Source organism: Thalassobacillus sp. B23F22_16 (assembly GCF_043496955.1).
Classification (GTDB): domain Bacteria; phylum Bacillota; class Bacilli; order Bacillales; family Halobacillaceae; genus Thalassobacillus; species Thalassobacillus devorans_A.
On the sequence record NZ_JBIEKD010000019.1, the window covers coordinates 1 to 57,671 of the forward strand.

The 57,671-nt window shown below is 43.6% G+C and carries 56 protein-coding genes and 1 tRNA gene (1 of these 57 running past the window's edge); 37 read left to right on the forward strand and 20 right to left on the reverse strand.

The window, feature by feature from the left end; translation table 11 throughout:
• Nucleotides 1-479 precede the first annotated feature (479 nt).
• The 16 genes from ACGTNI_RS14355 (at nt 480) to ACGTNI_RS14430 (ending at nt 15,088) form a co-directional block, all read left to right on the forward strand.
• On the forward strand, nt 480-2,153 hold the full coding sequence (locus ACGTNI_RS14355; protein WP_394463503.1) for a glycerol-3-phosphate dehydrogenase/oxidase: 1,674 nt from the start codon (nt 480-482) through the stop codon (nt 2,151-2,153).
• A gap of 274 nt (nt 2,154-2,427) precedes the next feature.
• On the forward strand, nt 2,428-3,612 hold the full coding sequence (locus ACGTNI_RS14360) for an ATP phosphoribosyltransferase regulatory subunit (protein ID WP_394463504.1): 1,185 nt from the start codon (nt 2,428-2,430) through the stop codon (nt 3,610-3,612).
• Nucleotides 3,605-4,243, forward strand: a complete 639-nt coding sequence (gene hisG, locus ACGTNI_RS14365; protein WP_394463552.1) for an ATP phosphoribosyltransferase — start codon at nt 3,605-3,607, stop codon at nt 4,241-4,243. Before ACGTNI_RS14360 ends, hisG begins: the two co-directional genes overlap by 8 nt.
• Nucleotides 4,240-5,517, forward strand: coding sequence for a histidinol dehydrogenase (hisD, locus tag ACGTNI_RS14370; protein ID WP_394463505.1), 1,278 nt, complete (start codon nt 4,240-4,242; stop codon nt 5,515-5,517). Before hisG ends, hisD begins: the two co-directional genes overlap by 4 nt.
• Complete coding sequence (gene hisB / locus ACGTNI_RS14375; protein WP_085505899.1) at nt 5,510-6,103, forward strand: imidazoleglycerol-phosphate dehydratase HisB; 594 nt, start codon at nt 5,510-5,512, stop codon at nt 6,101-6,103. Before hisD ends, hisB begins: the two co-directional genes overlap by 8 nt.
• Before the next feature lie 2 nt (nt 6,104-6,105).
• Entirely contained in the window at nt 6,106-6,753 is a 648-nt protein-coding gene (gene hisH, locus ACGTNI_RS14380; RefSeq protein ID WP_394463506.1) for an imidazole glycerol phosphate synthase subunit HisH, read from the forward strand.
• Nucleotides 6,750-7,478 carry a 1-(5-phosphoribosyl)-5-[(5-phosphoribosylamino)methylideneamino]imidazole-4-carboxamide isomerase gene (gene hisA, locus ACGTNI_RS14385; RefSeq protein ID WP_394463507.1) on the forward strand — a complete coding sequence of 243 codons (729 nt, stop codon included), beginning with the start codon at nt 6,750-6,752 and terminating at the stop codon, nt 7,476-7,478. The genes hisH and hisA overlap by 4 nt, the downstream gene beginning before the upstream one ends.
• On the forward strand, nt 7,478-8,236 hold the full coding sequence (hisF, locus tag ACGTNI_RS14390) for an imidazole glycerol phosphate synthase subunit HisF (RefSeq protein WP_394463508.1): 759 nt from the start codon (nt 7,478-7,480) through the stop codon (nt 8,234-8,236). The genes hisA and hisF overlap by 1 nt, the downstream gene beginning before the upstream one ends.
• Nucleotides 8,233-8,856: a bifunctional phosphoribosyl-AMP cyclohydrolase/phosphoribosyl-ATP diphosphatase HisIE gene (hisIE, locus tag ACGTNI_RS14395; protein WP_394463509.1), complete on the forward strand. Its 624-nt coding sequence runs from the start codon at nt 8,233-8,235 to the stop codon at nt 8,854-8,856. The genes hisF and hisIE overlap by 4 nt, the downstream gene beginning before the upstream one ends.
• Nucleotides 8,857-8,960: 104 nt before the next feature.
• Entirely contained in the window at nt 8,961-9,968 is a 1,008-nt protein-coding gene (locus ACGTNI_RS14400) for a tetratricopeptide repeat protein (protein ID WP_394463510.1), read from the forward strand.
• A 133-nt stretch (nt 9,969-10,101) separates the two neighbouring features.
• A complete protein-coding gene (gene trxB / locus ACGTNI_RS14405) occupies nt 10,102-11,052 on the forward strand; it encodes a thioredoxin-disulfide reductase (RefSeq protein ID WP_394463511.1) in 951 nt (316 codons plus the stop codon).
• Between the two features lie 262 nt (nt 11,053-11,314).
• On the forward strand, nt 11,315-11,773 hold the full coding sequence (locus ACGTNI_RS14410) for an NUDIX hydrolase (protein ID WP_394463553.1): 459 nt from the start codon (nt 11,315-11,317) through the stop codon (nt 11,771-11,773).
• Nucleotides 11,774-11,841: 68 nt separating this feature from the next.
• Nucleotides 11,842-12,732 carry an RNase adapter RapZ gene (gene rapZ, locus ACGTNI_RS14415; protein WP_085505892.1) on the forward strand — a complete coding sequence of 297 codons (891 nt, stop codon included), beginning with the start codon at nt 11,842-11,844 and terminating at the stop codon, nt 12,730-12,732.
• Between the two features lie 2 nt (nt 12,733-12,734).
• On the forward strand, nt 12,735-13,688 hold the full coding sequence (mgfK, locus tag ACGTNI_RS14420) for a gluconeogenesis morphogenetic factor MgfK (protein ID WP_394463512.1): 954 nt from the start codon (nt 12,735-12,737) through the stop codon (nt 13,686-13,688).
• 34 nt (nt 13,689-13,722) lie between these two features.
• Complete coding sequence (gene whiA, locus ACGTNI_RS14425) at nt 13,723-14,688, forward strand: DNA-binding protein WhiA (RefSeq protein WP_394463513.1); 966 nt, start codon at nt 13,723-13,725, stop codon at nt 14,686-14,688.
• A 148-nt stretch (nt 14,689-14,836) separates the two neighbouring features.
• Entirely contained in the window at nt 14,837-15,088 is a 252-nt protein-coding gene (locus ACGTNI_RS14430) for an HPr family phosphocarrier protein (RefSeq protein ID WP_085505889.1), read from the forward strand.
• Between the two features lie 123 nt (nt 15,089-15,211).
• On the opposite strand, the gene clpP is transcribed toward ACGTNI_RS14430, so the two are convergent.
• From clpP to ACGTNI_RS14475, 9 genes are all read right to left on the reverse strand, one after another.
• Complete coding sequence (clpP, locus tag ACGTNI_RS14435; protein WP_062441188.1) at nt 15,212-15,802, reverse strand: ATP-dependent Clp endopeptidase proteolytic subunit ClpP; 591 nt, start codon at nt 15,800-15,802, stop codon at nt 15,212-15,214.
• A 173-nt stretch (nt 15,803-15,975) separates the two neighbouring features.
• Nucleotides 15,976-16,578 (reverse strand): response regulator, encoded by a 603-nt coding sequence (locus ACGTNI_RS14440; RefSeq protein WP_085505888.1) that lies wholly within the window; start codon nt 16,576-16,578, stop codon nt 15,976-15,978.
• Entirely contained in the window at nt 16,575-17,939 is a 1,365-nt protein-coding gene (locus ACGTNI_RS14445) for a sensor histidine kinase (protein ID WP_085505887.1), read from the reverse strand. Before ACGTNI_RS14445 ends, ACGTNI_RS14440 begins: the two co-directional genes overlap by 4 nt.
• A gap of 11 nt (nt 17,940-17,950) precedes the next feature.
• Nucleotides 17,951-18,541 (reverse strand): DUF6305 family protein, encoded by a 591-nt coding sequence (locus ACGTNI_RS14450; RefSeq protein ID WP_085505886.1) that lies wholly within the window; start codon nt 18,539-18,541, stop codon nt 17,951-17,953.
• 307 nt (nt 18,542-18,848) lie between these two features.
• On the reverse strand, nt 18,849-19,745 hold the full coding sequence (gene nikC / locus ACGTNI_RS14455) for a nickel transporter permease (RefSeq protein ID WP_394463514.1): 897 nt from the start codon (nt 19,743-19,745) through the stop codon (nt 18,849-18,851).
• Nucleotides 19,746-19,762: 17 nt separating this feature from the next.
• Nucleotides 19,763-20,767: an ABC transporter permease gene (locus ACGTNI_RS14460; RefSeq protein WP_085506707.1), complete on the reverse strand. Its 1,005-nt coding sequence runs from the start codon at nt 20,765-20,767 to the stop codon at nt 19,763-19,765.
• A 146-nt stretch (nt 20,768-20,913) separates the two neighbouring features.
• On the reverse strand, nt 20,914-22,560 hold the full coding sequence (locus tag ACGTNI_RS14465) for an ABC transporter substrate-binding protein (RefSeq protein WP_369668743.1): 1,647 nt from the start codon (nt 22,558-22,560) through the stop codon (nt 20,914-20,916).
• A 39-nt stretch (nt 22,561-22,599) separates the two neighbouring features.
• On the reverse strand, nt 22,600-23,601 hold the full coding sequence (locus tag ACGTNI_RS14470) for an ABC transporter ATP-binding protein (RefSeq protein WP_394463515.1): 1,002 nt from the start codon (nt 23,599-23,601) through the stop codon (nt 22,600-22,602).
• Nucleotides 23,594-24,595 carry an ABC transporter ATP-binding protein gene (locus ACGTNI_RS14475; RefSeq protein ID WP_394463516.1) on the reverse strand — a complete coding sequence of 334 codons (1,002 nt, stop codon included), beginning with the start codon at nt 24,593-24,595 and terminating at the stop codon, nt 23,594-23,596. The genes ACGTNI_RS14470 and ACGTNI_RS14475 overlap by 8 nt, the downstream gene beginning before the upstream one ends.
• Before the next feature lie 210 nt (nt 24,596-24,805).
• On the opposite strand from ACGTNI_RS14475, the gene ACGTNI_RS14480 reads away from it, so the two are divergent.
• The 8 genes from ACGTNI_RS14480 to eno all read left to right on the forward strand — a co-directional run bounded on the left by ACGTNI_RS14480 (nt 24,806) and on the right by eno (nt 33,457).
• Nucleotides 24,806-24,879, forward strand: a tRNA-Arg gene (locus tag ACGTNI_RS14480).
• Nucleotides 24,880-26,072: 1,193 nt separating this feature from the next.
• Entirely contained in the window at nt 26,073-26,312 is a 240-nt protein-coding gene (locus tag ACGTNI_RS14485) for a glutaredoxin family protein (protein ID WP_394463517.1), read from the forward strand.
• A gap of 148 nt (nt 26,313-26,460) precedes the next feature.
• On the forward strand, nt 26,461-27,489 hold the full coding sequence (locus tag ACGTNI_RS14490; RefSeq protein WP_394463518.1) for a sugar-binding transcriptional regulator: 1,029 nt from the start codon (nt 26,461-26,463) through the stop codon (nt 27,487-27,489).
• Between the two features lie 43 nt (nt 27,490-27,532).
• Entirely contained in the window at nt 27,533-28,540 is a 1,008-nt protein-coding gene (gene gap, locus ACGTNI_RS14495) for a type I glyceraldehyde-3-phosphate dehydrogenase (protein WP_394463519.1), read from the forward strand.
• Nucleotides 28,541-28,651: 111 nt separating this feature from the next.
• A complete protein-coding gene (locus ACGTNI_RS14500; RefSeq protein ID WP_394463520.1) occupies nt 28,652-29,833 on the forward strand; it encodes a phosphoglycerate kinase in 1,182 nt (393 codons plus the stop codon).
• A gap of 18 nt (nt 29,834-29,851) precedes the next feature.
• On the forward strand, nt 29,852-30,613 hold the full coding sequence (tpiA, locus tag ACGTNI_RS14505) for a triose-phosphate isomerase (protein WP_394463521.1): 762 nt from the start codon (nt 29,852-29,854) through the stop codon (nt 30,611-30,613).
• Nucleotides 30,606-32,144: a 2,3-bisphosphoglycerate-independent phosphoglycerate mutase gene (gene gpmI / locus ACGTNI_RS14510; protein ID WP_394463522.1), complete on the forward strand. Its 1,539-nt coding sequence runs from the start codon at nt 30,606-30,608 to the stop codon at nt 32,142-32,144. Before tpiA ends, gpmI begins: the two co-directional genes overlap by 8 nt.
• A gap of 26 nt (nt 32,145-32,170) precedes the next feature.
• Nucleotides 32,171-33,457: a phosphopyruvate hydratase gene (eno, locus tag ACGTNI_RS14515; RefSeq protein WP_394463523.1), complete on the forward strand. Its 1,287-nt coding sequence runs from the start codon at nt 32,171-32,173 to the stop codon at nt 33,455-33,457.
• Nucleotides 33,458-33,630: 173 nt separating this feature from the next.
• On the opposite strand, the gene ACGTNI_RS14520 is transcribed toward eno, so the two are convergent.
• The 4 genes from ACGTNI_RS14520 to phoD are packed head-to-tail and all read right to left on the reverse strand — an operon-like array spanning nt 33,631 to nt 37,827.
• Nucleotides 33,631-33,849: a twin-arginine translocase TatA/TatE family subunit gene (locus tag ACGTNI_RS14520; protein ID WP_394463524.1), complete on the reverse strand. Its 219-nt coding sequence runs from the start codon at nt 33,847-33,849 to the stop codon at nt 33,631-33,633.
• A 19-nt stretch (nt 33,850-33,868) separates the two neighbouring features.
• Nucleotides 33,869-35,305 carry an alkaline phosphatase PhoX gene (locus ACGTNI_RS14525; RefSeq protein ID WP_394463525.1) on the reverse strand — a complete coding sequence of 479 codons (1,437 nt, stop codon included), beginning with the start codon at nt 35,303-35,305 and terminating at the stop codon, nt 33,869-33,871.
• 27 nt (nt 35,306-35,332) lie between these two features.
• Nucleotides 35,333-36,067 (reverse strand): twin-arginine translocase subunit TatC, encoded by a 735-nt coding sequence (gene tatC, locus ACGTNI_RS14530; protein ID WP_394463526.1) that lies wholly within the window; start codon nt 36,065-36,067, stop codon nt 35,333-35,335.
• 11 nt (nt 36,068-36,078) lie between these two features.
• Nucleotides 36,079-37,827, reverse strand: coding sequence for an alkaline phosphatase PhoD (gene phoD / locus ACGTNI_RS14535; RefSeq protein ID WP_394463527.1), 1,749 nt, complete (start codon nt 37,825-37,827; stop codon nt 36,079-36,081).
• A gap of 343 nt (nt 37,828-38,170) precedes the next feature.
• Here phoD and ACGTNI_RS14540 point away from each other — a divergent pair, with 343 nt between their 5' ends.
• Nucleotides 38,171-38,749: a nitroreductase family protein gene (locus ACGTNI_RS14540; protein ID WP_394463528.1), complete on the forward strand. Its 579-nt coding sequence runs from the start codon at nt 38,171-38,173 to the stop codon at nt 38,747-38,749.
• A 117-nt stretch (nt 38,750-38,866) separates the two neighbouring features.
• Here ACGTNI_RS14540 and ACGTNI_RS14545 read toward each other — a convergent pair whose 3' ends face one another.
• Nucleotides 38,867-39,772, reverse strand: a complete 906-nt coding sequence (locus tag ACGTNI_RS14545) for a sulfite exporter TauE/SafE family protein (protein WP_062441128.1) — start codon at nt 39,770-39,772, stop codon at nt 38,867-38,869.
• Between the two features lie 426 nt (nt 39,773-40,198).
• On the opposite strand from ACGTNI_RS14545, the gene ACGTNI_RS14550 reads away from it, so the two are divergent.
• The 9 genes from ACGTNI_RS14550 (at nt 40,199) to cysI (ending at nt 49,421) form a co-directional block, all read left to right on the forward strand.
• Nucleotides 40,199-40,933, forward strand: a complete 735-nt coding sequence (locus ACGTNI_RS14550; protein WP_394463529.1) for a phosphoadenylyl-sulfate reductase — start codon at nt 40,199-40,201, stop codon at nt 40,931-40,933.
• Between the two features lie 30 nt (nt 40,934-40,963).
• Nucleotides 40,964-42,121 (forward strand): sulfate adenylyltransferase, encoded by a 1,158-nt coding sequence (gene sat, locus ACGTNI_RS14555; RefSeq protein WP_394463530.1) that lies wholly within the window; start codon nt 40,964-40,966, stop codon nt 42,119-42,121.
• A 5-nt stretch (nt 42,122-42,126) separates the two neighbouring features.
• Nucleotides 42,127-42,720, forward strand: a complete 594-nt coding sequence (cysC, locus tag ACGTNI_RS14560; protein ID WP_394463531.1) for an adenylyl-sulfate kinase — start codon at nt 42,127-42,129, stop codon at nt 42,718-42,720.
• A 49-nt stretch (nt 42,721-42,769) separates the two neighbouring features.
• Entirely contained in the window at nt 42,770-43,537 is a 768-nt protein-coding gene (gene cobA / locus ACGTNI_RS14565) for a uroporphyrinogen-III C-methyltransferase (RefSeq protein ID WP_394463532.1), read from the forward strand.
• Between the two features lie 21 nt (nt 43,538-43,558).
• Nucleotides 43,559-44,317: a sirohydrochlorin chelatase gene (locus tag ACGTNI_RS14570; RefSeq protein WP_394463533.1), complete on the forward strand. Its 759-nt coding sequence runs from the start codon at nt 43,559-43,561 to the stop codon at nt 44,315-44,317.
• Entirely contained in the window at nt 44,307-44,957 is a 651-nt protein-coding gene (locus ACGTNI_RS14575) for an NAD(P)-binding protein (RefSeq protein ID WP_394463534.1), read from the forward strand. The genes ACGTNI_RS14570 and ACGTNI_RS14575 overlap by 11 nt, the downstream gene beginning before the upstream one ends.
• 5 nt (nt 44,958-44,962) lie before the next feature.
• On the forward strand, nt 44,963-45,766 hold the full coding sequence (locus ACGTNI_RS14580; protein ID WP_394463535.1) for a uroporphyrinogen-III synthase: 804 nt from the start codon (nt 44,963-44,965) through the stop codon (nt 45,764-45,766).
• A gap of 63 nt (nt 45,767-45,829) precedes the next feature.
• Nucleotides 45,830-47,671, forward strand: coding sequence for an assimilatory sulfite reductase (NADPH) flavoprotein subunit (locus tag ACGTNI_RS14585; protein WP_394463536.1), 1,842 nt, complete (start codon nt 45,830-45,832; stop codon nt 47,669-47,671).
• Between the two features lie 34 nt (nt 47,672-47,705).
• Nucleotides 47,706-49,421, forward strand: a complete 1,716-nt coding sequence (gene cysI, locus ACGTNI_RS14590; protein ID WP_394463537.1) for an assimilatory sulfite reductase (NADPH) hemoprotein subunit — start codon at nt 47,706-47,708, stop codon at nt 49,419-49,421.
• 32 nt (nt 49,422-49,453) lie between these two features.
• Here the strand turns inward: cysI and ytzI are convergent, their stop codons facing one another.
• From ytzI to ACGTNI_RS14620, 6 genes are all read right to left on the reverse strand, one after another.
• A complete protein-coding gene (gene ytzI / locus ACGTNI_RS14595) occupies nt 49,454-49,627 on the reverse strand; it encodes a YtzI protein (RefSeq protein WP_394463538.1) in 174 nt (57 codons plus the stop codon).
• A 93-nt stretch (nt 49,628-49,720) separates the two neighbouring features.
• Nucleotides 49,721-51,436: a phosphoenolpyruvate--protein phosphotransferase gene (gene ptsP / locus ACGTNI_RS14600; protein WP_394463539.1), complete on the reverse strand. Its 1,716-nt coding sequence runs from the start codon at nt 51,434-51,436 to the stop codon at nt 49,721-49,723.
• A gap of 4 nt (nt 51,437-51,440) precedes the next feature.
• On the reverse strand, nt 51,441-51,707 hold the full coding sequence (locus tag ACGTNI_RS14605; protein WP_394463540.1) for a phosphocarrier protein HPr: 267 nt from the start codon (nt 51,705-51,707) through the stop codon (nt 51,441-51,443).
• Nucleotides 51,708-51,760: 53 nt separating this feature from the next.
• The gene (locus ACGTNI_RS14610; RefSeq protein ID WP_394463541.1) at nt 51,761-53,647 is read right to left on the reverse strand and encodes a PTS fructose transporter subunit IIABC; all 1,887 of its coding nucleotides are present in this window, start codon (nt 53,645-53,647) and stop codon (nt 51,761-51,763) included.
• A gap of 13 nt (nt 53,648-53,660) precedes the next feature.
• A complete protein-coding gene (gene pfkB / locus ACGTNI_RS14615; RefSeq protein ID WP_394463542.1) occupies nt 53,661-54,575 on the reverse strand; it encodes a 1-phosphofructokinase in 915 nt (304 codons plus the stop codon).
• The gene (locus tag ACGTNI_RS14620) at nt 54,572-55,321 is read right to left on the reverse strand and encodes a DeoR/GlpR family DNA-binding transcription regulator (RefSeq protein WP_394463543.1); all 750 of its coding nucleotides are present in this window, start codon (nt 55,319-55,321) and stop codon (nt 54,572-54,574) included. The genes pfkB and ACGTNI_RS14620 overlap by 4 nt, the downstream gene beginning before the upstream one ends.
• A gap of 299 nt (nt 55,322-55,620) precedes the next feature.
• Here ACGTNI_RS14620 and secG point away from each other — a divergent pair, with 299 nt between their 5' ends.
• The 3 genes from secG to rnr all read left to right on the forward strand — a co-directional run.
• On the forward strand, nt 55,621-55,854 hold the full coding sequence (secG, locus tag ACGTNI_RS14625; protein ID WP_062441084.1) for a preprotein translocase subunit SecG: 234 nt from the start codon (nt 55,621-55,623) through the stop codon (nt 55,852-55,854).
• Nucleotides 55,855-56,032: 178 nt separating this feature from the next.
• A complete protein-coding gene (locus tag ACGTNI_RS14630) occupies nt 56,033-56,776 on the forward strand; it encodes an alpha/beta hydrolase (RefSeq protein ID WP_394463544.1) in 744 nt (247 codons plus the stop codon).
• A gap of 57 nt (nt 56,777-56,833) precedes the next feature.
• On the forward strand, nt 56,834-57,671 hold the 5' portion of the coding sequence (gene rnr / locus ACGTNI_RS14635; protein ID WP_394463545.1) for a ribonuclease R. It continues 1,475 nt past the right edge of the window; only the first 838 of its 2,313 coding nucleotides appear in the window; its start codon is at nt 56,834-56,836; its stop codon lies beyond the right edge, outside the window.

Here is a 57,671-nt window from a genome sequence, read left to right on the forward strand (position 1 = left end):
CAGAATGGCTAATAAGAGTAACCAAAGAAAGAAGCCAGAACAGCTTCTCTTCTTAAAATTGCCCAAAAATAATTTAAAAAACCTTGGAGAGTGGGAGCCTTGACAGTTTCGTTCATATCAGGAGGCTTGCCGTCTTCCCCGCGGAAAGCGAATCCTTCCCCAACGCCCCTAAACTCCCCACAATCATCTCGAAATCAAGTCTTCGACTTTTTGGCCTGATAGTTGAATGTGCGTCTGTTTTGTAGATCTTGATTGTATAATGAAACAGCTACTGCTATAATAAAATTAAGTTAATAAGATTCGGTTGGAGAAACGGAGAGACCACGCTGCTTTATAGATACGGCTATAAAGCATGTTCGTGGTCTCTTTTTTTCGTTAACCTGCTCTTTTGCCATACATGAAATAAGCGTTTATGGGGAAAGGAAATATAGGGTGAATTCAACCGCATCATAAGTATAGACACAAGGAGAGGTTTAATCATGAGTCAATTTTCAAGTTATGAACGTCAGGAAACATTGAAAAGCATGACCGAAGAGACATTGGATGTTTTGATCATAGGGGGAGGTATTACAGGAGCGGGTATAGCCCTGGATGCCGCATCGCGTGGGATGAAAACAGCAGTTGTAGAAATGCAGGATTTTGCAGCAGGAACCTCCAGCAGATCGACGAAGCTGGTCCACGGTGGTTTGCGATATTTAAAACAATTCGAAGTGAAAATGGTGGCAGAAGTAGGGAAAGAAAGAGAAATTGTCTATCAAAATGGTCCGCATGTAACTACGCCTGAATGGATGATGCTGCCCTTCCACAAAGGGGGAACATTCGGACCTCTTTCCACCAACCTTGGCCTGCGTGTCTATGATTACCTTGCCGGTGTGAAAAAATCAGAACGGAGAACCATGTTTTCAGCAGAAGAAGCGATAGAACGGGAGCCTTTGATTAAACGTGATAATTTGAGGGGCGCAGGTTTTTATGTGGAATATAAAACGGATGATGCACGCTTGACATTGGAAGTAATGAAAAAATCAGTAGAGCATGGCGCCCTGGCAGCCAACTATGCTAAAGTAGTTGATTTCAACTACGACGATGAAGCTAAAATTACCGGGGCTGTAGTAGAAGATCAAACCGACGGGAAGCGTTACACCATTCGAGCGAAGAAAATAATCAATGCAGGAGGTCCATGGGTGGATCAGCTGCGGGAAATTGACGGTTCCAAAAAGGGGAAAACACTTCATTTGACGAAAGGTGTCCACTTGGTTTTTGATGGAGAACGTTTCCCTTTAAGGCAAGCAATCTATTTTGATACTCCAGACGGACGAATGGTTTTCGCGATTCCCCGTGATGGAAAAACCTACGTCGGTACCACCGATACAACTTATGAAGGGGATATTGCACATCCAACCATGACGGAAGAAGATCGTACGTATTTAATCGATTCGATCAATTATATGTTCCCGACGGTAGATATCACCGTGGAAGATGTCGAATCGAGCTGGGCAGGTTTACGACCGTTGATTCATGAAGAAGGGAAAGACCCATCTGAAATTTCCCGAAAAGATGAAATATTCATTTCCGATTCCGGACTTATTTCCATGGCTGGTGGAAAACTGACCGGCTATCGCAAAATGGCGGAAACAGTTATCGATATTGTTCGTGACATGTTTACGGAAGAAGAAGGAATCCGTTATTCTGATTCAGAGACAAAGTATATGCCAATATCAGGCGGAAACGTTGGCGGAGCAAAAGGATTTGACAGCTTTCTGGAGGAGAAAACGAGCCAGGGAAAAGCGATCGGGCTTCCCGAGGAAAAGGCACGAGAACTGGCAGATTTATATGGATCAAACGTCGGTCTTGTCTTTGATTTTTATGAACAAGGAAAAGAGAGAGCAGAGGCTGCAGGTATCGAGCGTGTCACATTTGCGATGCTGCAATATGGGCTGGAATACGAACTGGTCTATCGGCCCGTTGACTTTTTCGTTCGCCGGACCGGTGCTTTATTCTTTAACATTGCCTGGGTCCACCAGCACAAGGATGCGGTAATTGCTTATATGGCAAAAGAACTGAACTGGAATGAGACGCAGAGAAATGCTTATACAAAAGAACTAGAACAGCTATTGAAAGAAGCAGTAGAACCTGCAGAGCCAATGATGGCCTAGTTTTGAATGGTTACCCCGGTCAGGAAAACGAGTGTTTTCCTGACCGGGGTTTTTCATTTGGCCCATAAAATAAGCTAAAACATGCTAAAATCGGCTAATATAAGGAGAGGTACATATACTAATTTGATTAATTAAGCGACAAAGGGGTTCTACTCGGTCACGAAAAGGGAACAAATAAAAGAGCCAGTTTTGTTTGACGGACTATCTTTATTACGTTATCATATTAGCAAGCTAAAGGATTCGAATGGATTCTCAAAAAGAAAGGATGCACTCCATGGCAAAGCGGTTAATGTTTGAAAAGCCACTGGGAATGCGGGACACGCTTCCCTTTTTTTATAATCAGAAGAAACAAGCTCGTGAATTATTGACAGAAGAAATCTCAAACTTCGGTTACATGTTTATGGATACACCAATATTGGAGTATTATGAGACAGTTGGAGAAGCGAGTGCTACCTTGGACCAGCAATTGTTCAAACTACTGGATCAACAAGGTCATTCCCTTGTATTGCGACCGGATATGACTGCTCCGATTGCGCGTGTGGCGGCGTCTCAGCTCAAGCGTGCAGAATTCCCGCTTCGTTTAGCTTATGATGGACCTGTTTTTCGTGCGCAGCAGACAGAAGGAGGAAAGCCGGCCCAATTTGAACAGGTTGGAACAGAACTGATTGGCGATCATTCTTCTTATGGAGATGCCGAAGTAATTGCCCTGTTGATCCGTTCTCTTCAACGGGCAGGTTTGCAAGATTTCCAGATTACAATCGGTCATGTCGGATATGTCCGTTGCTTTTTCAAAGAAATACTTGGTGATGACGATCCGGCGTTAACAGAAGAATTGATGAGCTACCTCTATCGGAAAAATCACGTTGGCTATCAGGAAGCGGTTAAAGCTCTCCCATTACATGACGAAGCAAAGCGGGCGTTGATGGGGCTGTTGAAGTTGCGGGGAGAAGATGAAGTGTTCGACCAAAGCAAGTCACTTGCCCGTAATCAGGAATGCCTGCAGGCTATTAATGAACTGAAGCAGCTGTACAAGATACTGAAGCAGTATCAAGTTGAGCAGTACGTCAGTTTCGACCTCAACTTGATCAGTCATATGGACTATTACACTGGCATTCTTTTTGAAGGGTATGCCCCTAACTTAGGCTCCTTGCTATGTAACGGAGGACGTTATGATCAATTGCTTCCTTCTTTCCAATTAAATGCCTCTGCTACCGGATTCGCCATCCATCTTGAGCGTCTGGTAGAAGCGCTTGCCAAACAGTCCAACGGAGACGAACGGATTGGCATTCTGGTTGATGACGACACATTTGCTGATGGATTAAAACAGGCACAAGACCTTCGACAAGAAGGGAAAAGCGTATTACTACAGCATGTAGATCAGGTTCCTGACCTGCAGCAATTCAAAGCAGAACTTGTAGAAGCGATTTATTTGACGACAGGAGGTGGCCATGATGCGTAAAACTTTGACAATTGCTATGCCAAAAGGACGGATCTTTGAAGAAGCAGCTGAGCTGATGAAGCAGGCAGGATATGACCTCCTGTCCAACCAAGAGGAATCAAGGAAATTGATATTGGAGTTCCCGGAACAGAATTTACGGATCATGATGGCCAAACCGATGGATGTGGTGACGTATGTAGAATATGGGACAGCCGATATCGGAATCGCCGGTAAAGATGTTCTCTTGGAGCAGGACCGTGATGTTTATGAAGTCCTTGACCTTGGCATCAGTCCTTGTTACATCGCTGTGGCCGGCCTTCCGGATCAGCCGCTCAGCAAAATTGCTCCGAAGATAGCGACAAAATATCCAAAAGTAGCCTCTGATTACTTTCGTGAGCAAGGAGAGCAAATTGAAATCATTCCACTGAACGGCTCGATTGAAATCGCTCCGTTAATCGGGCTTGCAGATCGGATAGTGGATATCGTTTCTACAGGAAGAACGTTGAAAGAAAACGGGTTAGTAGAGTATGAAAAAATTGTCGGTATTACATCACGGTTGATTGTCAATCCTGTAAGCTACCGATTGAAAAGTAAGGAAATTGATGAAATGGTCAACCAATTGAGTGAAGTGGTAGGGGAGGACTATGTATGAAAATCCTGAAAAAGAATGAAATCACTTCATTCAAGCGAAGTGTAGATGCAGGAACAGAAGAACAACGAGCGGCCGTCAAAGCAATCATCGCTGACGTGAAAGAAAAAGGCGATGAGGCTCTCCGCTCCTATACAGAAAAATTTGATGGCGTGGCTTTGGAAAATGTTAAGGTTGATAAAGAGGAAATTGAACAGGCATACAGACAAATGGATGGAGAACTGGTTGAGGTATTGAAAGAAGCTGCTGCCAACATACGTAGCTTCCATACGAAACAGAAGTCCACTTCCTGGTTTGACACGCAGGAGGATGGCACGATACTCGGGCAGAAAATCACACCGATTGATGCTGCAGGTGTCTATGTACCGGGCGGAACAGCAGCCTATCCATCTTCTGTTTTTATGAATGTCATTCCTGCTCAGGTAGCAGGTGTGGAACGGATAGCCATGACTACTCCTCCAGCCCCTGATGGAACACTGCCGTCAGGAGTATTGGTGGCTGCTGACCTTCTGGGTGTCAATGAAATCTATAAAGTCGGCGGAGCACAAGCCGTGGCTGCTCTGGCTTATGGAACAGATACCATTGTTCCTGTTGATAAGATTGTTGGACCAGGCAACGTTTTTGTTGCGCTCGCCAAACGGGAAGTTTTCGGTGACGTTGCGATTGATATGATTGCAGGGCCGAGTGAAATCGCTATTCTTGCAGATGATACCGCACGGCCGGAAGAAGTAGCCGCTGACTTACTTTCACAGGCTGAACATGATGCCCGTTCCTCGAGCGTACTGGTCACAACCAGTGAATTCCTGGCAGGAGCAGTCCAAGCCGAAGTTGACCGCCAGCTGCAAACATTGCCCCGAGAAGAAATCGCCCGGAAAAGCGTGGAAGACTATGGAGCGATTATTCTGTGTGAATCGATGGAAGAAGCGGAAGACACCATCAACGAAATTGCTCCTGAGCATCTGGAAGTAGTTACATCTGCTCCGTTCGAACAGTTAGCAAAAATTAAGCATGCGGGCGCTATATTTCTTGGAAGGTACAGCAGTGAACCGATCGGTGATTATTTCGCCGGACCAAACCATGTATTACCGACCAATGGAACAGCAAGATTTTCAAGTCCGCTGAACGTTGACGATTTTATAAAGAAATCAAGCATTATTTCTTACAGTGAACGAGCCTGGCGTGAAAACCACGAAAAGATTGCCCGTTTTGCCAGACTCGAAGGGCTGGAAGCACATGCCAGAGCAGTGGAGTCTAGAAAGGAGACAAAAGATGAGTAATAAGCGTATGGCTGCCATCGACCGGAAAACAAGAGAGACTGACATCAGTCTTAAAATTGACCTGGATGGAAGCGGCAAACAGGAGCTTGATGTCCAGGTCCCATTTTTAGCTCATATGCTGGAGCTGTTTAGTAAGCACGGGTTATTTGATATGGAAGTAAAAGGTCACGGGGACGTGGATGTTGATGACCACCATACGACAGAAGATATTGGCATCTGTCTTGGCCAAGCATTTCGTCAGGCGGTTGGAGATAAGGCAGGTATCAAACGGTATGGTTCGATGACCCTGCCGATGGATGAAACATTGGTGACGGTTGCCGTCGATTTAAGTGACCGTCCACATTTGGAATGGAAGGCAGAGATTCCTGCTGCGAAAATAGGAACCTTTGATACGGAAAATGTGCACGAGTTTTTCTGGAAATTCGCCCTGGAAGCCAGGATCAATTTACATATCGTCCTTCACCATGGGCACAACAGTCATCATATTGTAGAAGCGATGTTCAAAGCGCTGGCGCGTGCTTTGGATGAAGCGACACAAATTGACCCAAGAATTCAAGGGGTGCCAAGCACGAAAGGAAGTCTTTGATTATGATAGGTATCATTGATTATGGCATGGGCAACTTGTTCAGCGTGTCCAAAGCACTGGAGCGGCTGGATGTCTCATATAAATTTGGAGACCGACCTGAGCAGATTGCTGATTGTGACGGTTATATCCTTCCAGGTGTAGGAGCTTTTCCTGATGCTGTCAAGGCTTTGAAACACCATGGTTTTGTGGAATTTATTAAGGAAAAAGCGGAAGCCGGAGTTCCAATTTACGGGATTTGTCTCGGCATGCAATTATTATTCGAAGAAAGTGAAGAAAACCAGCTGACCGAAGGGCTTGGCCTTCTTCCTGGCAGAATAGTAAAATTCCCGGGGATAGATGAACAAGGATCTTCTTATAAAGTTCCGCATATGGGATGGAACCAGCTTAATATCCAGCAGCCGGACCATCCGTTACTTACAGGAATTAAGAACGAATACGTTTATTTCGTGCACTCGTACTATGTTTTTACAGAAGATCGTTCGATATTGCTTGCTACAGCGGATTATCACGTGGAAGTTCCTGGCATAGTGGGCAAAGGGGCGTTATACGCCAGCCAGTTCCACCCGGAGAAGAGCAGCAGAGCCGGCATGCAGTTGTTAGAGAATTTTTGCAAGAATATAGTACCGGAACAAGGAGGGACCCCGAAATGAGTTTTACCATTTACCCGGCGATCGATATGCGGGATGGAAAATGCGTCCGCCTGGAGCAGGGGGACTTTAATAAAGAAACTGTTTATGGAGAAAATCCATTCAAAGTCGCGGCAGGGTTTGCGGAAGCTGGAGCAAGTTGGATTCATATGGTCGACCTGGATGGTGCAAAAGAAGGGTCCAGACAGAATGCCGAGCACGTGGTTCGTGCAGCCAAAGAATTACAATGTTCTGTCCAGATCGGGGGAGGCATCCGTTCGGAAGAGGATGTCCGTTTTTATTTGGATCAAGGTGTCGATCGCGTGATTATTGGATCCCTTGCTATCCGGAATCTGGAGCTTACTAAAGAATTGCTCTCTAAATTCAGAGACCGGATTGCCATCGGACTTGATGCCAGAGATGGCTATGTTGCCACGGACGGCTGGCTGGAGCGATCGGAAGTGACAGCTGTTGCCCTCGGGAAGGAACTGGCTGAAGCGGGGGCTGAAACATTTATTTATACGGATATTGCCAAAGATGGGATGCTTTCTGGTCCAAACACCAAAGAAATTGTCCGCTTAGCTGAAGAGACCAACACCAATGTTATCGCATCAGGGGGTATTAAGGGCCTGGAAGATCTTCGTGAACTGAAACAATATCAATCAAGCAAAGTGATCGGTTCCATCGTAGGAAAAGCTCTTTATACAAACCAATTCTCCCTTAAAGATGCCTTGAAGGAGGAAGCGTGATGCTTGCCAAACGAATCATCCCTTGCCTTGATGTCAAGGAAGGAAGAGTGGTGAAAGGAATCCAGTTTGTAGAAATCCGGGATGCCGGTGACCCAGTCGAACTGGCAAAGGTTTACGATGAACAAGGTGCCGATGAGCTTGTTTTTTTGGATATTTCAGCAACTCACGAAGGAAGGAAGACGATGATCGATGTCGTCCGTCAAGTAGCTTCTGAATTAGCGATCCCTTTTACGGTAGGGGGAGGAATCGGATCACTCGAAGATATCAGGGCAATCCTCCGTGCAGGTGCGGATAAGGTTTCTTTAAATTCTTCTGCAGTCAGAAGACCGGAATTGATCAAAGAAAGTTCCGATTACTTCGGAACCCAATGTATCGTCGTAGCGATTGATGCTCGGTTTGATCCTGAAGTTGACACTTGGCGGGTATATACCCATGGCGGACGGAAGCCTACGGACTGGCTTCTTGAGGATTGGGCTAAGGAGGCTGTTCGGTTAGGAGCGGGAGAAATCCTGCTGACCTCCATGAACCAGGACGGTGAAAAGACAGGTTTCGATCTCGCGATGCTGAAAGCTGTTCAAAAAGTTGTCAATGTCCCGGTTATTGCTTCCGGCGGGGCTGGTTCAGCAGAACATTTCCTTGAAGTTTTTCAGGAAACAGATGTAGATGCAGCACTGGCGGCATCGATTTTTCATTATAAGGAAACATCCGTGCAACGCGTGAAAGATTACCTTCAAGAAAAAGGAGTGGTCGTGCGATGAATTTAGATAATATAAAGTTCGATGAAAAGGGACTGGTACCCGCAATCGTTCAGGATGCCCGAAGTAAATCGGTTCTGACACTGGCATATATGAATAAGGAATCATTGGAGAAAACTCTGGAAACAAACGAGACTGTATTCTACAGCCGCTCACGTCAAGAGTTATGGCATAAGGGAGAAACTTCCGGCAACACTCAGCAAGTCACCAGCATTCATTATGACTGTGACCAGGATGCTTTGCTAGTACAAGTTGTACCGAATGGACCAGCTTGTCATAAAGGAGATTATAGTTGTTTTTCTGAAGCTATCACAAGTGAAAAGGTTTCACTGCCGGAAAACCGTTATGAAATACTTGATCAATTGCAACTGATTCTTGCTGACAGGAAAGCGACCAAACCGGAAGGCTCCTATACAAGTAAGCTGTTCCAGGAAGGTGTCGACAGGATTGCCAAGAAAATTGGCGAAGAAGCAGGAGAAGTCATTATTGCCGCTAAAAACAATGATCCAGAAGAGCTCTCCCTGGAATCTGCAGACCTGTTGTTTCATTTACTAGTGCTCCTGACAGACCGTGACGTTTCTTTAGATAAAGTTCTTGGCGTACTGGAAGAAAGGCATCGTTGATCCTATCCGGTTATTTTACTGTTTTTGTCAAAAAATAGTCTATATCCTATAATTCATCTGTGTTATACTGTCATACGTACTGAAACGGTGATAGGAGGATATTGATGCCTACTTCTAGGAATGGAGCCACAAAAAATGTAGATAACGTGATTCATTTTGTAGCGGATGGGGAGTTTTATTTCAGTTATGGTGTGCAGGCTTTCCAAAAAAGGAATTTCACCATGGCTGTCAAATGGCTGAAAAAAGCGATAGAAAAATCTCCCGATGAACCCCTATATGCTTGTCAACTGGCTGTCGTCCACACAGAGCAGGGCTCCTATCATAAAGCGAATCAATTATTGACCGAAGTACTTTCGGTATTCGGAAAAGAATATGTTGATTGTTATTACTTAATTGCAAATAATTATGCGCATCTCGGTTTATTTAAAGATGCGAAAAAATATGCAGAAGCCTATTTGGAAAAGACGAAACAAGGCGATTTCAAAGAAGCTGCTGAACAATTATTAGAGTTAGTTACATCTTTGGAAGAAGAGGAAGATGATGACTGGACGCTGGAAGATGAGGATGAATTGCTCATTTACCAGGAAACCGCACTCTACCATCTCCAGCGTCAGGAATGGGAAGAAGCGCTGGTACTCCTCGAAGAAATGATGCAGCTTTTCCCTGATTATACAGCGGCAAAGCATGAGTACACATTTGCGCTATTCCATCGTGGAGATGAGGATGAGGCGATCAAGTTAGAGCAGCAGTGGCTGGAAAACCAGCCGAACAATTTGCACAGTCATGTCAACCTGGCTATATTTTACAAAGAACGAAATGACGATCGCAGTAATGAACATATTAAGATGGTAAAGAAGATTTTTCCAATCCATGACCATCAAAAACTCTATATTGCCCAGGCATTGACAAGAACTGGCCATTACCAGGAAGCATGCGAGCGGTTCCAATCCATCCGGTCGAAAGATGTTAAACGTACGAAAACATTTTATAAATGGCACAGCATCGCATCCTATCATACTGGAAAGCCTTCCAAGGCATTGCATTTGTGGGAAGAAGGGTGTAAGAAATACCCGGAAATGAGTGAGGAAGGCGGCCCTTGGAACGCATCTTGACAGCGTTTGGGGAGATGACGTTCCGCAAATACCCTAGTGAGCATATTAATAGACGCAGGAGATACATTTTTATAGGATGATAGTATGAAACTGACTAGTTCGAGTCAATGTATATATAGGGGGCTGAATTAAAATGGAAGAGCATATTTATGATGTAATCATCGCAGGTGCAGGGCCGGCTGGAATGACAGCTGCTGTCTACACTTCACGTGGGAATTTAGATACGCTTATGATTGAGCGTGGAATTCCAGGCGGTCAAATGGCTAACACAGAAGATGTCGAAAACTATCCTGGTTATGAAAGCATTCTTGGGCCGGATCTTTCCAACAAAATGTTCGAGCATGCCAAAAAGTTCGGTGCCGAATATGCCTATGGAGATATCAAGGAAATTAAAGACGGCAAAGAATATAAAACGGTTGTAGCAGGAAATAAAGAATATAAAGCACGTGCTGTCATCATTGGTACTGGCGCTAAATATAAAGAGATCGGTGTGCCTGGTGAAAAAGAACTGGGAGGACGCGGTGTATCCTATTGTGCTGTATGTGATGGGGCATTTTTCCGTGATAAAGAGCTGGTTGTCATTGGTGGAGGAGACTCTGCTGTAGAAGAGGGCGTGTACCTGACTCGCTTTGCCAGCAAGGTCTCAATTGTCCACCGTCGTGACGAATTGAGAGCACAGCCGATCCTGCAGCAACGTGCATTTGATAATGAAAAAGTGGAATTCGTCTGGGATACAGTGTTGAAATCCATCAATGACAAAGATGGAAAAGTAGGCAGTGTCACATTATTCAATAAGAAGACAGAAGAAGAATACGAGTTTGATACAGATGGGGTTTTCATCTATATTGGAATGATTCCGCTAAGTGAACCATTTAAAAGTTTAGGTATTACAAATGAACAAGGCTATATACCGACTGATGAAAATATGGAAACAAAGATTCCAGGGATTTTTGCAGCCGGGGATATACGTGAAAAAACGCTCCGTCAAATTGTGACAGCTACAGGAGACGGAAGCATTGCGGCCCAATCTGCCCAGCATTATATCGAAAACCTGATGGAAGAATTGAAGGTTGCCAATAAGTAATCAATTGCCGTGTGTTGGCAGGCGTGCAGGACTTTTAGAATAGTAATTGCAACTTAACTCTCCTGTAACACGCATGAAATAATTGTGGGGTACAATATAATTAATTAATTGACCCCCTTTTAATAGATAGATCTATTGCGCACAGGTGCCTAGCCGCCTGTGCATTTTTTTGTGGCTGGTAACATTGTGGGACGAATCTGATTCATTGTATAATAATATATGATGTCCTCCGACTAAGGATGAGGTGACGTAATTGCAGCGAGTGACGAATTGTATTTTGCACATAGATGATCAAGTTTTGATGTTAAAAAAACCGCGAAGGGGCTGGTACGTGGCCCCTGGCGGTAAAATGGAACCTGGTGAATCGATTAAAGAATCAGCTGTCCGGGAATTCCGGGAGGAAACCGGATTAGCAATTAAGAACCCTGAAATGAGAGGATCATTTACTTTCATCATCCGGGATGGCGACGAAACTGTCCAGGAGTGGATGATGTTTACTTTTTATTGCACCGAATATGAGGGATCACTGCTAGAGGAAAGCGAAGAAGGTGAGCTGGAATGGGTGCCAGTGGCTGAGGTACTTAGCAAGCCTATGGCAGAAGGCGATCGGCATATCTTCAACCATATACTGACGAGTGACGAGCAAGTTTATGGAACGTTTGTCTATACGCCTGATTATCAGCTACTTGAAGTAGACTTAGATCCGACAGAACCAGAATAATTAGTATTCTGCCAGCAAGGTTTGTGCCATATCGATGGAGACTGCTGCCTGATAGGAGTGGATACAATATGACTAAAAAAGAACAAGAGACACAGCTGGTAATCATCACGGGAATGTCTGGGGCTGGTAAAACAGTGGCGGTACAAAGCTTTGAAGACTTAGGTTTTTTCTGTGTGGATAACCTGCCGCCAGCTTTGCTGCCAAAGTTTCTAGAATTGATGAAGGACTCTTCTAACAACATTGAGAATGTAGCACTTGTGATGGATTTAAGAGGACGGGAATTTTTTGATGCATTATTTGAAGTATTGGATAAGCTTGTGGATGAGCCATGGCTGCAGGAACACATCCTGTTTCTGGATGCACAGGATCAGGCATTGGTTTCCCGGTATAAGGAAACACGACGTTCTCATCCTCTGGCGAAGGATGGACTGCCTTTAGACGGCATAAAACAAGAGCGCCGGATGCTCGATGAGTTGCGGGGAAGAGCGCAAACAATTATAGAAACGACTGATTTGAAGCCGAGAGAGTTACGGGAGCAAATCATCCAGACGTATGCCAATACGCAGAAGAAACGTGAGATATTCTCGGTTCAAATGGTTTCCTTCGGCTTCAAATATGGGGTGCCGATTGATGCGGATTTAATATTTGATGTACGGTTTTTACCCAATCCACATTATGTGGAACACATGCAGCCGCTTACCGGACTTAATAGTGAAGTATCATCGTATGTCTTCAAATGGTCTGATACACAGAAGTTTCTCGAAAAATTGATTGATCTGCTGCAGTTCATGCTTCCGCAATACAAACGCGAAGGAAAAAGCCAGCTAATCATCGGAATCGGTTGTACAGGTGGACAGCACCGTTCGGTGGCAATAGCTGAACATTTACGCAAGCATTTTTCAACCGATTACGTAACCCATGCCAGCCATCGGGATATCGATAAAAGAAAGGGCCATTGATCATGACAATAAATAGAAAGCCTAAAGTGGTCGTCTTGGGAGGCGGGACCGGCATGCCTGTTTTACTTCGGGGGCTCAAAGACCTGCCAATTGACCTTTCGGCTATCGTGACAGTTGCCGACGATGGGGGAAGTTCCGGTCGGTTGAGGAACGAAATGTCCATTCCAGCTCCAGGAGATATACGAAATGTGATTGCTGCATTGTCTGATGCAGAACCAATGCTGCTGGAATTATTTCAGCATCGGTTTGAAAGTGGAAATGGATTGTCCGGCCACTCCATGGGTAACCTACTATTAGCAGCGCTGACCTCCATGAAAGGTGACTTTTTTACAGGCATCAAAGAGATCTCCCGTGTTCTTAATGTGAAGGGGAAGATTTATCCAATCGCTAATCAGAATATGTATCTACATGCGGAAATGGAAGACGGGACATTAGTTTCAGGGGAATCGAATATTCCTAAATATCCCGGCAGAATCAAGCGGGTTTTTCTGGAGCCGGATCCCGTAAAACCGCTCCCGGAAGCGGTGGAAGCAATTAAACATGCGGATTTAATTGTGATTGCACCAGGAAGTCTCTATACAAGTACGCTTCCTAATATTATCATACCCGAAATTTCTAAAGCCCTGAGAGAAACATCAGGAAAAGTAACTTACGTATGTAATGTTATGACACAGCATGGTGAAACAGATGGCTATTCAGCAGGCGATCATGTCAAAGCAATTATTGATCATGTGGGGGAAGGATGTGTCCATTCCATCATCGTCCATAACCAGCCAATCGAACATGATGTAAGGAAAATTTATGCTGAAGAACAGGCAGAACCTGTCATCTATGATAATGAGCGAATTCGCAGGATGAAATTGGAAGTCATTGAAGAAGATATCATCGACCATTCCAAAGCGATGTTGCGCCATGATACTAAAAAAATTGCAAACCTGCTCTACAGGATGCTGTAGATAGCAAGGAGTTTTATGCAGGGAGGTGAACGTCGTGTCTTTTGCTTCAGAAATAAAGAAAGAGCTGACGAATGCAGAGGCGGAAAAACCGTGCTGCATTCATTCCGAATTGGCTGCCCTCATCCGTATGAATGGCTCCGTATCTCTGAATTCAAATAAAACATACGTGCTGGACGTTCAAACGGAAAATGCTGCTATTGCCCGGCGGATCTATACATTGATTAAAAAAGTCTACCACTCACCAGTGGAGTTGCTTGTCCGAAAGAAAATGCGTTTAAAAAAAAATAATGTCTATATCGTTCGAATGAAAGAGGAAGTAAAGGCCTTTTTAGAAAAATTGGAAATTATGAATGATGGTCCTTTTTCCTTCAACCGAACCATTTCGGAAAATCATAAACAGGATATCTGCTGTAAACGCGCCTACCTTAGGGGGGCTTTTCTTGCAGGTGGTTCTGTCAATAATCCGGAAACATCTTCTTATCACTTGGAAATTTATAATTCTTATCAAGAACACAATGAAGCTCTATGTGAGTTGATGAATGAGTTTAATTTACATGCCCGGACCCTGGAAAGAAAAAAAGGGTATATCACTTATATCAAAGAAGCAGAAAAAATAACAGAATTTCTCAGTAATATGGGAGCCCATCAGGCATTATTCAAGTTTGAGGACGTGCGAATAGTCCGTGATATGAGAAACTCTGTCAACCGCCTTGTCAATTGTGAAACGGCAAACTTGAATAAAACAATTGGAGCCGCCTTCCGTCAGGTGGAAAACATTAAGTTTATTAAAAATACCGTGGGTATTGAAGCTCTGCCAGAAAAACTGCAGGAGGTAGCAATGCTGCGTCTGTTGCATCAGGATGTTTCTTTGAAGGAATTAGGTGAATTGGTTTCTACAGGGAAAATCAGCAAATCCGGAGTAAATCACCGGCTAAGGAAAATTGATGAATTTGCTGAGAAGGTGAAAAAAGGAGAGATTTATCCGACTTCCCAGCAATAAGGTGATTTCCAAGTATAATCCATGTTATTGATAGAAGATTCATGCTATAATGAATGCAATTAAAAAACGCTTTCAAGGAGAGCGTTTTTTCTATCACCAACTATGATAGCGCTTCCCATATAGGAGTGTAGAAGAGAGGAGAATTCAGGTGGTTGAACGGTCGTTGAAAGTGGAATTGGAAACAGGTCTGCAAGCGAGACCAGCAGCCCAATTCGTGCAATTAGCTAATCGTTTTTCATCCGATATATTCATTGAAAAGGACGGAAAAAGAGTAAACGCCAAAAGCATTATGGGATTGATGAGTCTTGCTATTGGAGCCGATGAAGAAGTACTGCTGATTACCGAAGGTTCTGATGAAGAACCGGCTATGGAAGAACTGCAGGCTTTCGTTATAAAATAGTAATGGTTGATGCTACTTATGTGAATAAATGAACATTGGGTATAGTGTGTTCAGGAAAAAAGCTTCCATACTAAAGACCCTGACCGGGAGGTCAGGGTCTCTTTTTGAATGAAAAAATAATTATTATTCGGTTGGTTTCTTTTCCATTACTTTGTCGATCAATCCATATTCTTTCGCTGTATGCGCTGGCATGAAGTTATCACGATCGGTATCCCGCTCGATAACCTCTAATGGCTGTCCAGTACGCTCAGAAAGGATTTTATTCAACTTTTCACGCATTTGCAAGATACGACGAGCATGAATTTCGATGTCAGCTGCCTGACCTTGCGTTCCACCTAAAGGCTGGTGAATCATAACTTCACTGTTTGGCAGTGCATAACGCTTACCTTTTTCACCAGCAGCCAATAGGAAAGCTCCCATAGATGCTGCCATACCGATACAAATGGTAGATACATTTGGTTTGATGAATTGCATCGTATCGTAAATTGCCATTCCAGCTGTAATGGATCCGCCTGGCGAGTTGATATAAAGAGAAATATCTTTGTCCGGGTCATCAGCTGCCAGGAATAGAAGCTGAGATACAATCGAGTTGGATACGTTATCATCGATTCCGCTTCCCAGCATAATGATTCGGTCTTTCAGCAGGCGTGAGTAAATATCGTATGCACGTTCTCCGCGGTTTGTTTGTTCAATAACTGTAGGTACTAAATTCAATGTAAATTCCTCCTTCATCACTTATTATCATTGGATGATGTGATAGTTTTATCATACATCCAAGGTCAATAAAGGTCAAACAAAATACTTCGACTTTATCAGGCAAAATTCCTTCTACCATGATTCCCTAAATCAGGCAGAATAAACCTGCCTCTATAGGTTTTTCCAGCTGTTTACAGTAGTTGATATTTGTTTTTGGGTCTTCCCCGACTCCCATAATCAGAAACAACTTCGATTTCCCCTTTTTCCACCATGTGATGGAGGTAGCGATGGACGGTCTGATAAGCGATTGGCAGTTGCTGCTGAATCTCATTGATAGTTACTGGCTGGTTTTGATTATAGAGGAAGTGTTTAATCGACTTGCGTGTCTCTTTGTTGATTCCTTTGTCTACATATATATCCTGCTCTGTATGAGCCAGTTTAGCGAATTTCATATTCAGTTTGATCCGTGATATTAAATCAGGTGCCTTTATTGGCTTCATGGCAAAATCTGTAGCACCTGCTTCTAAAAAAGTGTTGGCAATATCCTGTCGGTCATCCACAGTTAAAACGATGATAGGGATATGCTTGTTTTCCTTTCTAATGGCTTTGACAGTTTTCAACCCATCCCATTCCGGCATGTGATAATCGACTAACACCAGGTCAGGGTCGAGCTTTTGCAATAATGCCACCCCCTCTTTTCCATTGGAAGCTTCGGTGGATGGCCACTCACAAAATTCGCATATTTCTTTCAGGGTGAAACGTATGTCTTCATTGTCATCGATGATCAAAATCATCCTATCGCTTCCTTTCTTGAGTGCTGAGGGATAGTGATCGTGGTGATCGTATAAGAACCCGGTTCACTTGATACCTCAATACTGCCAGAATGACTCTCTATTACCCGCTTAACAAACGGCAGACCGATACCGGAAGAATTTTTAGTGCTGAAACCTTCCTGCCAAATGTGAACAAGGTTAGCCTGGTCGATACCAGGTCCGTTATCTTCTATTCTGATGCAGGTTCTATTAGCTTGATTAGTTACATCCACCTTGATTTTCCCCCCGCGGTCATGTAAATAAATCATCGAGTTCTCCAGCACATTGGATATTGCCCTGGAAAATCGTATTTTGTTAACATATAAAGGAGGCACAGCTTCATCGATATGAACTTCAAAGTCAATTGGCAGGTCATCTGTGTTCAAATGACTCATCACATAATCAAGCAATTCTTCTACTGGTATTTCTTTTCGAATATCTTCATAAAGTATATCCGAAATCATTTCTTTCATTTTCACGACCGATTGATTAATTCGGCTAAAATAACTTTTTGACTTGTGGTCATCTGCCTTTACCTTCATTTCCATCAAAGATAATAGCCCTTCAATCGCTACCAAGGGTGTTTTTAAATCGTGGACTAATGTATGCATCTCCTGATAAACCTTGGACTCAATTAAATCATTTCTGGTCCTTTGCAGTTCTTTTCCTTGTGCCTGGTATAATTTTAAAGTAGCGATTTGTTTATTGAATAAGTGAATCAGCGTAGTAAAAATCAAGGCAATGATAAAGAAAATAAGGAAAAATACTAAGGCAATCGTGCTGAAAAGGTTATGATCGGTCAAGAATTCATCTACAGTCTTTAAGCTCACAGCCAGGTCGTTTGTTCCAAATCCATAATGGCTTAAAGACGGAATCAAGTTAAGCCATTGAAGCGAGGTGGTTGTCAAAATCAACAAAACGAGAAAGGTTAAGGCGAAATAGCGCTGCTGTGGAAGGTAGGTACTAAATAATAGGATAAAGCCGATCGTCAGTAATTGCGGAAGGTACGCATAATATTCAGCATAAAGGAAGTTCAGCGCCCAAACTGCCATTAATGACAGAATGGCATACACTATTTGGAAGCGGACGGTACTGCTGTTTTTGACAAAATATCTAGTAAGAAATAATGTACCGAAAAAAATCATAGAAAACATCAGTACGTTCCGTGAAATATAGGCAAAAGCAGTAACAAGCAGCTTCCCGCTGTCTTCCTCAATAAGGCTGCGGTCGATCTCTTCATAGATGTACATGGACCAGTCCATCGTCAATGCTGGTATCAGCATTCCGTAAAAAACAAGTACAATTCCAAGGGTTCCCCAGAAAGGGTGTGTTTGCTGCTTCATTCTGAATCCCCCTACCTGAACACCGAGTTGAATGGTGTTTTCATATCTTCTATTTCATTTGCAAAGGTGGACTTTACTTTATAGTCTTGAATCATGTCCATTAAATTTTGAGGAGGGATCTCATGCTTTTTTCCAATAAAATAATCTGCATAAGGAAGAGTCATCGCTAAAAACTCCCACGATTCTTCATAATCCCTATATTGGACATCCAAATCAAAAATCACTACCGGTACTTGCTCTGCTTCTGCTTCTTTCATTAACTCAACGATACGTTCTTTCTCCTGAGCCAACTTTCTATTTTTATGTAGCAACCCGTTGTAGCTATAGCCAGCCACAATGACCAGCGTCTCGTATTCGTATAAATCTGTTGCCAACGCCCTTGGGCGGTATTCGGCATCGAGGTGGAGCTGTTGGGCAAGCTTTTGGACAATCCCGCCTTCCACCGTTTGTCCTGCTGAAGTGATTAAGACGGGTTGTTTCCCGATTGGTGCAGGAAGGTTTGGATACATATATGTCGTTTGTCCTGATGCCTGATAGGAATGGTGTCCGATCACAATAAGACTGATAACGAAGCATAACAATATGATGGAGTATTTCTTCAAAAGGCATTTCCCCTTATTTGGTGTATCAAATCTATAAGCTTTAGCGGTAAATCAGAAGTGAAAGGCACTTTTACTCTTATTTTACTTAAATATTCTGAATAATGAAAGGTGCATTTAATCAGCCTGGTTAAAAAGAAGGAGAATGGAGCTGAACTAATAGGAGGGAGGTTTAATGTTTGGATCCCGTGGACTGATAATAGAGGGGCCTCCATATGGCAAAAAAATCGAGTATAAAATCTATTGATTTTATACTCGATTACATCTGCTGATTTAATTGTTTATCCATCAACTACTGGAACTACTTTTTTTATTGCTTTAAGCGTGGATCGAGTGCATCTCGCAGTCCATCACCCAACAGGTTGAAACCTAAAACAACGAGAAGGATAGCAAAGCCAGGGAACATGACTACCCATGGAGCAGTCTGCAGGGCGGAGCGGCCATCACTAAGCATGGCTCCCCATTCAGGGAGAGGTGGCTGTGCCCCTAACCCTAAGAAACTCAGACCTGCTGCATCCAAAATAGCCGTACCTATCGTTAGAGTTGCCTGGACAATAATTGGCGCCAGGCAATTCGGTAATACGTGAGAAAATAAAATTCTTCCATTCTTCGCACCAATTACACGGGAAGCCTCGATATATTCCGTTTCTTTGACAGAGAGCACGGTCGATCGTACAATCCTGGCAAAATGGGGTACACCCACGATTCCAACGGCAATCATAGCGTTTGTCAGGCTTTTCCCTAAGACAGCAACTAATGCAATCGCCAATAGAATACTAGGAAAAGCCATCATGATATCAATCAGCCGCATGATAATCTGGTCGACCCACCGTCCGAAAAATCCGGCAACAGCTCCTAGAAATACACCGACAATCATTGAGATTCCTACAGTGATGACACCAATTTGAATAGTTATCCGTGATCCGTAGACAATCCGTGAGAAGATGTCCCTTCCAAGTTCATCTGTTCCTAACAAATGTTCAGAGGAAGGAGATTGATAGCGGTCGATGATGCTTTGGTCTGTTGGTGAATGGGTTGCAATTTGAGGTGCGAATATAGCAACCACAATCAATAATGTTATGATGACCAAGCCGATTAAAGACGTTTTACTTTTGATTACCCTGGATAAGGAATCAAGCCAGAGGCTTGAGTTCTTTTTACTTTTTAGTGCGGGATCCATCTGATCCGCTTTTGCTTCAGCAGCCAAGGTTTTCACATCCTTTCCTAATCCAGTTTGATTCTTGGGTCGAATAACGTATAAAGGATATCAGTGATCAAGTTTACCAATACGAAAATGATAGCGATGATTAAAATAGTGCTTTGGACGACAGGATAATCCCGGCTGAGGATGGCATCGACTACATATCTTCCGACCCCTGGCCATGAGAAAATCGTCTCCGTTAAGACGGCTCCCCCTAATAAAAATCCAAACTGCAATCCAATGACAGTGAGAACTGGAAGGGAAGCGTTTTTCAGGGCATGTTGGAAGATGACCAACCGGCCGGCTAACCCTTTTGCGTTGGCAGTTCGTATGTAGTCCTGCTTCATAACTTCTAACATACTTGAACGAGTCATACGCGCGATGATAGCCATTGGGATGGTGGCAAGGGCCAGGCCTGGCATCAATAGGTGTCGGAATGCATCGACGAATGCCGTTCCGTTCAAGGTCAGAATGCTGTCTACCAAATATAAGTTGGTGATTTTTGTCAACTCAATATCATTGGATAGCCTTCCGGATGGAGGTAACCAATTCAATTCCACAGAAAATAGCCAAATCATCATTAAACCAAGCCAAAATATTGGCATCGAGACACCGAATAATGCTCCACTCATACTCAGATTGTCAAACCAGGAGTATTGCTTAACAGCTGCGATCACTCCGGCAAGTACTCCGATAACAACAGCAATGGTCATGGCAAATAGGGTCAATTCAATCGTAGCTGGCAGTCGGCTGCCTATTTCTGAAGCGACCGATTCTTTGGATTTGATAGAGTCACCTAGATCACCAGTAGCGATTTTACCCATAAAGTTTCCATATTGGACAATATAAGGGTCATTTAAGTTCAATTCTTCCCGCAACATTTCCAGCTGCGTTTCTGTCGCTTTTTCTCCAAGGATACTTCTGGCTGGATCTCCGGGAACCAGATGCATCAGGGAAAAGGCGATGATCGATACACCGATGATAACGGGTATCAATGATACAAGACGTCTAATAATATAATTGAGCATACTGCATTCCTCCAAATTTAAAAAGCTGTTCAAAGGGGCTTTATCTGTCAGTTGTCTGCCGCGAAGCGCCCCTTTGGTTTTCACAGCCCTTTTCATAGCCTGATTAAAAGGGAGGGGGAAAGGAATATCCCTTCCCTTAACCTCAATTAGTTCAGTTCTAAGTAGTTGAAAGGTTCACTTCCTGTTGGATGAGGAATATAGTTCTGAACTTCTTTCTTAACGGCAAGTGGTGGTGTCGTATGAGCAATCGGGAACCATGGTGCATCTTCATGGATGATTTCCTGTGCTTCTTCATAAAGTCCGACACGTTTCTCCTGATCAAGTTCTGTTTGCGCCTGCTTTAAGATATCATGCAGTTCATCGTTCTTATAGAAGGCGATGTTTCCTGCAGAACCTTTTTTCGCATTATCTTTATCCAGCAATACGTATAGGAAGTTGTCAGGGTCACCGTTGTCACCTGTCCATCCTAAGAACGCCATATCGTGGTCGCCATTTTCAGTTGCGCTTAAATGAGAATCCCATTCGTTTTCGACGATTTCAACTTCAATGTTGACTTCTTTCAACATTTCCTGGATCGCCTGTGCAGCGAACTTCGGCTGTGGCAGGTAAGGGCGTGGATTGGACATGGTATACAGAGTGATACTCATGCCATCGCCGTATCCTGCTTCAGCAAGTAGTGATTTTGCTTCTTCGACATCGTAACCGTAATCTTCTACGTTATCGTTATAGCCCCATAGGGATGGCGGCATTGGATTTTTAGCAGGTTTTCCAATACCTTCAAACAAGGAAAGTAATTTCTCTTTATCAATGGCAAGGTTGATTGCCTGACGGACTTTCTTGTCTTTTAATGGACCTTCTTTATCCGTATTCATAGCCATATAGGATACGTTCATAGAAGGACGACGGATGATTTGTAATGCTTCATCATCTTCTGCCTGCTGGATATCCTGTGGGTTCATTCCATTCATTGCATCAATAGAACCTGATTGCAATTCCATGAAACGAGCACCATTATCCGGAATAACACGGAAAATCACTGTATCGACTTTAGCTGTTTCTCCGAAATAATCTTCGTTTTTAGACAAGGTAATGCTGTCATCCTGTTTCCACTCTTCAAAAATGAATGGACCGGTACCTACAGGGTTTTTGAAGTAGTCCTCTCCATGCTCTTCAATAGCATCCGGGCTTGCGATACCAAATGGAGGCATGGCAAGTGTGTTCAGGAACGGTGCATTAGGTTCAGATAGTGTGAATGTAACTTCATAATCTCCTGTAGCTTCTACCTTTTCAATGATTCCACCGGGGTTTTCTTCAGATGCCCCGAACATATAACCGTAGTAAACATATTCTGCTCCTTCTGTCCAACGCTCGAAGTTGAAGACGACATCTTCAGCTGTAAAGTCAGTTCCATCGTGGAATGTGACATCATCACGTAGTTGGAATGTCCATTCCAGGCCATCATCACTTGTTTCCCATTCTGTAGCCAGGGCAGGTACTACTTCTGTACCTTCCTGTTCATAACGAACTAGTGTGTCATAAATCTGGTTGGTGACATAAATGGATTCACCATCGGTAACTTTAGAAGGGTCAAGCTGTTCTGAGTCGGCTCCTCGGCCAAATACGAATGTGCTGCTGCCGCCGCTGCCTTCTTCAGCTGACTCGGAATCTGTAGTATCCTGGCTGTTACTGTCTTCACCTTCCGAATTGGCTTCATCGTTATTGCTGCATCCAGCTACAACTAGAACCATCAGTGTGAAAACGGTCAACAACATCCAAAGTGCTTTTTTCTTCACAATTAGTTCCCCCTTAAATGGAATGTAATAAATTAAGTATTAGACAAGCGTTGCTTCCGTGTCTTCAACCACCTCCTTAACGAGATGACAGGCAACTTGATGCTCTGCACCTGGAATCTGTTTTAAGACCGGTTTTTTCTGTTTGCATATATCTTCGGCCCAAGGACACCTGGTGTGAAATTTACATCCTTGAGGTGGATTAGAAGGAGAAGGAAGATCTCCCTCAAGGGTGATCCGTTCCCGTTTTTCTACGGGCCGCGCCTCGGGAATGGATGATAATAATGCTTTAGTATAGGGATGCTTAGGGTTTCCATACAGCTCTTCCACATCACCTATTTCTACAATCTCGCCTAAGTACATGACAGCGACTCGGTCACTGATATGATGGACGACACTGAGGTCATGGGCAATAAAAATATAAGTGAGGTTGAATTCTTTTTGTAAATCTTCCATTAAATTGATGACCTGAGCCTGAATAGATACGTCCAAAGCCGAAACAGGTTCATCACAAATAATCAATTCCGGATCCAAAGCTAAAGCTCTTGCAATCCCGATCCTCTGTCTTTGTCCTCCACTGAACTCATGTGGGTAGCGGGATTTATGATAACTGTCCAGCCCTACTACTTCGAGCAGCCTATCCAGTTTCTGCTGCCGTTCTTCTTTTGACATACCGAAGATTTTCATCGGTTCTGTCACCGTTTGTTCAATTGTTTTACGAGGATTCAAGGAAGCGTAGGGGTCTTGAAAGATGAGCTGCATTTCTTTGCGAAGCTTCCTTAATTCTTCCCCCTTCACATCGGTGATGTCCTGCCCTTTATAAAAAATCTTGCCTTCTGTCGGCTCAAGAAGTTTCAGTATGGTCCGCCCTGCTGTGGATTTTCCGCACCCACTTTCACCTACCAGGCCGAGTGTCTCCCCTTGATTGACTGTGATGGATATGCCATCGACAGCCTGAACAGCGCCTGTCTGTTTAGGGAAAATAGCTCCTTTATAAATAGGGAAATGTTTTTTTAAATTTTGGACACGTAAAAGTTCACTCATGGACGGTCACCTTCTCTTCCTGTTCATACAATAAGCAGCGCACAAAATGGTCTGTTTCATCTTCTGATAGAGCAGGATCTTTTATCAGACACTCATCCTTGACATGAGAACACCTGGGTGCGAAGCTGCATCCCCTTGGCAAGTCTCTTAAATCAGGTGGCAGGCCTTTAATTGCCTCGAGTCTTTCTTTTCGGTTATGAATTTGAGGAATAGATGATAGCAATCCCCAGGTATAAGGGTGCTTTGGTTTATCAAATAACTCTTTGACACTCGAGAATTCTACGGGTTTACCAGCATACATAACCATGACACGGTCACATACTTCTGCGACAACACCAAGGTCGTGCGTAATCATGATGATAGCCATGCCCAATTCTTGCTGCAGCTTTTTTAACAGGTCGAGTATTTGCGCCTGGATGGTTACGTCGAGGGCGGTCGTAGGTTCATCCGCAATCAAAACTTTAGGATTACAGGCAAGTGCCATCGCAATCATGACACGCTGCCGCATTCCTCCACTGAATTCATGGGGGTAGTTTTTTAAACGTTTGGCAGCATCGGGGATGCCCACTAAATCAAGCAACTCGATTGCGCGAATGCGTGCTTGCTGTTTATTCATATTTTCATGAGTCATAATGGTTTCCAGCATCTGTTTTTCTACAGAAAAAACCGGATTAAGGGAAGTCATCGGATCTTGGAAGATCATCGAAATGTCTTTCCCGCGTATTTTTCTCATTTCTTTTTCTTTCTTAGGCAGCAGGCTTTCACCTTTGAAACGAATTTCCCCTGAAACGATTTTGCCTGGGGGGGACGGTACTAATTTCATTATCGACATAGCCGTAATACTCTTACCGGAACCGGATTCTCCGACAATCCCTAGTGTTTCTCCTGGTTTGACAGAGAAACTGACACCGTCAACTGCTTTAACGACCCCGGATTTAGTGAAAAAGTGGGTATGTAAATCTTCTACTTCCAGAATGGGAAGATGGTCAGCCATAGCGAACCTCCTTATGACGAGTGAATTCTAAATTTGATGTGCTTATTATTATACATAAATTCTGAAAATTACGAATTAAATCTCTTTTTTCTCAAAATTAATATGAGAAAAGATATTATCTAAATATTAGAAGGACCCTGGGCAGCTAGTAGAAATTAGCCCTTGCGTTTTTGAACAGATGTGATTATAATAATCAATGCATGTCATTTTGCGCCCGTAGCTCAGTTGGATAGAGCTATAGATTCCGGTTCTATGTGTCGGGGGTTCGAATCCTCTCGGGCGCGCTATAATAACACCTGGTTTTTATACCAGGTGTTTTTTTGTACTTTAATAAATTTTTATCTTTGTTAAAGGGTTAAAGACACTCGCTATAAGGACTCGTCGATAAGCCAAGCTTTCTAATACTTTCTTTTTCTAAGATTGCTAATGAAATACTTTTCAGGAAATATTACGGAAGTTGTAAAAGAATCGTTAACGAACAGATGTTTTTATACACTGCAAGCCATGTTATGATAGATAAAAGAAACAAGTAGGCGACAAATCTGTCGTAAGTAAAATGGGGTGTTTATTACGAAATTACTTCGTTATAAAATTTTGTATACCGAATTGATTGCAGAAGATCGCCGTATTCATGTTTTTGATATGGCATCACAGCGAAAATTATCTTTTAATTATGCCTCACTGAAACGAAGTCCCGATAAAAGGGCGAAAGAATTACTGAATTTCTTAAAATCCAAAAATACTAAAATAGAATTAGGTTTATATGATAATAAAGGACGCGCATCTTAGCGTTCTTTTTTTGTGTGATTACCTATTAAGTATCCTTGTTGATTTTATATTTAAGCTCCCAATTGCTGAAGACTCAGTTTCAAGATATATTGTTTCCGTTACGGTAGTAACGGTTTGGAGGGCAGGGAAATCACTCGCTTTCCATGGGCGTACGGTGAGCTTCCTCGGGCTAAAACCCTGCGGAATCTTACCATGTACTATCCTCCCATTGGAGTCTCGCAATTTCCCGGCCCTCCTTGCGTGTATGAGAGAAACGGAAACATCACTAAATAACTTAGTAAGAGTCCTTCTGAAAAATGGCCTACTAGCTGGATCCTTGGTCATTAAAGAGAAAATGTTGAAGACATCTTCATCTTTATAAATGGTCCGTTATTCAAAAACGGATAAGGCGGCAGGGAAACGGTGAGACTCCCGTGGGAGAAGGATCCAGACGAGACCCCGCAGGGAGTGAAACGACCGAGGAGGCTCGGCGGCTCCCCCACAGGAAAGCGAACTGTTTCCCAGCCGCCCTTACTCCTGATTCGGCAACGGACCCAAATTATCTCGAAATCAAGTCTTCGACTTTTCGGCCCTTTTATGGAATAAGCGTCTTAGGCAATAATGTCTAAATGAGCGTTTGTTTTAAAAATATATTCAGTGGTACACTGTATGTGTATGGGCAATGTAAGTTGAAACAGGGGGGCTGGAATTGAAGGAAGTCATTTTATATTCAAAAGAAAATTGCTGTCTTTGTGATGATGCCAAAGAATTGTTAAAAATGTTAAAAAAAGATTATAATTTCACCGTTTTAGAAAAAGATATTTATAAAGACGATACATTACTTGAAAAGTATCAGTTCGAAATACCCGTCGTGAGAATTGATGAAGAAGAACTTAATTGTGAACAAATTGATATATTTTCATTAAGAGAACGTTTACAAGAAAAATAACCGATTTTTATCACTTGCGGCAATGTAAGGGTACTGGTATATTTAATCATGAAGAAAATATTTTTTTGCTCTGCGTGGGACGAAATCTGACTAGTTGGGACAAAAACATCCCGGAGGATGGAATTCACAAAACTGAAGGGGCTTTTCCATGAGAGCTTTAATTGATTTACAAAAGAAACTATTCCCTGATTTGCTCGATGTTATGCAGAGACGTTATCAAATTCTGCACTATATCCAGTTGATGGAACCTGTCGGAAGAAGAAGTTTGGCAGATAATATGGAATTAGCTGAACGGACAGTCCGTAGTGAAGTCGATTTTCTGAACCAGCAAGGTTTTATCGCTATTACTGTAAAAGGCATGCATATTAGCCGTGATGGCAAGATGATTCTTGAACAGCTGGCCGATTTCATTAAAGAGGTTTCCGGGATTAGGGTTTTAGAAAAACAGTTAAGGGAAAAATTAAATTTAGACCATGTAGTGGTCGTTCCAGGTGACAGCGATGAACTCCCCTGGGTAAAACAGGAAATGGGGAGGGCTTGTGTCCACTATTTAAAAAGCATTCTCGTTTCCGATAGTACAATCGCGATTACCGGTGGTACAACCATGGCGGCAGTTGCTGAAATGATGACTCCACTTACTGGAGCACCGAATTGCTTGTTCGTACCTGCACGCGGCGGCCTCGGCGAGAGGGTTGAAAATCAAGCTAATACCATTTGTGCTGAAATGGCAAAGAAAGCAAAAGGGGATTACCGTCTTTTGTATGTGCCTGACCCTTTAAGTGAAAAAACATATCAGTCGATCACTTCCGAGCCGTCCATCATAGAAATACTCAACTTGATTAAAGGTTCAGATACCGTCATCCATGGAATAGGAAATGCCCTGACTATGGCTGAAAGAAGGAAAGCTTCACCGGAGCAGGTAGAAAAAATCAAGCAAGGACAAGCGGTTGGAGAAGCTTTTGGCTATTACTTTAATCAGCAAGGCGAAATCGTTCATAAAGTCAGAACGGTAGGCCTGCAGTTGGAAGATCTCTCAGATTCCCAGCACGTCATTGCAGTTGCTGGAGGAGAGTCGAAGTCCCAGGCTATTGCTTCTTATTTCAAACCTGGGAAAAGCAATGTCCTTATTACCGATGAGGGTGCTGCACAAAAGCTTTTAAGGGAAATTTCCCTTTAAATAGATTTAATAAATTACAATCAATTCAAGGAGGAATTTTATAATGACAGTAAAAGTAGGAATTAACGGCTTTGGACGTATTGGACGTAATGTCTTCCGTGCCGCTTTAAACAATAACGATGTAGAAGTAGTGGCAGTAAACGACTTGACTGACGCTGAGATGCTTGCCCACTTATTGCAATATGATACAGTACATGGTGAACTTGAAGAGAAAGTAACTGTAAACGGCAGTAACCTTGTCGTTGGCGGAAAAGAAATTACTGTACTATCTGAAAAAGACCCTGCACAACTAGGCTGGGGCGATCTTGGCGTAGAAGTTGTCATCGAATCTACTGGTCGTTTCACAAACCGTGCCGATGCCAAGAAACATCTGGACGCTGGTGCTAAGAAAGTAGTTATTTCTGCGCCTGCAAAAGAAGAAGATCTTACACTGGTTATGGGTGTTAACGATTCTGATTATGATCCAGAGAACCATCACGTTATTTCTAACGCTTCTTGTACAACGAACTGCCTGGCACCATTTGCAAAAGTGCTTAACGACAAGTTCGGCTTGAAGCGTGGTATGATGACAACAGTACACTCTTACACGAACGACCAGCAAATCCTTGACCTGCCACATAAGGATTACCGTCGTGCCCGTGCTGCTGCACAAAACATTATCCCTACTACAACTGGTGCAGCAAAAGCTGTTGCAAAAGTATTGCCTGAATTGGATGGCAAGTTGAATGGTATGGCTATGCGTGTACCAACTCCAAACGTTTCTATCGTGGACTTGGTAGCAGAGCTTGATAAGAACGTTACTGTTGAAGAAGTTAATGCTGCCCTTAAGGAAGCGGCAGAAGGCGATTTGAAAGGCATTCTTGGTTACAGTGAAGAACCACTAGTATCCAGCGACTATAATGGAAACACTAACTCTTCAATCATTGATGCTATCTCTACGATGGCTATTGAAGATAACATGGTTAAAGTAGTTTCCTGGTATGATAACGAGTTCGGTTACTCCAATCGTTGTGTCGATCTGGCTGCATTCCTTAAAGAAAAAGGACTTTAATTCAGAGTTAGAGTCGAATAATATGAGGTAAAGTTTAAGGGGGAGGTCCATAATCCTCCTCCTTTAGCACTTTCAAGGCAATTTTTTATACCTAAAAGGAGGTCCACCGCTGTGAACAAAAAGACAATCCGTGATATCAAAGTACAAGGAAAGAAAGTATTTTGCCGCGTTGACTTCAACGTACCGATGAGTAACGGAGAAGTTACCGATGACACGCGTATTAAAGCAGCACTACCGACTATTTTACATTTAGTGCAGGATGGAGCAAAAGTCATTCTTGCCAGCCATCTGGGTCGTCCAAAAGGAGAAGCGCATGAGGAGCTTCGCCTGGATCCTGTAGCTAAGCGCCTGAGCGATTTAATGGGCCGTACGGTAACGAAGACTGACGAAGTTTACGGTGACGAAGTCAATCGTGCCATCAAAGATATGAAAGATGGCGATGTGTTATTGATCGAAAACGTCCGTTTCGAACCAGGTGAGGAAAAGAACGATGACGCGCTGGCAAAAGAGTTTGCAGCCATGGCTGATGTCTATGTCAATGATGCGTTTGGTGCAGCACACCGTGCACATGCATCTACAGCTGGGGTCGCTCAATACTTACCAGCAGTAGCGGGCTTTTTGATGGAAAAGGAATTGAATGTGCTTGGACAGGCACTTTCTGATCCTGACCGTCCATTTACAGCTATTATCGGAGGCGCAAAAGTCAAAGATAAAATTGGTGTCATCGACAACTTGCTTGATAAAGTCGATAACTTGATCATCGGTGGCGGACTTGCCTATACCTTTCTGAAAGCTAAAGGCTATGAAATCGGAAAGTCATTGCTCGAGGAAGATAAAATTGATTTGGCAAAGCAATTCATGCAAAAAGCTGAAGATAACAATGTTAATTTCCTAATGCCGGAAGATGTCATTGTAGCTGATGATTTCTCCGAGGAAGCGAATACGAAAGAAGTGGGTATCGACAGCATTCCTGCTGATTGGGAAGCACTTGATATTGGACCAAAGACGAGGGAAAAATACAGTCAGGTGGTCAAAGATTCCAAGCTGATCATCTGGAACGGACCTATGGGCGTATTCGAATTTAAACTATTTGCCAATGGTACGAAAGATGTAGCAGCTGCACTTGCGGAGACAGACGGTTATACAGTAATCGGCGGCGGTGATTCTGCAGCAGCGGTAGAAAAATTCGGATTTGCTGAAAAAATGGATCATGTTTCTACTGGTGGAGGAGCTTCACTGGAATTCATGGAAGGAAAAGAACTTCCTGGCGTATCCCTATTGAACGATAAGTAAAAAAGGAGAGGTGAGCATATGCGTAAACAAGTAATTGCAGGAAACTGGAAAATGAACAAAGTTTTAAATGAAGTAGAGCAATTCGTACAGGCTGCCAAAAATGAAGTGCCAGGCGAAGAACAAGTAGAATCTGTTGTTTGTGCGCCATTCCCTTTTCTTCATTCATTAATTAAAGAAACAGAAGGTACTCCATTAAAAGTTGGTGCTCAAAATATGCATTTTGAAGAAAGCGGCGCGTTCACAGGCGAAGTCAGTCCTGTCATGCTGAAAGACTTGGGAGTATCTTATGTAGTACTTGGACACTCCGAGCGTCGTGAGATTTTTGGGGAAACGGATGAGGACGTAAACAAAAAGGTCCACGCTGCTTTCAAGCATGACCTGACACCAATTGTATGTGTGGGTGAAACATTGGAACAGCGTGAAAATAATGAAACGATGAACCATGTCGAAGCACAAGTGAAAAAGGCACTGGAAGGCCTTAGTGATGAGCAAGTACAACAAGTAATTATCGCTTATGAACCTATATGGGCTATTGGAACAGGCAAAACTTCTTCTGCAGCAGATGCAAATGAAGTATGCAGCCATATTCGTAACGTTGTAAAAGAATTTTCTTCCGAAACAGCTGCAGAAGCTGTACGTATCCAATATGGCGGAAGTGTCAAGCCGGCAAACGTCGATGAGCTGCTTGGCCAGTCTGATATCGATGGCGCATTAGTAGGCGGAGCCAGCCTTGAGGCAGATTCATTCTTAAAACTTGTGGAGGCAGGTAAGCATGAGTAACAATAAGCTTGCAGCTTTGATCATCTTAGATGGCTATGCCCTGCGTGATGACGAAAAAGGTAACGCAGTCAAGCTGGCCAATACCCCAAATTTCGATCGGTACTGGAATCAGTTTCCTCATGCGCAACTGAAGGCCTCAGGAGAAGCAGTCGGTCTTCCGGAAGGGCAAATGGGAAACTCTGAGGTAGGACATTTGAATATCGGTGCCGGTCGTATCGTCTATCAGAGCCTGACACGAGTGAACTTATCAATTAAAGAAGGCGACTTTTTTGAAAATGAAGCTTTTGTAAAAGCAATCGATCATGCCAAACAGCATGGTAAATCCTTGCACATCTTCGGCTTGTTATCTTCAGGTGGCGTTCATAGTCACATTGATCACCTGTTTGCTTTGTTGGAACTTGCCGCCCGCCATGGTATGGAAAAAGTGTATGTCCATGGATTCCTCGATGGTCGTGATGTTGGTCAAAAATCCGCTAAGCAATATATCCAGCAGACCGAAGATAAAATGGCAGAACTCGGGGTTGGCGAGATTGCTTCTATTTCCGGCCGCTATTATTCCATGGACCGTGATAAACGCTGGGACCGTGTCAAGAAATCCTATGATGCCATGGTATACGGTGAGGGACCAACGTATAACAGCGCAATGGAAGTTGTAGATGATTCGTATGCGAATGAAATCTATGATGAGTTTGTGCTCCCATCTGTTATAGTAGATGAGGAAGGGAACGCGAAAGCTAAAATTGAAGATGAAGATTCCGTTATCTTCTATAATTTCCGTCCGGACCGCGCGATCCAGATTTCAAGGACATTTGCTAACGAAGACTTCCGTGATTTTGATCGCGGAGAAAAAGCACCGAAGAATCTCCATTTCGTAGGGTTGACCCAGTTTAGTGAAACGGTCGATGGAGAAGTAGCCTATGAGCCAGCTAACCTCGATAATACTGTTGGGGAAGTATTGGCACAAAACGATATGAAGCAGCTCCGAATTGCAGAGACAGAAAAATATCCGCACGTCACTTTCTTTATGAGTGGCGGTCGTGAAGCGGAATTTCCTGGAGAAGAACGAATTTTAATCGACTCACCAAAAGTGGCCACTTATGACCTGAAACCGGAAATGAGTGCCTATGAAGTGACAGACGCTCTTTTAAAAGAGCTGGATGCCGAAAAGCATAATGCCATCATCCTGAATTTTGCCAACCCGGATATGGTTGGACATTCAGGAATGCTGGAACCAACGATTAAAGCGATTGAAGCTGTAGATGAATGCCTTGGCAAGGTTGTGGATAAAATCCACGAAAAAGGCGGACATGCGATTATCACAGCTGACCATGGGAACTCGGATGAGGTCCTTACACCAGAAGGAAAACCAATGACTGCTCACACGACTAATCCTGTTCCGGTTATTGTGACAAAAGATGGACTGGAGCTTCGGGAAGGCGGCATTCTCGCTGATTTATCCCCGACGCTTTTAGAGCTGCTTGAAGTCGGACAGCCAAAAGAAATGACAGGCCAATCATTAATTAAAAAATAAATTTTATCCTAAAGGAGAGTTTTTCAATGCCATATATTACAGATGTTTATGCACGCGAAGTATTAGATTCCCGTGGTAACCCAACAATTGAAGTGGAAGTTTATACAGAATCCGGAGCATTCGGTTCTGCATTGGTACCTAGTGGAGCTTCTACTGGTGAATATGAAGCAGTGGAACTTCGTGACGGAGACAAAGACCGCTACCTTGGTAAAGGGGTACAGCAGGCGGTAGAAAACGTCAACGAAAAAATCGGCCCGGAATTGCTGGGGCTTGATGTTACGCAGCAAGTTGTCATTGATTCCTTGATGATGGAGCTTGACGGAACAGAAAACAAAGGGAAATTGGGAGCTAATGCAATCCTTGGTGTTTCCATGGCAGTAGCTCATGCAGCAGCTGACTTTGTCGGTCTTCCATTGTACAAATACCTTGGAGGATTCTCTGCAAAAACACTTCCAACTCCAATGATGAACATTCTGAATGGCGGCGAACATGCGGATAACAACGTCGATATCCAAGAATTCATGGTTATGCCTGTCGGTGCACCGGACTTCCGTGAAGCATTACGGATGGGAGCGGAAATCTTCCACTCCTTGAAAAAGGTATTGAAAGAAAAAGGCTATAATACAGGTGTAGGTGATGAAGGCGGCTTTGCTCCGAACCTTCAATCCAACGAAGAAGCACTTTCCACTATCATTGAAGCGATCGAAGCAGCTGGCTACAAGCCTGACGAACAAGTGAAGCTGGCAATGGACGTTGCTGCTTCTGAAGTGTATGAAGACGGTAAATATAACCTGAAAGGCGAAGGTGTAGTCCGTACTTCTGAAGAGATGGTAGATTGGTACGAAGAAATGATCAACAAGTATCCAATCGTTTCAATTGAAGATGGCCTTGATGAGAACGACTGGGAAGGCTTCAAGATGCTGACGGACCGTATTGGAGATCGTGTCCAGCTTGTCGGTGACGACTTGTTTGTAACAAACACGAAGAAACTTAGCCGCGGTATCGAAGAAGGAATCGGCAACTCTATCCTTGTCAAAGTGAACCAGATCGGTACATTGACAGAAACCTTCGAAGCGATTGAAATGGCGAAGAAAGCTGGCTACACAGCAGTTATCTCTCACCGTTCCGGTGAAACAGAAGATGCGACTATCGCTGATATCGCCGTTGCTACCAATGCCGGCCAAATCAAAACTGGTGCCCCATCTCGTACGGATCGTGTTGCTAAATACAACCAGTTGCTTCGTATCGAAGATCAGCTGCTTGGTACAGCAGATTACGCTGGCGACAAAGCTTTCTATAACTTGGACAAATAATCATTTCTATAAACTATGCCGTTAACAGCAGGCATACTGCGCTTGCAGGAAAACCAGATGGTTTTTCTGCAAGCTTTTTTTGATGGATTAGGAGCAAACAAAAAACCACGAAGATAAAATGGATTTCTTCGTGGTTTTGTTTATTTTAAAAAGCTTTTTGTACATCCTCTTTTTTAACTTCCAGTTTTATGGTCGTCTTTTTCTACAGCTTTAAGCTGTTGTTTTTCCTTGGAGCTATCTTCTCCATTTACAAGATCGTTAGTGGCGTTCTTGAATTCCTTTAATGTGCTCCCAAACGCCCTGCCGATTTCCGGCAGTTTGGAAGGTCCAAAGATAATTAAAGCGATAACTAGTACGAGGATTAACCCTGGAATTCCGATATTTGATAACATTTATTACACCTCCGAAGTTTTATAAAATAGGCATGCCATGGCGTTGAAAGGCTGCTGCTTCCAGATTTGACATCCCGTCCACCTCAGCAGCCGCTGACAGCTTATCCGATATTTTCGGTGCATATTGTGCCGGTGGTGCAGCATGTCCCATCTGGCGCTGCCTTCCTGCATTTTTACGAGCAAATGGTCCCCAGATGGCAAAGGTGATGCCTGGTGTCTGAATATTGACAAAGAAAGTGTCCCCTCGTGTAGAGAAAGCCGGACCTGCAAGTTCCGAACCGTTCAGCCGGTTTTCTGCGAATACATAAGTTTCACCTTCCGGGGTCATTCCGATTATCCGGTCGGTTCCGCCTCCGTCTTCCGCAATCCAAAGATCGCCCCATGGAGTAATACATATGTTGTCCGGCATTTCTAAATCATTGGATTCGGTTGACTCGTAGAACAACTCTAATGTATTAGTAGCGGGAATATAACGGTACACACGTCCAAGATTATTATCACCTGCCGAAGTATCGTCAAACCAAAAGACACCTCCCTCAAAATAAGCGCCTTCGAGTCTGCTGAATGGAATGCATCCTTTTTGACCAGCTTCCATGGTAGGCTTTTCTGGGTCGACATCCTTCCAAACTATTCCAAATCGTTGGCCAGTATATAAATCACTGGAATGATTCGTGCTCATTTCCTCCATAGCAGCTGCCTGCAGGACCCCTCCTTTTTGTAAGGAACCAATCCGTGGACTTCTGTCGTTAGGGATGTACCGATAGAAATAACTTGGTCCAGCATCCTCTGTCAAGTAGACAATTCCAGTAGCAGGGTCGATTGCGGTAGCTTCATGGGAAAAAGCTCCCATGTCGCGGGTAGGCGTCTTTGACAAATTACTTTCTGGATCAGATGGATCGACCTCGAAAACATACCCATGGCCTTCCTCTAACGTTTCTTCACAAGTCAACCAGGTTCCCCACGGGGTGGCCCCTCCTGCGCAATTGCGGATGGTACCGGAAGAAGTAACATACTCTTCGCGGACTTTGCGGTTGGCGTCTACCACTAATGCAGTAGTTCCTCCAGTATGTTCCCTTTGATAAGGGTTTCTTCCGATGACTGGATACTTCGTATTTCCGCTTAACTCATGATTCCTTACAAGTACGGTAGAGTTGTTTTGGCCCGGAAAGGCTGCCATGCCATCAAACTTTTCCGGTATAGGGCGCCCATCTGCCATAAATCCGCCTTCCTCCGAGATGATCCGATATTGGAAACCTTGAGGGAGGTCGAGGACGCCTCCAGGGTCTTTGACCAGTGGACCATAGCCACGGAAGGAATTCTTGGATGCGCTTGGTGAAGCCAGTGCTGTGGAGTCTGATAATGAAAACAACCCTGTGGAACCTAAAGCAATTGCTGCTGTACCTAGACCGCCTACTTTCAAAAAATCCCGACGATTCATGTTTTTGTTTTTTCCCATTTTCATACCTCCTAGATAAATATGGTGTTAAGCGGCAGATTGGCTGGATGACTCTGCTGCCAAACGTTTTTTATAAACAAATGAAGATAGACTGATGCTGATTTCGTATAAAATCAAGAGTGGTAGAATGACAAGTACATCTGATAGAAAATCTGGCGGCGTAATTAATACAGAAATTATCACCATTACAAAATAGGCGAACTTTCTCGCTTTCCTTAAACGAATTGGATTAAGAATGCCAAGCCTGGTCAAAAACAATACAACTAATGGCATTTCGAATAACAGGCCGAATGGCAGAGTCATATTCAGCATGAATCGAAAGTATTTATCGGCGGTAAACATCATTTCGAATTGACCTTCAGAAAGCGAGGTCAAAAACCCTAAAACTAGGGGAAATAATAGGAAATACCCGAAGGCAAGACCGAACAGGAAAAGAAAAAACATGGCCGGAATGAAGCGGAGTGTCACTTTTCGCTCTTCCCGGCTTAAGGCGGGTGCGACAAACCGCCAAAGCTGAAAAGCTGCAACTGGTATGGTCGCTGTCATAGAGAAGACCGCGGCAAGCATCAGGTAAACCCATAGAATTTCACTTGGCCCCAGCACAGCCAATTGTGTGTCCAGTTCTCTAATCAGCCATTCATATATTGGTTTGACAAAAATAAACCCTGCTATAAGAAATCCGATGAATGACACAAGCGTGTTGATTATTCGGTTCCTTAGTTCTTCTAAATGACCGATGAGCTGCTGATTTTTTTCACACATAGCTTACTCCTTCAGTTCAGTTGTTTTTCTTTTTTTGATTGTTTTTTATTGGCACGATCATGAGCTATATGTCGATCATCTTCCACTTCACTGGATGACTGCTTCCCTTCTGGAACGATGGTTGCTGACACTTCCTTTAGGCCAGCCTGGTCCTTTTCGTAGATAAAAGATGCCCGGGTGGAAATATCTGCACCAGGTTTGGATACAAAGGGAAGTACACGGTAATCTGTTCTCCATTGTGTAGGAGTGACTTCACAGCGAACATATCCGCGGTAGTCATTGAAAAATTTAATATGATCGTTCTGCTCTAAAATACGGTCAGTGTCTGCACGTTTATCGGCTCCATTTCCCCCGGATGTAATCGAGGTTCCGACAAATTCAGCACCTAGAACCTGAGATTTTAAATCATCAAAGTCGGCCAGCAGGTTGGATGCCCAGTTGGCATGTACATCACCAGTTAAAACGATGAGGTTGTCCACATCGATGCTGCTTGCATAGTCAGTGATACGCTGGCGGGCGGGTGTATAACCATCCCAGCTGTCCATGCTGTAGCGTGGTTCTTCCGGGCTTGGACCGTAGTTCCTTTTGGCGAAGAAGATTTGTTGTGCCAGTACATTCCAGTGCGCTTGGGACTGGACAAGGTTACCCAGCAGCCATTGCTCCTGCTTGTCACCTAATAATGTGCGTGAAGGGTCAAGCGATTCTTCCGTCTGTGGAGAGCTTTTATCTCCGTTCGCCTGATCGGAACGATATTGGCGTGTATCCAATACATAGAAATTTGCCAGGTTTCCATAAGAAAAATTACGATATAACTGCATGTCCGGACCATGAGGCATGGACGATTTCCTGAGCGGCATATGTTCATAGTATGCCTGGTAGGCAGCAATACGACGGTTAACGAATGCTTCTACAGATTGATCTTTCTCAGGTATCATATCAGCATAATTATTTTCAACCTCATGGTCGTCCCAGGTCACTACCCATGGAAAAGCTGCATGCGCTGACTGCAGGTCTTTATCGGAACGATACTGAGCATGACGGTTGCGATAGTCTTCTAATGTCATGATTTCCGGCCCTTTGTGGGTGCGTACATTGCCGGTAGCAGCAACATATTCATTCGGGCCATATTCGTAAATGTAATCACCGAGATGGAACACCAGATCCAGGTCTTCTTTTGCCATATGTTTATAAGCAGTGTAATAACCATGTTCATATTGCTGGCAGGAAGCAAAAGCGAACGAAAGGCTTGTTACAGCCTCATTGTTTCTTGGAAGTGTTTTAGTCTTTCCGACTGGACTGAAATCTTTTCCAACTTTGAAACGGTAGTAGTAGACGGTGTCCGCCTCCAGGTTTTCGGCTTCAATGTGAATAGAGTGTCCAAGTTGTGGACTGGCTGCTTCTGTACCACGTTGCACTATATCACGGAAGTGAGCATCCCTTGCCAACTCCCATTTCACTGCTATGTTCCGTTCTGGCATACCCCCGCCATTTAATGGATCAACAGCTAGCCTTGTCCATAAGACAACGCTGTCTGAAAGAGGATCGCCTGACGCTACACCGAGTGTGAAAGGATAGGTTTCGAACTCTTCTTCCTGCGCTTCGACAGATATGCCTCCCATCGATTGAGCAACAGCTATTCCGAGAGATATTCCAGCGATTTTACCAGCACCTTGTAAGAATCCTCTTCGGTCGACATCCTTCTGTAACGTTTCTTCATTCAATCTACGAATCAAATCGTCCATTACTCTTTTTTCAGTCATGGCATTAGCTCCTTTCTATGCGTGAAATGTTTGGAACAATTGCCATTATAGGTGGTGAGTTTTAACTGGTTGTTAAGTAATGTAAATAGAGGAATGAAAAGGTAGATATAAAAGCTCAGGAAAATTGGCGGTACCTGATTTTATTTTTCAACAATTCAGAGGTAATCATGGTATTTTAGTAGTGAATTTTTTGTTGTTATGAGGAGGTATGTCTCGGTCAATATGACCTGATTTTTTTAACATTATCTAAACAATAACTTTAATTATTTTTTCATAAACATTTTGACATTCTACTATGTTTCCGTTACTTTCACTTTATTGATAGACAGAAGGGGTGGAGCGGATGAAAATCTATGAAGCAATCAAACAGAGGAGATCAATTCATGATTTCAGCCCACAAAATGTGGAAGAAAGCAAACTAACATCGATTTTTGCTGGGGCATCATGGGCACCGACACACCGCATGAAAGAGCCGTGGGAGGTTCATATTATCCAAAATAAGGCGGTGGCATCTTATGCTGAGCGGGTTACAGAAAGTTATCTGCGTTTGGGGTATGCGGAAGGTTACGATAATGATAAACAGCGGAAGCTCATGGAAGGCATTCAACAACATCTGTTGTCTATCCCGCACCATGCTATCATTTACATGGAAAAAGAAAAGGATCTGCGACTGTTTGAAGAGGATTATGCTGCTGTCTGTGCTTTTATTCAAAATGTACAATTACTGGCATGGAGTCATGGCGTAGGGGTATTATGGACGACAAACCCCTATATTTATGATAGGGAATTTTCTCGATCCTGTGGTATTGACCCTGACCTTTATAAAATAGTTTCTGTATTACAAATGGGTTATCCAAATAGAATACCCCAGCCAAAAAGACGGACACCAATCGAACAGAAAGTGAATTTTATTAACGATTGACAAATAAATAATAGAAGCACTCTTTAAAATTACTGTAAGGGTGATTTAAAAAACCTGCTGCGTATACACATATTTCTCTCCTCTGTGTATACGCAGCAGGTATTATTAACAATTTTTTTACCCGAAATTTTCTCCTTTGGGCTCCACAATTCTTTCTCTCTTTTGGAAATGAAAATTTTTCCGTATAGAAGCGATAATAGCTGCGACCCATCCAAGTACCATCACGACATAAATTAAAACCATAAGGTCTGCCGGTATATTTAATGCAAGCAGGAGAGTCCGTAAATTTGTCAAAATAATAAAACCTCCAGCCCCTACTCCAAGTATGAATGGCGGGACGATTCGTACAAGCCATGCGGCCAGCGGCGCTGCTGCTACCCCCCCGATCATGAAGGATACTACCCATAACCAATGAAGCTGTTCCCAACCTAAGAATAGTAGAAATCCTAGTGTGGCAGAAATAGTAATAGCAAATTCAGTTGTGTCAACCGTACCAATCACTTTCCTTGGCAATGCCCCTTTTCTGGATAAAAGAACCGGTGTGTTGATCGGCCCCCAGCCTCCTCCCCCAACAGCATCAAAAAATCCTGCTAAAGCACCTAAAGGGTACAGGAAGCAATTTTTAACAGGAACCTCTCTTCGCTTTTCATTGGATGTTTTCATGAGTAAAAAACGAGCTACAATGTAGACCCCCAAAAGGAGAAGGAAGATAGAAATAAATGGTTTGATCTTTTCCCCGGGAAGGCTGCTCAAAAAGGCGGCTCCGAGAAAAGCGCTGATCGATCCAGGAATGATTAGCGGCAGGACTAATTTTTTATCTATATTATCGAATTTATAATGGGAATAACCGGAAACGGCTGTGGTAGCAATTTCAGCCATATGGATAGAGGAAGAGACCACCGCTGGAGCTACTCCATATGCAATCAATAATGTGGATGAGGTTAAACCGTATGACATTCCGAGCGCACCATCAATCAATTGGGCAAAAAAACCTACTAATGTAAAAATGATTAATTTCCTCAAATGAATCAGCCTCCATTTATTAATACTAAACCTATGAGTTTACTCGGGATTAAGTTCAAAAAAATATTTTAAAGTAGTCAATGCCGTTATTCGAAATAATAGCTTTCAATCTAAAGGAATATCCATTACTTGTCAAGCAGTAATGAAAAACCGGTTCTACTTGCCTAGTTGGGGGAAAAAAGTACGAAGTAACCTTGAAACGAGGATACCAGAGGGACGAACAGCAGCTTCCTGCATGCCAATATGATCATCAAAACTGGGAAAAAAGTATAAATATTTTGATTAGTATTGACATTATTTTTAATTACACATATCATGTTTATCAATCGCATAAAACCTAGTTAACTTATCGGATTTATAAGTTAAGGATTTGTTGAGAAACTTTGTAATAAGAAACAAAATTTCTTGAATAGGAGGAGGGGGCGAATGAACCAACCAGCAGTTAGTTATAAAAATTTTCCAGGAGACCCTTTTAAAGGCTGGGAGCCTGTTGATGATACAAAAGGGGCGTCAGAGCTCCTGAAGTGGGCTTATAACTCATACGGACAGTCTCTTGTTTACGCTTGCAGCTTCGGAGCGGAAGGCATAGTTTTAATTGATTTGATTGCAAAAGTGAAAAAAGATGCAGAAATTGTTTTTCTTGATACCGGTCTTCATTTCCAGGAAACCTATGACCTGATTGAGAAAGTGAAAAAGAGATATCCTGATCTTATCATTCATATGAAAAAGCCCAAGCTGACACTAGAAGAGCAGTCGCAACAACATGGTTCAGCACTTTGGAAAAAGAATCCGGACCAATGCTGTTATATCAGGAAGATTAAGCCCCTGGAGGATGCGCTTAGCGGAGTGGATGCATGGATTTCAGGATTAAGGAGGGAGCAATCCTTAAGCCGGAGTAAGACTGATTTTGTCAATAAAGATGAACGCTTCAAGTCCATTAAGGTTTGCCCGCTCATCTATTGGACGTGGGATGACGTATGGGATTATATCCGAGTAAATGAATTGGATTACAATGAACTTCACGATAACAATTATCCGAGCATCGGTTGTATACCCTGCACATTTGCTGTTGAAAGTCCAGAAGACTCAAGAGCGGGAAGGTGGACCGGTTTTAACAAGACCGAATGCGGTCTTCATGTATCTTCAGAAGAAAAAAACTAGACATAAACCTAATATAAGGAGGAATCATTCATGACACTTATAGAACCCCATGGAGGAACGCTTGTGAACCGGCTGAAAGGAAACTGGGAGGAGGCATCGGCAAGTATCGAGCTTGATGCTATGGCTTTAAGCGATCTGGAGCTGATTGCTACGGGAGCCTATAGCCCAATTGAAGGATTTCTTACCAAAGAAGACTATCAATCTGTTGTGGAGAGAATGAGACTGGCGGATGGAACTCCATGGAGCATTCCCATCACTTTGCCGGTTGGCCGGGACCAGGCGGAGCGGCTGAACAGTGGAGAGGTAGCAGAACTTTATAAAGATGAAACGGTTTATGGATTGATTGAAATCGAGGAGATCTATCAACCAGATAAAGAGCAGGAAGCTAAGCAAGTATACTTAACTTCTGATTATGAACATCCAGGAGTTAAAAAACTATTTGACCGGCCTGATTTTTATGTAGCTGGAAAGATTCAATTGCTCCAAAGACCACAACGAGAACATGAGGAAAAATTCTACTTAGATCCTGCCGAGACGAGAGCATTATTCAAAGATTCAGGTTGGAAACGTGTGGTCGGCTTTCAAACTAGAAACCCTGTCCACAGGGCTCACGAATATATTCAAAAAGCGGCTTTAGAAACGGTAGACGGATTATTCCTCAATCCATTAGTAGGTGAAACCAAAAGTGATGATATTCCCAGCGACGTCAGGATGGAAAGCTACCAGGTGCTATTAAAAAACTATTACCCAAAAGGCCGCGTTACACTCGCAGTCTTTAATGCGGCAATGCGTTACGCAGGTCCCAGGGAAGCGATATTCCATGCACTAGTCAGGAAAAACTTCGGATGCACACACTTCATAGTCGGGCGTGACCACGCCGGTGTTGGTGATTACTATGGCACTTACGATGCACAGAAGATCTTCAGAAATTTTGAACCCGAAGAGCTTGGAATCACCCCACTCTTTTTTGAACATAGCTTTTACTGCCTGGCATGTGAGGGGATGGCTTCTCATAAAACGTGCCCACATGATGACGACCAGCATGTCATATTATCGGGGACAAAAGTACGGGAGCTGTTAAGAAATGGGGAAAAACCTCCGAAAACATTCAGTCGTCCTGAAGTCGTCGAAATACTGATCAATGGATTGAACAGCCAGAATACTGTAAAGCAAGGACAGGAAGGGTGAGCTGATTGGATTCGAATATCGTCTGGCACCAAGCGACAATTGAAACGAAGGATTACCGGAGCAAAAACGGACACCACAGTGGAGTAGTCTGGCTTACCGGGCTGTCTGGTTCAGGCAAATCAAGTATTGCCAATCAAGTGAATAAGAAGCTGTATGAAAGAGGTATTCAAAGTTTTATTCTGGATGGTGACAATATACGGCATGGGTTGAATGCGGGCTTGGGGTTTAAACCTGAGGATCGAAAAGAAAACATAAGAAGAATCGGGGAAGTCGCCAAGCTGTTCGCGGATAGCGGGACCATAGTTTTGACGGCATTTATCTCTCCGTATCAGGAAGACAGGGACCGTGTCCGGGATATCATCGATCCTGGTGACTTTCTGGAGGTTCATGTCGACTGCCCGCTGTCCGAATGCGAGTCCAGGGATCCGAAAGGCCTCTATAAAAAAGCAAGAACTGGAGAAATAAAAGGATTTACGGGAATTGATTCCCCATATGAGTCACCGGCTTCGCCAGAGCTGGTACTGGAGTCTAACGCATACAGTGTAGATGAATGTGCAGAGCAGCTCATTTCTTTTCTCGAGAAAAATGAATGGCTGTAAGGATGCCAAATAACAAGTTTCGGTTTGGGGAAAAGGAGTGATCATTACGATGAAAAAAGTATTTTTGGTCGGGGCAGGTCCTGGGGAACTTGATCTGATTACCGTAAAAGGACTGAAAGCAATCCAGCAGTCAGACGTAATATTGTACGACCGGCTGATCAATGAACAGCTTCTTGAGGAAGCTCCAGATTATGCTGAACTTATTTACTGTGGGAAAAGTCCAGATAATCATTCACTGACCCAGGAGAGCATTAATGGACTGCTTTGCAAGTTCGCCTTACAAGGAAAAACAGTTACGCGTCTAAAAGGAGGCGACCCATTCATCTTCGGCAGAGGAGGAGAGGAGGCCAGGGAGCTTGCCAAACGAAGGATACCCTTCGAAATTGTCCCAGGGATTACTTCAGGGGTCGCTGCTCCCGCTTATGCTGGAATCCCTGTCACCCATCGTGATTACAGTTCTTCTGTCGCTTTTATTTCCGGAGTAAGCAAGCTGGGTCAAAAAGAAGAATCGTATTGGAAGCACGTTGTAAAATGCATGGATACGCTTTGTATCTATATGGGTGTAAACAAACTTCCAAAAATCTGTGAGCTGCTGATTCGAAACGGATGTCATAGTAAAACACCTGTGGCCCTTGTGCAAGCGGGTACGACCGATGACCAGCTCACAGTGACAGGTACATTGGAAGATATCATACAAAAAGCGAAAGGAATAAGAAACCCTGCCATGATCATTGTGGGCGAAGTCGTAAAGCTTCGTGATCAGTTACAATGGTTCGAGCAGCTGCAACAAGACGAAACAAAGACTGTGGTCGGGTAGGGATAAGGAGGGCTGGTCATTATGCAAGGAATACTATACGTCAGCCATGGCAGCCGGGTCCCGGAGGCAAGACGACAAGCAGCTGATTGCATTCACTCCGTCCAGTCCAAGGTGGGGATAGGACTTCAGGAAACCTGTTACTTGGAACTGGCACAACCGGATATGGGGGAAGGAATCAGACTGCTGGCGGAAAAGGGAGCAGATAAGATTGCGGTTATCCCTGTCTTATTGCTGCGTGCCGGCCATTATTATACAGATATACCTAAGGAAATTGAAACAGCTAAAAACAAGTATCCAGATATAGAATTTCAATATGGTAAGCCTCTGGGAGTCCAGGAGCGACTGATTGATATTTTAATCGAGCGTATTAATGAAAAGCACGGACCCATTTGTCCGGATGCTAATATTCTCCTGGTGGGGAGAGGAAGTCGAAACCCCGAAACGCCTGCGGCCATACAGAAGATTCAGAAGAAGCTTTCCCAAAAACTTGGTGGAATTCATGTGGACGCCTGTTACTTGGCTGCCTGTCAGCCCTCTTTTGAAGAAGGTCTGGAAAAGTCCATTCAAGCAGGTCATAGCCAGACAATTGTTGTCCCATATCTATGGTTCACTGGTATTTTAATAGAGTCAATGCAGAAGAAAGTCAGGGAGTATCAGGAGGACGGTTTTCATGTGATTTTATGCGATCATCTCGGTGATCATCCAATGATGGTTGAAGCATTGGCGGAGCGAGTCTATGAACTCCTTCCTGGTAAAAAGGTGAAAAATCATGCCCAATGATTTCCCAGAACAGCAAGAAGTCAATTTTCAGCCATTGATGATCGACTTCAACAGCAGGAGCGTCGTCATTATCGGAGGAGGAAAGGTGGCAGCTAAAAGAGCCAGGGTGCTCCTCCAGGGCAGGGCTGTAATTACGGTCATCAGTCCATCATTGGAACCAGAATTAGAAAAGTTCTGGGAGCAGAAGAAAGTTAATTGGAAAAAGAAGTTTTTTGAGCCTGATGATCTTGAAGGAGCATTCATGGCTGTCGTGGCAACGAATGATCCGTCAGTGATTTTGTCTGTACCCCACCCCACTTCAGGTTTGCCGCTCGTAAATTCTGCTGGGGAAGCAAGCAGGGGGAATGTTCAGTTTCCTGCTTTTCTGACAAGAGGGAAATTGACCCTGGCTGTATCGACTAGTGGGGCAAGTCCAATGCTTACTTCTCAGATCAAAGAAGAGTTGGAAAATCGATTTGAATCAGATTATGAAGGTTATGTGGATTTCTTATATGAGTGCCGGCAGCTGATTAAGAATTCTCTCCTTACTAAACAGGAAAAACGACAATTTCTTCATGAACTCTTAGATGAATCCTTTATGAATGAAGAAAAACAGCAACAGACAATCTTATGGCTTAAGAAACTGGCAGAAGGAGGGTGAGAAGCGTGAGTAATCTGGAGGGAAGACGTATCGGGATAGCCGCAGAAAGAAAAGCTGAAGTCATCAGCAAAATGATTCGGAATAAAGGCGGCATCCCTGTTATCTACCCGCTACAGGGTATGCAGCATCTGGATGAAGATACGAGCAGGAAGAACATCCATGACTTTCTGGAAAAACCGTTTGACTGGGTGGTTTTAACCACAGGAATAGGAGCGGTAACTTTGGAAGATGCAGCAAAGAAAGCAGGGGTTCATAAAGAATTTCTCAACAAGTTACACCAGACGCAATTGGCAGTCAGAGGAAGGAAAACAATGCAATGGCTGAAGGAGAATTCTCTCCAGGCAGAAATTGTTTCACCAGATGGGACGATGGAAAGTCTTCTTTCAGCTTTTTCTACGAATGCTAATCAGGAAGATATTTTTTTGCAGGCTTATAACCAGGACGATGCCAGATTGAAAGATTCGCTGGATCATCTTGGATACTCTGTTTATCTGTCACAGCCTTATTATTATGAGAAGCCGCTGGATAAAGTGATTAATAGTCTGAAGTGTGATATTACGGATCTCTACCTGGATACAGTGGTGTTCACCAGTAAAACCCAGGTCAGAAACTTATTCCATGATGAAAGTGGCCGTGAAATTCTAGTGAAAGCCTTCAACCATAAAGTTTTACCAGCAGCCATCGGGAAAGTAACAGCGGGTGAGCTGTCGGCACAAGGCATTACTGACGTTCTTCAGCCTGTTGATTCTAAAATGGGGGCGATGGTAGTGGCCATTGACCACCACTACCGGCAAGCACAAAGCCCGTGACTAGGTTAAAGGTTAAGCAGCATTTGCAGTATAAAAAGATTAATTTTTGTGAGGTGGATAGTTTTGCAGTTTCAGGTAGAGAATAGTCCATTTACTAAAGAGCAGGTAGAATATCTGAACCGCCTTTTGCCAACATTGACAGAGGCGCAGAAAATATGGTTAAGCGGTTGTCTGTCTGCTTCTTTTGGCGGGGAATCAGCAGCAACAATGGAGGGGCCTGTCCATGAAGCTTCGTCAACTGCACCTGCATCGGTTGAGGAGTCAGCGGCTGCTGTCCGTGAAGTAACGGTCCTTTTTGGTTCCCAAACAGGGAATGGGCAGGGTCTTGCGGATGAATTGACGAAGAAACTGGAAGAAAAAGATTATACGGTCACCCTTTCTTCCATGGATGACTTCAAACCGAAGTCCATTAAGGATGCAGAGGATTTATTGATCATCGCCAGCACCCATGGTGAAGGAGATCCACCGGATAATGCTCTTTCATTCTACGAATTTCTTCATAGTAAACGGGCTCCAAAGCTTCCAGATGTCCGTTTCTCTGTTCTTTCCCTTGGAGACAGTTCTTACGAATATTTCTGTCAGACGGGAAAAGATTTTGATAAACGTCTGGAAGAATTAGGAGCAGAAAGGCTTCATCCCCGAGTTGATTGTGATGTCGATTTTGAAGACTCTGCGGAAGAATGGTTTGAAGGTGTATTAACTAAATTGAATGCAAGCCGGGGGGAGCAAGGAAATGCAACAGCATCTCAAGCAACAGTAGCAGAGGCGCCTTCCTCACCGGTCTATTCAAGAAAAAAGCCTTTTGATGCAGAAATATTGGAGAACCTGAATCTGAATGGCAGAGGCTCAAATAAAGAGACACGGCATTTGGAACTGGATCTTGAAAGTTCAAATCTTGTGTATGAACCAGGCGATAGTTTAGGGATATTTCCACAAAATGACCCTGTTCTTGTCGATCAACTTATAGAAGCAATGGGGTGGAACCCGGAAGAATCGGTACAGGTAGATAAACAAGGGGAATTAAGATCCGTTCGGGAAGCACTTCTTTCCTTTTTTGAAATTACCCGGTTGACGAAACCGTTGCTGGAACAGGCAGCAGAGCTAACTAGTAATGAGCAGTTAAAAACACTCCTTGACCCTGAACGGAAAGAAGATTTGAAAGAGTATCTGGAGGGCAGGGATCTGCTTGATCTTATCCAGGATTATAAAATCCAAGCTTCACCACAGGAGTTCGTGACTATATTACGGAAAATACCACCACGATTGTATTCAATTGCGAGCAGCCTGAAGGCGAATCCGGATGAAGTACATCTTACCATTGGAGCATTGAGGTATGACGCTCATGGGCGAAGCCGATCGGGGGTATGTTCCGTCCAGTGTGCAGAACGATCCCAGCCTGGCTACACGCTTCCAGTCTATATTCAGCATAATCCTAATTTCAAACTTCCGGAAAACCCAGATACTCCTATCATCATGATCGGGGCAGGAACAGGGGTGGCACCTTATCGGGCATTCCTGGAGGAACGGGAGGAAATCGGAGCAGAGGGAAAAACTTGGTTGTTTTTCGGTGAGCAGCATTTTAGATCAGATTTCCTTTACCAGACGGAATGGCAGAAGTGGCTGAAGGAAGGCTTGCTTACCAGGATGGATGTCGCATTTTCCCGGGACACAGAGGAGAAAGTCTATGTTCAGCATCGGATGCTGGAAAAAGGCAAAGAACTATACCAATGGTTGATCGAAGGAGCCGTCATCTATGTATGCGGCGATGAAAAACATATGGCTCACGATGTTCAAAATGCCCTCCTGACCGTTTTGGAACAGGAAGGCGGTCTGGAAAAGGAAGAAGCAGAAGATTATCTGAGTAAAATGAGGCAGGAAAAACGATACCAGCGTGACGTTTACTAAGGAAACAGGGACATAAAGGGGAAGGAGTTTAAGTATGACAGACCAGAAAAAGAAGCATCACCATGGCCCGCCCAGTGAAATGGAGAATATAAAAGAAAAAAGCGACCACCTCCGGGGTACAATTACCGAAAGCTTTTCTGACCCGATTACAGCGGGAATAAAGGATGAAGATGCCAAGCTGTTGAAATTTCATGGCAGCTATCAGCAGGATGACCGGGATGTACGGAATGAACGTAGAAAGCAGAAGCTGGAGCCAGCTTACCAATTCATGGTGCGTGTCCGTCTCCCAGGGGGCGTAGCAACACCGGATCAATGGCTTACCATGGATGAGGTAGCGGACCATTATGCAAATGGGACGCTCAAACTGACAACTCGTCAGACGTTCCAGCTGCATGGCGTTTTAAAATGGAATATGAAGAAAAGTCTTCAAAAGATGAATCAGTCGCTAATGGATACCATTGCTGCTTGTGGTGACGTCAACCGTAATGTCATGTGTAATGTTCAGCCGTACCAGTCAGAAACACATGCAGAGGTCTATGATCTGGCGAAGGAATTAAGCGATCATCTTCTTCCGAAAACGAAAGCTTACCATGAGATTTGGCTGGATGAGGAAAAAGTAGCCGACAGCCGGGAACATGAAGAAATCGAGCCAATGTATGGTAAATACTATCTGCCAAGAAAATTCAAAATCGGAATCGCGGTGCCTCCTTCTAATGATATTGATGTGTTTTCGCAGGATTTAGGATTTATTGCGATTGTGGAAGCAGGCAAATTAAAAGGATTTAATGTAACTGCCGGTGGCGGCATGGGGATGACTCATGGCGATACAAACACATACCCTCAATTGGGGCGTGTCATCGGCTTTTGTCCTGCTGATAAGATTACAGAGGTTGCGGAAACCATCATTACCATCCAGCGCGATTATGGAAACCGCTCCGAGCGGAAAAATGCCCGGTTTAAATATACGATTGATGCACATGGAGTGGATTGGCTAATCAGGGAATTGAACGATAGACTGGGATGGGAGTTGGCAGAAGAGCATCCGTATCACTTTGAAAATAACGGTGACCGTTATGGATGGATGAAAGGGAATGGGAAATGGCATTTGACATTGTTCATCCAGAATGGAAGGATTCAGGATAGCCATGAACAGTCCCTGAAAACGGGCTTAAGAGAAATTGCCAAAGTTCATACGGGTGATTTTCGGCTTACTCCGAACCAGAATGTAATCATTGCCAATGTGACGGAAGAAAAGAAACGGGAAATTGATTCACTTGTCCAAAAATACGGTTTGACTGATGGTGAAGAGAATTCTGCACTGCGTAGAAATTCTATGTCCTGTGTTGCTCTCCCTACCTGCGGTTTGGCAATGGCGGAGTCCGAACGTTACCTGCCTGTGCTGCTGGATAAAATCGAAGATATTCTGAAAGAAGCAGGTCTTGAAGAGGAAGAAATAGTCATCCGAATGTCCGGTTGTCCCAATGGATGCTCACGACCTGCATTGGGTGAGATTGCCTTCATCGGAAAAGCACCAGGTAAATATAATATGTATTTGGGTGCCGGTTTCACTGGCGACCGTTTAAATAAACTTTATCGTGAAAATATAGGAGAAGAGGAAATTCTTGCTGAATTAAAACCTATATTGTTCGATTATGCAGAGAAGAAAGAGGACAAAGAACATTTCGGAGATTTTGTAATCCGTGCCGGGTATGTAGAAGAGGTTCATTCGGGCCTTGATTTCCATAATTGAAACACAAAAAGCTGACGCCTTCCAGGAAAGTGTCAGCTTTTTGGAGCTTCATTTTCAGTTTTATGTTCAGGGTTGTTATCTTCATTATCTGGAAGTGGATCTACCGTGTGCTTATAATTGTAGCCAGAGTTGACAGCGAAACCGAAAGCGGCAGCAATTCCCAAAACAATGAGCACGGAAACAATCATAATGATGGTGTAAGTCATACCAACACTTCTTTCTTTTAATAAAAATAATAAAGAGAGGAGAATTCATCTCCTTCTCTCTATTATTGTTTCACAAAACGCCTTCATTTACTATTACTGATTTGTTTTTTCTTTAATGAATGCCACAACTTCATCTGCTGTACCCATAGCGAGCAGGGTGTCTTTATAAGAAGCCATTTCCTCTCTGGATAAGTCCTTCAGCTGTGTACGTGCAGGAAGAATGGATGTTGAGCTCATACTGAATTCATCAAGTCCCAACCCAAGCAGGATAGGAATAGCTATGGAGTCTCCGGCCATTTCGCCGCACATACCTGCCCATTTTCCTTCTGCATGAGCCGCTTCGATGACGTTATTGATCAAGTTCAATATCGCCGGGTTGTATGGCTGGTACAAGTAGGAAACTCGTTCATTCATACGGTCGGCTGCCATTGTATATTGAATCAGATCATTTGTTCCGATACTGAAGAAGTCGACCTCTTTAGCGAATTGGCGTGCAATCATCGCAGTCGCTGGAATTTCTACCATAATACCAACTTCGATGTCATCGGAAATGTCATGGCCCTCTTCTTTCAGTTTCAACTTTTCTTCATTGAGCATGTTTTTCGCTTCACGGAATTCTTCCAGCGTAGCGATCATCGGGAACATGATTTTCAGGTTACCGTGCACACTGGCCCGCAAAAGCGCACGCAACTGGGTACGGAAGATATCATCTCGCTCCAGGCAGAGACGGATAGCGCGGAAGCCTAAAAATGGATTCAGTTCTTTAGGAAGATCAAGGTAATCCAGTTCTTTGTCACCGCCGATGTCGAGTGTACGGACGACTACAGGCTTGTCTTCCATTTGTTCTAGTACGGACTTATAAGCACCGAACTGCTCTTCCTCCGTTGGTAGTTGACTCTTCCCCATATAAAGGAATTCGGTACGGTAAAGGCCGACACCTTCGCCACCGTTATTCAATACACCTTCAACGTCATCTGGTGTACCGATATTTGCCGCAAGCTCGACGTGCGTTCCATCCGCTGTGACGGTTGGCTCATCCTTGAGCTTCGCCCATTCTTGTTTTTGTTTTTCAAAATCGTTCATTTTCTGTTGATAAGATTCCAATTCTTCCTCGGAAGGATTTACAATTACATCACCATCAATTCCGTCAACAATGATTGTTTCATCTTTTTCAGCTTTACTGGTGATTTCTTTTGTTCCAACTACCGCAGGAATTTCCAGGGAGCGTGCCATGATAGCTGAGTGGGAAGTACGACCTCCGATATCTGTCGTAAACCCTTTGACATACTGTTTGTTCAATTGAGCAGTATCTGAAGGGGTGAGATCGTCTGCTACAATAACAACTTCTTCATTGATTAAAGCAGGATCCGGGAATGTAACCCCCAATAGGTGAGCCATGACGCGCTTGGTGACATCCTGGATATCAGCGGCACGTTCGCGCATATATTCATTATCCATGTTTTTGAACATATCGATGAACATATTTGCTGTCTCATCCAATGCTGCTTCAGCATTGACGTTTTCAGACTTGATTTTATCCTCAATCGGCTGGATCAATTCAGGGTCGCTAAGTACCAGCAGGTGGGCAGAAAAGATTTCTGCATGCTCATCCCCAAGTGATTTCTTTGTATGTTCTTTAATTTTCTCAAGTTCAGCCTTGGAAATGTCCAGTGCTTCATGCAACCGTTTCACTTCATCTTCCGGAACGTCGACATTGTTTTTGTTATAGGAAAGGTCTGGAGCCTCAAGGCGGTATACCTTTGCGATAGCAATACCGCTGGAAGCTGCAATCCCTTTGATGTGACTCATGTTGTTATTCCCCCAGGCCTTCGTTTTTCATGGTTTCTTGTAATTGTTGAATCGCTTCTTCTTCGTCATTGCCTTGAGCTGTAATTTTCACATCTGCTCCAGATGGAATACCAAGACTCATAATACCCATAATGGATTTCAAGTTTACAGCCTTCTCTTTATAATGCAGGTTAATATCAGACTCGAAATTTCCTGCCTTCTGTACAAGTACTGTTGCCGGGCGTGCATGTACCCCGTCAGACGATGTAATTGTAAAAGTTTTTTCTTGCATGATTTATTCCTCCTCAAAAGAGTTCTCTTTGTTCATACCTTAACTATACCATTTTAAGCTTTTTGCAGGTCTTTTTTCAAGAATCCTACAATAAGAGCACTGATAAATGCTCCGATTAATATAGCGATTGTATAAAGATACCATCCACCTTCTACAAGCGGGAATACGAATACCCCTCCATGCGGGGCAAATAACTGGATTCCGAACAACATGGTAAGGGATCCAGCAACAGCTGAACCTACTACGAGAGAAGGAATAACCCGTACCGGGTCAGCAGCAGCGAAAGGAATAGCACCTTCTGTAATGAAAAATGCACCTAATGGAAGGGCTGTCTTCCCTGCTTCGCGTTCCTGTAATGTGAATTTGTTTTTAAAGATTAAGGTTGCAATTCCCATTGCCAGTGGCGGAACCATACCGCCAGCCATGATAGCCGCAATGAATTCATAGTTTTGAGCGTCAATCATCGCAAGTCCGAATGTATAAGCAGCCTTATTAATCGGACCACCCATATCGATGGCCATCATTCCACCCAAAAGCAGACCTACTAAGGCAAGATTCGTGCCGCCCATACCTTCTAACCAGCTTAGTACCCCACTGTAAATCTGAGTCAAAGGAGGGTTGATAAGAAGCATGATCATTCCCGTACCGAAAATAGCTAGTACTGGATAGAATAACACGGTTTTTAGACCATCCAGCATATCAGGCAATCCTTCCAGCAGTTTCTTAATTCCAAGAGTCAAATAACCAGCAAGGAAACCTGCAATCAGACCGCCAAGAAAACCAGAACCGCTAGTTCCTTCTACACCAGTGGTGATCGCTATTAAACCACCGACCATACCAGGAGCGAAACCAGGGCGGTCAGCGATACTGGAAGCAATGAAGCCGGCCAGTACTGGAACAAGTAAGAAGAAGGCGTTATCTCCGCCAATAATGCTGAGCATTTCAGCGAAGCGATTATATTCATCACTTGATGGGTCTGCTGCATTGATACCGAATAAAAAGGAAATGGCAATCAGGATTCCGCCTCCAACAACGAATGGAAGCATGTTGGAAACACCGTTCATCAAGTGCTTATAAACGCCTGTGCGCTGATTTCCTTCATTGGATGAGCGCTCAGAAGAATTGCCGCCCCCCTGGTAAATCGGAGCATCTTTGTTTACGGCACGCTCCAGAAGTTTTTCTGGCTCATGGATGGCTTTTGCTACTGGCACTTCAATGACAGGTTTTCCTTTGAAGCCTTCCATTTCAACTTTTGTATCAGCTGCCACGATGATTGCGTCTGCTTGTGCGATATCTTCGTCGGTGAGACGGTTTTTGACTCCACTGGAACCATTGGTCTGTACTTTGATGTTAATTCCTTTTTCTTTAGCTGTCTCTTTCAATTTATCGGCAGCCATATAGGTGTGCGCGATACCTGTCGGACATGCGGTGACTGCTAAGATTCGACTATCGGAACCCTCTGCTTCCACTTCGCCTTCATCTTCTTCAGCCTCTTTGGCATTGATAGCTTCGATGACTTCGTCTTCTGTTTTTGCCTGCTCGAGTTGTGAACGGAAATTTTTATCCATTAAGAAAGAAGATAAGCGGGATAAAGTTTCCAGGTGTGTCTTATTAGCACCTTCAGAAGCTGCAATCATAAAAAACAGGTTTGTCGGCTGTCCATCAAGGGATTCATAGTCAAGTCCTTCGGATGAGCGGCCAAATGCAATGGCTGGTTCTTTTACCGCACTTGTCTTAGCGTGGGGAATAGCAATTCCTTCACCTATCCCGGTGGTACTTTGTGCTTCACGTTCTAAAATGGCCTCTTTAAATCCTTGCTTATCATTTAAACGTCCTGCCTGATCCAATTTACTTACCAGTTCATCGATTGCTTCCGCTTTGGAATGAGCGGATAGGTCCAACAGAATCGTGTCTTTTTTCAATAAATCTGTTATTTTCATGAAAATCCCTCCTTTAATTTAACCCGGTAACTTCAATATCCTGGAGCAGTGCATCTACTTCTTCTTGTTTACAGAGGTCGTCATTGAATGCTGTAGCACTTCCGGCAGCTACCCCATATCGTAAGGCTGTTTCAACGTTGTTTCCGGTCGATAGACCTGCCAAGAAGCCAGCTACTACTGAATCTCCTGCTCCGACTGAGTTTTTCACTTGTCCTTGTGGGACATTAGCAAGCAAAGCACGCTGGGAATCGACTAGAACAGCACCATCTCCACCCATAGAAACAATGACGTTCTTGGCACCTTGCTCAACCAGTTTTTTGGCATAAAAGACGGCGTCGTCTTTAGTAGTGACGTTTGTTTCGAACAACTGACCTAACTCGTGGTGGTTCGGTTTCAACAACATTACCGGTGATCCAACCAGCTGTTTAAGTGCAGCACCAGAGGTGTCAGCCACTAAAGAAATATTATTCTGTTTGCATATGCTGGCGATTTTCAAGTAAATATCTTTATCCAGGGAAGCTGGAACACTCCCTGCAATTACTAATGTATCTTCTGGTGATAGTTTTTCTATGGAAGATAACAATTCTGTTTGCTGGGCAGAAGTGATCGACGGACCTGGTCCATTGATCTCTGTTTCATCGCCTGATTTCATTTTGACGTTAATGCGGGAAGGTTCTCCTATTTCTATAAAATGGTGGGACACTCCCTCTTCATCTAAGAAAGAACGGATGAACTCACCCGTGAACCCCCCGGCAAAACCTAAAGCGGTGGAAGGGGTAGACAGCTGGTTCAGTACGCGGGAAACATTAATCCCTTTGCCCCCCGGATAATATAAGGTTCTTTCTGCGCGGTTCAACCCTCCTGGTTTAAACTTATCCACATGCATAATGTAGTCAATGGAAGGGTTCAGCGTACACGTATATATCATGATGTCACAACCTTTACTTCTGTTAGTTCTTTAAATGATGGTAATAAATCATCAGGGGCATCCGAAATGATGACAGCATCCTTAATGTCTGCAACTTTAGCAAATGTCACTTCATTGAGCTTTGAGGCATCAGCTAATATGAAAGTTTCTCCCGACAATTGAAGGGCGGTATTTTTTACAACCGCTTCCTCAGGATCGGGCGTCGTAAATCCTTCTTTGGGATGGACCCCGTTGATACCGAGAAAACTTTTATCGAAACGGTAATGTTTTAGGCTTTGGACAGCATGTGCGCCGATTACCGCACGCGTCTTTCGTTTAATTCGGCCACCGATCACGTATGTGTCAATGTCATAGCTGGTCAGGGTCTCCAAGTGGGAAAGCCCGTTGGTGACGACTAATATATTTTTTGGGGCTAAAAAAGGAATCATCTCATAAGTGGTCGAACCGGCATCAAGAAAAATACTATCGCCTTCCCGGACAAGGCTTGCTGCATATTTGGCAATGGCTTGTTTTTCATTAAGGTGGACTGTCTTTTTTTCCTGCAGGCTAAGTTCTTCACTTGCTGCACTTTTTATGGAAGCTCCCCCATGGACCCGGCGGAGTTTCTTCTTTTCCTCTAAAAAGCTGAGATCACGCCTGATGGTAGATTCTGAAGCATTGGTAGCTTCGACGAGTTCCTTCATTTTAACTGTTTTTCTATCCTGTAGCAGGCTCAAAATAACCTGGTGGCGTTCAGGGGTCAACATAGGCTGACACTCCTTTCAAGTTAACCTACATTTATCATAAAGGAAGCCCTTTCATTTTTCAATCAAAAACATTCAAAATCAATCAAATTCAGTCGAATTTGTGAATGAAATCAGTCATTACCATTCAAGTGTGTTCTTTTACGTACTTTTACAAACAGTAAATGACAGGCAAAGAAACAAGTCTTTTAGGGTCAGTCAATTTGTCACCTGGAGCATTCTATATTATCTTGCCCATAATGGGAATTTGTGCTACATTTACATTATGTATTTGTGCGTTCTTAGGAGGTGTCAGTCACATCATGCAAACACTCGCAATCACGTTATTAACAGTCGATACACTGGTCATGATCGTTCTAGTTCTTCTTCAATCCGGTAAAAGCGCAGGTCTTTCAGGTGCCATTTCCGGTGGGGCTGAACAATTATTCGGTAAGCAAAAAGCAAGAGGAATCGATGCCGTACTCCACAAAGCTACCATTGTTACGGGAGTGCTATTCTTCGTATTCGCATTTTTAGCTGCTTATGTATTAAGTTAATAATGAAGCCAGAGAAAGCCGCGCTGATCTAGCGCGGCTTTACTTTTTGCTTTTAACAGAAATAGAAAGCAAACAGGTAGGAAGTATATGGAGCCGTCTGCTAAAATAAAAAGGCTTGCTAAATGAGAATGAAATCTACTGTTATAGGGAATTACAAAGGTAAGGAGAGAACTGACATATGAAAATAAAACAACCACAACCGTTTACGTTTGAAGAAGGAGAACGTGCGGTATTGTTACTACATGGATTTACAGGACATTCCGCAGATGTTCGAATGATGGGACGCTTTCTGCAAAAACATGGTTATACTAGTCATGCGCCTATTTACCGAGGACATGGACTTCCGCCGGAAGAGCTGACGAAGGCTACCCCTGAAGATTGGTGGGAAGATGTACAGGAAGCCTTGAACCATCTACGGGAACTGGGCTATGAAAAAATAGCTGTGGCAGGTCTTTCGCTTGGAGGGGTGCTTGGACTAAAGCTTGCTTATTCAGAGCAGGTTAGAGGTGTCATTCCAATGTGTGCGCCGATGTTCTTTGATAATGAAGAACAATTGACGGGAGGATTTCGCTTCAAAGCAAAAGAATATAAGCAATTAGAGGGGAAAGACAAAGAAACGATCCAGCAGGAAGTAGAAGAGCTGATGGATCAGTCGGAAGATATGTTTAAGCAGCTCGGGCAGTTTATTAATGAAGTCCATGACCATATCGATCACATTTATACCCCGACTTTCGTTGTTCAGGCCGCTAAAGATGAAATGATCAACAAGGATAGTGCTAACTATATATATAACCATGTGGAATCCGATCACAAAGACATAAAATGGTATGAGAATTCGGGACATGTCATCACGATGGATAAAGAAAAAGATGAACTGCACCAGGATGTTCTTGAGTTTTTAGAATCATTGGACTGGGATTGAGTATCAATGTCCGCCAAGGTCGGAATGTCACGGAACGATAAAGGAGGATGAAGCGTTTTGAGTAAGGAATTGAAAAACAAAGTATTGGACTTTTTTCATGAATCGGCATCAAAACCACTATCAGTACAAGAACTAGAAGAAACGCTTGAGCTCGATGGAGCCGATGACTTTTCAGACCTCATGAAGACACTGAATGAATTGGAAGAACAAGGAGAGCTTGTACGTACACGCAAGAACCGTTTTGGCTTACCGGAGAAAATGAATTTGATCAGGGGACGAATCCAAATGCATGCGAAAGGGTTTGCATTTCTTATCCCCGATGAAGAAGGCAAGGATGATATTTACATCCACCATTCCGACCTTCATTCTGCTATGAATAATGACAAGGTTCTTGTAAGAGTAGAAAAGAGAGATGAGTCTGGAGCAAGACCTGAGGGTGCCGTCATCCGGATCCTGGAGCGAGCAACAGACAAAGTAGTGGGTACTTATCAGCCTAGCAGAAACTTCGGGTTTGTCATCGCTGATGACAAGCGGATACCAAATGATATTTTTATACCGAAAGGGTCGGCCAATGGTGCTGCCGACGGGCATAAGGTAATAGTCAAGATTACCAAATACCCGGAAGACAGGATGAGTGCTGAGGGTGAGATTGAAGAAATCCTTGGACATAAGAATGACCCGGGAATTGATATCATTTCCATTATTTATAAACATGGAATCAAACTTGATTTCCCTGATGAGGTACTGGAACAGGCCAAAAATACACCGGATGAAATTTCACCGGATGAAATCAAAAATCGCCGCGATTTGCGTGATGAAATGATTGTGACGATTGATGGAGCTGATGCGAAGGACCTTGATGATGCTGTTATGGTCAAAAGACTGGACAATGGCA

What these genes read in the sequence shown, in the direction of transcription:
- ACGTNI_RS14490 (WP_394463518.1), top strand. Translation starts at nt 26,461, where the DNA reads ATGAGAGCTTTAATTGATTTACAAAAGAAACTATTCCCTGATTTGCTC.
- rapZ (WP_085505892.1), top strand. Translation starts at nt 11,842, where the DNA reads ATGACTAAAAAAGAACAAGAGACACAGCTGGTAATCATCACGGGAATG.
- sat (WP_394463530.1), top strand. Translation starts at nt 40,964, where the DNA reads ATGACACTTATAGAACCCCATGGAGGAACGCTTGTGAACCGGCTGAAA.
- mgfK (WP_394463512.1), top strand. Translation starts at nt 12,735, where the DNA reads ATGACAATAAATAGAAAGCCTAAAGTGGTCGTCTTGGGAGGCGGGACC.
- eno (WP_394463523.1), top strand. Translation starts at nt 32,171, where the DNA reads ATGCCATATATTACAGATGTTTATGCACGCGAAGTATTAGATTCCCGT.
- cysI (WP_394463537.1), top strand. Translation starts at nt 47,706, where the DNA reads ATGACAGACCAGAAAAAGAAGCATCACCATGGCCCGCCCAGTGAAATG.
- ACGTNI_RS14575 (WP_394463534.1), top strand. Translation starts at nt 44,307, where the DNA reads ATGCCCAATGATTTCCCAGAACAGCAAGAAGTCAATTTTCAGCCATTG.
- hisF (WP_394463508.1), top strand. Translation starts at nt 7,478, where the DNA reads ATGCTTGCCAAACGAATCATCCCTTGCCTTGATGTCAAGGAAGGAAGA.
- hisD (WP_394463505.1), top strand. Translation starts at nt 4,240, where the DNA reads ATGAAAATCCTGAAAAAGAATGAAATCACTTCATTCAAGCGAAGTGTA.
- ACGTNI_RS14540 (WP_394463528.1), top strand. Translation starts at nt 38,171, where the DNA reads ATGAAAATCTATGAAGCAATCAAACAGAGGAGATCAATTCATGATTTC.
- ACGTNI_RS14550 (WP_394463529.1), top strand. Translation starts at nt 40,199, where the DNA reads ATGAACCAACCAGCAGTTAGTTATAAAAATTTTCCAGGAGACCCTTTT.
- secG (WP_062441084.1), top strand. Translation starts at nt 55,621, where the DNA reads ATGCAAACACTCGCAATCACGTTATTAACAGTCGATACACTGGTCATG.
- ACGTNI_RS14440 (WP_085505888.1), bottom strand. Translation starts at nt 16,578, where the DNA reads ATGATTTTGATCATCGATGACAATGAAGACATACGTTTCACCCTGAAA.
- ACGTNI_RS14520 (WP_394463524.1), bottom strand. Translation starts at nt 33,849, where the DNA reads ATGTTATCAAATATCGGAATTCCAGGGTTAATCCTCGTACTAGTTATC.
- gap (WP_394463519.1), top strand. Translation starts at nt 27,533, where the DNA reads ATGACAGTAAAAGTAGGAATTAACGGCTTTGGACGTATTGGACGTAAT.
- cobA (WP_394463532.1), top strand. Translation starts at nt 42,770, where the DNA reads ATGAAAAAAGTATTTTTGGTCGGGGCAGGTCCTGGGGAACTTGATCTG.
- tpiA (WP_394463521.1), top strand. Translation starts at nt 29,852, where the DNA reads ATGCGTAAACAAGTAATTGCAGGAAACTGGAAAATGAACAAAGTTTTA.
- hisB (WP_085505899.1), top strand. Translation starts at nt 5,510, where the DNA reads ATGAGTAATAAGCGTATGGCTGCCATCGACCGGAAAACAAGAGAGACT.
- ACGTNI_RS14630 (WP_394463544.1), top strand. Translation starts at nt 56,033, where the DNA reads ATGAAAATAAAACAACCACAACCGTTTACGTTTGAAGAAGGAGAACGT.
- ACGTNI_RS14470 (WP_394463515.1), bottom strand. Translation starts at nt 23,601, where the DNA reads ATGAGTGAACTTTTACGTGTCCAAAATTTAAAAAAACATTTCCCTATT.
- ptsP (WP_394463539.1), bottom strand. Translation starts at nt 51,436, where the DNA reads ATGAGTCACATCAAAGGGATTGCAGCTTCCAGCGGTATTGCTATCGCA.
- hisA (WP_394463507.1), top strand. Translation starts at nt 6,750, where the DNA reads ATGAGTTTTACCATTTACCCGGCGATCGATATGCGGGATGGAAAATGC.
- ACGTNI_RS14445 (WP_085505887.1), bottom strand. Translation starts at nt 17,939, where the DNA reads ATGAAGCAGCAAACACACCCTTTCTGGGGAACCCTTGGAATTGTACTT.
- hisH (WP_394463506.1), top strand. Translation starts at nt 6,106, where the DNA reads ATGATAGGTATCATTGATTATGGCATGGGCAACTTGTTCAGCGTGTCC.
- ACGTNI_RS14620 (WP_394463543.1), bottom strand. Translation starts at nt 55,321, where the DNA reads ATGTTGACCCCTGAACGCCACCAGGTTATTTTGAGCCTGCTACAGGAT.
- ACGTNI_RS14610 (WP_394463541.1), bottom strand. Translation starts at nt 53,647, where the DNA reads ATGAAAATAACAGATTTATTGAAAAAAGACACGATTCTGTTGGACCTA.
- trxB (WP_394463511.1), top strand. Translation starts at nt 10,102, where the DNA reads ATGGAAGAGCATATTTATGATGTAATCATCGCAGGTGCAGGGCCGGCT.
- pfkB (WP_394463542.1), bottom strand. Translation starts at nt 54,575, where the DNA reads ATGATATATACGTGTACGCTGAACCCTTCCATTGACTACATTATGCAT.
- hisG (WP_394463552.1), top strand. Translation starts at nt 3,605, where the DNA reads ATGCGTAAAACTTTGACAATTGCTATGCCAAAAGGACGGATCTTTGAA.
- phoD (WP_394463527.1), bottom strand. Translation starts at nt 37,827, where the DNA reads ATGACTGAAAAAAGAGTAATGGACGATTTGATTCGTAGATTGAATGAA.
- ACGTNI_RS14460 (WP_085506707.1), bottom strand. Translation starts at nt 20,767, where the DNA reads ATGCTCAATTATATTATTAGACGTCTTGTATCATTGATACCCGTTATC.
- gpmI (WP_394463522.1), top strand. Translation starts at nt 30,606, where the DNA reads ATGAGTAACAATAAGCTTGCAGCTTTGATCATCTTAGATGGCTATGCC.
- ACGTNI_RS14400 (WP_394463510.1), top strand. Translation starts at nt 8,961, where the DNA reads ATGCCTACTTCTAGGAATGGAGCCACAAAAAATGTAGATAACGTGATT.
- ACGTNI_RS14355 (WP_394463503.1), top strand. Translation starts at nt 480, where the DNA reads ATGAGTCAATTTTCAAGTTATGAACGTCAGGAAACATTGAAAAGCATG.
- ACGTNI_RS14605 (WP_394463540.1), bottom strand. Translation starts at nt 51,707, where the DNA reads ATGCAAGAAAAAACTTTTACAATTACATCGTCTGACGGGGTACATGCA.
- ACGTNI_RS14570 (WP_394463533.1), top strand. Translation starts at nt 43,559, where the DNA reads ATGCAAGGAATACTATACGTCAGCCATGGCAGCCGGGTCCCGGAGGCA.
- hisIE (WP_394463509.1), top strand. Translation starts at nt 8,233, where the DNA reads ATGAATTTAGATAATATAAAGTTCGATGAAAAGGGACTGGTACCCGCA.
- ACGTNI_RS14475 (WP_394463516.1), bottom strand. Translation starts at nt 24,595, where the DNA reads ATGGCTGACCATCTTCCCATTCTGGAAGTAGAAGATTTACATACCCAC.
- ACGTNI_RS14360 (WP_394463504.1), top strand. Translation starts at nt 2,428, where the DNA reads ATGGCAAAGCGGTTAATGTTTGAAAAGCCACTGGGAATGCGGGACACG.
- ACGTNI_RS14525 (WP_394463525.1), bottom strand. Translation starts at nt 35,305, where the DNA reads ATGGGAAAAAACAAAAACATGAATCGTCGGGATTTTTTGAAAGTAGGC.
- tatC (WP_394463526.1), bottom strand. Translation starts at nt 36,067, where the DNA reads ATGTGTGAAAAAAATCAGCAGCTCATCGGTCATTTAGAAGAACTAAGG.
- ytzI (WP_394463538.1), bottom strand. Translation starts at nt 49,627, where the DNA reads ATGACTTACACCATCATTATGATTGTTTCCGTGCTCATTGTTTTGGGA.